The organism is Synechococcus sp. WC10meta (assembly GCF_047461475.1).
In genome coordinates this window covers 2501-57264 of the sequence record NZ_JANSHF010000011.1, presented here as the reverse complement: position 1 = coordinate 57264, position 54764 = coordinate 2501, and the positions used below count along the sequence as shown (strand labels likewise).

The 54764-nt window shown below is 59.2% G+C and carries 56 protein-coding genes, 1 tRNA gene, 2 rRNA genes, 1 pseudogene and 1 other annotated feature (1 of these 61 cut by a window edge); of the genes and pseudogenes, 38 read left to right on the top strand and 22 right to left on the bottom strand.

From position 1 onward, the window contains the following. Positions 1-4 precede the first annotated feature (4 nt). From NW804_RS07315 to NW804_RS07255, 13 genes are all read left to right on the top strand, one after another. Complete coding sequence (locus NW804_RS07315; RefSeq protein WP_414409823.1) at positions 5-190, top strand: hypothetical protein; 186 nt, start codon at positions 5-7, stop codon at positions 188-190. A gap of 119 nt (positions 191-309) precedes the next feature. Further along, the gene (locus NW804_RS07310; protein ID WP_414405873.1) at positions 310-714 is read left to right on the top strand and encodes a hypothetical protein; all 405 of its coding nucleotides are present in this window, start codon (positions 310-312) and stop codon (positions 712-714) included. A gap of 11 nt (positions 715-725) precedes the next feature. Beyond that, positions 726-1514 (top strand): tRNA (guanosine(37)-N1)-methyltransferase TrmD, encoded by a 789-nt coding sequence (trmD, locus tag NW804_RS07305; protein WP_414396481.1) that lies wholly within the window; start codon positions 726-728, stop codon positions 1512-1514. Continuing rightward, complete coding sequence (locus NW804_RS07300; RefSeq protein ID WP_414420741.1) at positions 1474-1833, top strand: hypothetical protein; 360 nt, start codon at positions 1474-1476, stop codon at positions 1831-1833. Before trmD ends, NW804_RS07300 begins: the two co-directional genes overlap by 41 nt. Positions 1834-1937: 104 nt before the next feature. Continuing rightward, positions 1938-2210, top strand: coding sequence for a preprotein translocase subunit SecE (secE, locus tag NW804_RS07295; RefSeq protein WP_414396486.1), 273 nt, complete (start codon positions 1938-1940; stop codon positions 2208-2210). 32 nt (positions 2211-2242) lie between these two features. Then, positions 2243-2914, top strand: a complete 672-nt coding sequence (gene nusG, locus NW804_RS07290; protein ID WP_414423207.1) for a transcription termination/antitermination protein NusG — start codon at positions 2243-2245, stop codon at positions 2912-2914. Positions 2915-2923: 9 nt separating this feature from the next. Further along, positions 2924-3349: a 50S ribosomal protein L11 gene (rplK, locus tag NW804_RS07285; protein ID WP_414396490.1), complete on the top strand. Its 426-nt coding sequence runs from the start codon at positions 2924-2926 to the stop codon at positions 3347-3349. Positions 3350-3419: 70 nt separating this feature from the next. Then, entirely contained in the window at positions 3420-4130 is a 711-nt protein-coding gene (gene rplA, locus NW804_RS07280) for a 50S ribosomal protein L1 (protein WP_414396491.1), read from the top strand. Positions 4131-4200: 70 nt separating this feature from the next. Beyond that, positions 4201-4345 (top strand) — a sequence feature (ribosomal protein L10 leader region). A 35-nt stretch (positions 4346-4380) separates the two neighbouring features. Continuing rightward, a complete protein-coding gene (gene rplJ, locus NW804_RS07275) occupies positions 4381-4944 on the top strand; it encodes a 50S ribosomal protein L10 (protein ID WP_414396493.1) in 564 nt (187 codons plus the stop codon). Positions 4945-5013: 69 nt separating this feature from the next. Beyond that, positions 5014-5427, top strand: a complete 414-nt coding sequence (gene rplL / locus NW804_RS07270; RefSeq protein WP_414420740.1) for a 50S ribosomal protein L7/L12 — start codon at positions 5014-5016, stop codon at positions 5425-5427. 229 nt (positions 5428-5656) lie between these two features. Further along, the gene (yidC, locus tag NW804_RS07265) at positions 5657-6823 is read left to right on the top strand and encodes a membrane protein insertase YidC (protein ID WP_414420739.1); all 1167 of its coding nucleotides are present in this window, start codon (positions 5657-5659) and stop codon (positions 6821-6823) included. A 76-nt stretch (positions 6824-6899) separates the two neighbouring features. Next, entirely contained in the window at positions 6900-7535 is a 636-nt protein-coding gene (locus NW804_RS07260) for a protein jag (RefSeq protein WP_414420738.1), read from the top strand. Positions 7536-7579: 44 nt separating this feature from the next. Next, the gene (locus tag NW804_RS07255) at positions 7580-8074 is read left to right on the top strand and encodes a YceD family protein (protein ID WP_414423206.1); all 495 of its coding nucleotides are present in this window, start codon (positions 7580-7582) and stop codon (positions 8072-8074) included. Here the strand turns inward: NW804_RS07255 and NW804_RS07250 are convergent. Beyond that, on the bottom strand, positions 8071-8850 hold the full coding sequence (locus NW804_RS07250; RefSeq protein WP_414423205.1) for a photosystem II S4 domain protein: 780 nt from the start codon (positions 8848-8850) through the stop codon (positions 8071-8073). The genes NW804_RS07255 and NW804_RS07250 overlap by 4 nt on opposite strands. 66 nt (positions 8851-8916) lie before the next feature. Here NW804_RS07250 and NW804_RS07245 point away from each other — a divergent pair. Beyond that, a tRNA-His gene (locus tag NW804_RS07245) sits at positions 8917-8989 on the top strand. A 4-nt stretch (positions 8990-8993) separates the two neighbouring features. Here NW804_RS07245 and NW804_RS07240 read toward each other — a convergent pair. From NW804_RS07240 to NW804_RS07220, 5 genes are all read right to left on the bottom strand, one after another. Next, the gene (locus NW804_RS07240; RefSeq protein ID WP_414420735.1) at positions 8994-11015 is read right to left on the bottom strand and encodes a hydantoinase/oxoprolinase family protein; all 2022 of its coding nucleotides are present in this window, start codon (positions 11013-11015) and stop codon (positions 8994-8996) included. A gap of 27 nt (positions 11016-11042) precedes the next feature. Next, a complete protein-coding gene (locus tag NW804_RS07235; protein WP_414423204.1) occupies positions 11043-12350 on the bottom strand; it encodes a hypothetical protein in 1308 nt (435 codons plus the stop codon). 105 nt (positions 12351-12455) lie between these two features. After that, positions 12456-12977 carry a hypothetical protein gene (locus NW804_RS07230; RefSeq protein ID WP_414423203.1) on the bottom strand — a complete coding sequence of 174 codons (522 nt, stop codon included), beginning with the start codon at positions 12975-12977 and terminating at the stop codon, positions 12456-12458. 9 nt (positions 12978-12986) lie between these two features. Beyond that, positions 12987-13541 (bottom strand): phycobiliprotein lyase, encoded by a 555-nt coding sequence (locus NW804_RS07225; RefSeq protein ID WP_414409833.1) that lies wholly within the window; start codon positions 13539-13541, stop codon positions 12987-12989. 95 nt (positions 13542-13636) lie between these two features. Then, positions 13637-14911 (bottom strand): S41 family peptidase, encoded by a 1275-nt coding sequence (locus NW804_RS07220; protein ID WP_414423202.1) that lies wholly within the window; start codon positions 14909-14911, stop codon positions 13637-13639. A 220-nt stretch (positions 14912-15131) separates the two neighbouring features. On the opposite strand from NW804_RS07220, the gene petB reads away from it, so the two are divergent. The 3 genes from petB to leuB all read left to right on the top strand — a co-directional run bounded on the left by petB (position 15132) and on the right by leuB (position 17620). Then, positions 15132-15779, top strand: a complete 648-nt coding sequence (petB, locus tag NW804_RS07215; protein WP_414396519.1) for a cytochrome b6 — start codon at positions 15132-15134, stop codon at positions 15777-15779. Between the two features lie 67 nt (positions 15780-15846). Continuing rightward, positions 15847-16359, top strand: coding sequence for a cytochrome b6-f complex subunit IV (gene petD / locus NW804_RS07210; RefSeq protein ID WP_414405860.1), 513 nt, complete (start codon positions 15847-15849; stop codon positions 16357-16359). 145 nt (positions 16360-16504) lie between these two features. Then, complete coding sequence (leuB, locus tag NW804_RS07205) at positions 16505-17620, top strand: 3-isopropylmalate dehydrogenase (RefSeq protein WP_414405859.1); 1116 nt, start codon at positions 16505-16507, stop codon at positions 17618-17620. Positions 17621-17652: 32 nt separating this feature from the next. Here leuB and ntcA read toward each other — a convergent pair whose 3' ends face one another. Next, positions 17653-18324, bottom strand: coding sequence for a global nitrogen regulator NtcA (gene ntcA / locus NW804_RS07200; RefSeq protein ID WP_414396526.1), 672 nt, complete (start codon positions 18322-18324; stop codon positions 17653-17655). 174 nt (positions 18325-18498) lie between these two features. On the opposite strand from ntcA, the gene NW804_RS07195 reads away from it, so the two are divergent. Both NW804_RS07195 and NW804_RS07190 read left to right on the top strand, forming a co-directional pair. Next, positions 18499-20301, top strand: a complete 1803-nt coding sequence (locus NW804_RS07195; protein ID WP_414423201.1) for a M61 family metallopeptidase — start codon at positions 18499-18501, stop codon at positions 20299-20301. Positions 20302-20382: 81 nt separating this feature from the next. Further along, a complete protein-coding gene (locus NW804_RS07190; protein WP_414423200.1) occupies positions 20383-21507 on the top strand; it encodes a hypothetical protein in 1125 nt (374 codons plus the stop codon). A gap of 7 nt (positions 21508-21514) precedes the next feature. On the opposite strand, the gene NW804_RS07185 is transcribed toward NW804_RS07190, so the two are convergent. Then, positions 21515-22402, bottom strand: a complete 888-nt coding sequence (locus NW804_RS07185; protein ID WP_414423199.1) for a hypothetical protein — start codon at positions 22400-22402, stop codon at positions 21515-21517. Positions 22403-22653: 251 nt separating this feature from the next. Here NW804_RS07185 and psbV point away from each other — a divergent pair, with 251 nt between their 5' ends. The 4 genes from psbV to NW804_RS07165 are packed head-to-tail and all read left to right on the top strand — an operon-like array spanning position 22654 to position 25135. Further along, a complete protein-coding gene (gene psbV, locus NW804_RS07180; protein WP_414409839.1) occupies positions 22654-23190 on the top strand; it encodes a photosystem II cytochrome c-550 in 537 nt (178 codons plus the stop codon). Continuing rightward, on the top strand, positions 23190-23708 hold the full coding sequence (gene psbV2, locus NW804_RS07175) for a photosystem II cytochrome PsbV2 (RefSeq protein WP_414420728.1): 519 nt from the start codon (positions 23190-23192) through the stop codon (positions 23706-23708). Before psbV ends, psbV2 begins: the two co-directional genes overlap by 1 nt. A 60-nt stretch (positions 23709-23768) precedes the next feature. After that, entirely contained in the window at positions 23769-24251 is a 483-nt protein-coding gene (locus tag NW804_RS07170; protein ID WP_414396544.1) for a LapA family protein, read from the top strand. Further along, positions 24239-25135 carry a sulfatase-like hydrolase/transferase gene (locus NW804_RS07165; RefSeq protein WP_414420727.1) on the top strand — a complete coding sequence of 299 codons (897 nt, stop codon included), beginning with the start codon at positions 24239-24241 and terminating at the stop codon, positions 25133-25135. The genes NW804_RS07170 and NW804_RS07165 overlap by 13 nt, the downstream gene beginning before the upstream one ends. Before the next feature lie 18 nt (positions 25136-25153). Here the strand turns inward: NW804_RS07165 and NW804_RS07160 are convergent, their stop codons facing one another. The 3 genes from NW804_RS07160 to aspS are packed head-to-tail and all read right to left on the bottom strand — an operon-like array spanning position 25154 to position 28915. After that, entirely contained in the window at positions 25154-26272 is a 1119-nt protein-coding gene (locus tag NW804_RS07160; RefSeq protein ID WP_414423198.1) for an AI-2E family transporter, read from the bottom strand. Between the two features lie 21 nt (positions 26273-26293). After that, positions 26294-27070: an enoyl-ACP reductase FabI gene (gene fabI / locus NW804_RS07155; protein WP_414396552.1), complete on the bottom strand. Its 777-nt coding sequence runs from the start codon at positions 27068-27070 to the stop codon at positions 26294-26296. Between the two features lie 39 nt (positions 27071-27109). Then, on the bottom strand, positions 27110-28915 hold the full coding sequence (gene aspS / locus NW804_RS07150) for an aspartate--tRNA ligase (RefSeq protein WP_414423215.1): 1806 nt from the start codon (positions 28913-28915) through the stop codon (positions 27110-27112). Between the two features lie 244 nt (positions 28916-29159). Between aspS and NW804_RS07145 the strand changes: the two genes are divergently transcribed. Beyond that, positions 29160-29297, top strand: coding sequence for a hypothetical protein (locus NW804_RS07145; RefSeq protein WP_414423197.1), 138 nt, complete (start codon positions 29160-29162; stop codon positions 29295-29297). 4 nt (positions 29298-29301) lie between these two features. Here NW804_RS07145 and NW804_RS07140 read toward each other — a convergent pair whose 3' ends face one another. From NW804_RS07140 to NW804_RS07130, 3 genes are all read right to left on the bottom strand, one after another. Next, on the bottom strand, positions 29302-29583 hold the full coding sequence (locus NW804_RS07140) for an RNA recognition motif domain-containing protein (RefSeq protein ID WP_414396558.1): 282 nt from the start codon (positions 29581-29583) through the stop codon (positions 29302-29304). 167 nt (positions 29584-29750) lie between these two features. Beyond that, entirely contained in the window at positions 29751-30557 is an 807-nt protein-coding gene (rsmG, locus tag NW804_RS07135) for a 16S rRNA (guanine(527)-N(7))-methyltransferase RsmG (protein WP_414423196.1), read from the bottom strand. Next, on the bottom strand, positions 30554-31528 hold the full coding sequence (locus NW804_RS07130; RefSeq protein ID WP_414423195.1) for a hypothetical protein: 975 nt from the start codon (positions 31526-31528) through the stop codon (positions 30554-30556). The genes rsmG and NW804_RS07130 overlap by 4 nt, the downstream gene beginning before the upstream one ends. 279 nt (positions 31529-31807) lie before the next feature. Here NW804_RS07130 and guaA point away from each other — a divergent pair, with 279 nt between their 5' ends. Continuing rightward, complete coding sequence (guaA, locus tag NW804_RS07125) at positions 31808-33358, top strand: glutamine-hydrolyzing GMP synthase (RefSeq protein WP_414409848.1); 1551 nt, start codon at positions 31808-31810, stop codon at positions 33356-33358. Between the two features lie 9 nt (positions 33359-33367). Here the strand turns inward: guaA and NW804_RS07120 are convergent, their stop codons facing one another. The 3 genes from NW804_RS07120 to NW804_RS07110 form a co-directional block, all read right to left on the bottom strand. Beyond that, positions 33368-33580 (bottom strand): hypothetical protein, encoded by a 213-nt coding sequence (locus NW804_RS07120; RefSeq protein ID WP_414396568.1) that lies wholly within the window; start codon positions 33578-33580, stop codon positions 33368-33370. Between the two features lie 2 nt (positions 33581-33582). Further along, a complete protein-coding gene (locus tag NW804_RS07115; RefSeq protein ID WP_414423194.1) occupies positions 33583-33909 on the bottom strand; it encodes a hypothetical protein in 327 nt (108 codons plus the stop codon). Positions 33910-33978: 69 nt separating this feature from the next. Continuing rightward, positions 33979-34983: a CobW family GTP-binding protein gene (locus tag NW804_RS07110; RefSeq protein WP_414420719.1), complete on the bottom strand. Its 1005-nt coding sequence runs from the start codon at positions 34981-34983 to the stop codon at positions 33979-33981. 113 nt (positions 34984-35096) lie between these two features. On the opposite strand from NW804_RS07110, the gene NW804_RS07105 reads away from it, so the two are divergent. From NW804_RS07105 to NW804_RS07075, 7 genes are all read left to right on the top strand, one after another. Further along, positions 35097-35819: a TMEM165/GDT1 family protein gene (locus tag NW804_RS07105; RefSeq protein ID WP_414420718.1), complete on the top strand. Its 723-nt coding sequence runs from the start codon at positions 35097-35099 to the stop codon at positions 35817-35819. 101 nt (positions 35820-35920) lie between these two features. Next, complete coding sequence (gene pyrH / locus NW804_RS07100) at positions 35921-36670, top strand: UMP kinase (protein WP_414396578.1); 750 nt, start codon at positions 35921-35923, stop codon at positions 36668-36670. A gap of 99 nt (positions 36671-36769) precedes the next feature. Further along, positions 36770-37918, top strand: a complete 1149-nt coding sequence (mltG, locus tag NW804_RS07095; protein ID WP_414420717.1) for an endolytic transglycosylase MltG — start codon at positions 36770-36772, stop codon at positions 37916-37918. 2 nt (positions 37919-37920) lie between these two features. After that, positions 37921-38391 carry a YqeG family HAD IIIA-type phosphatase gene (locus NW804_RS07090; protein WP_414409852.1) on the top strand — a complete coding sequence of 157 codons (471 nt, stop codon included), beginning with the start codon at positions 37921-37923 and terminating at the stop codon, positions 38389-38391. Between the two features lie 108 nt (positions 38392-38499). Next, on the top strand, positions 38500-39069 hold the full coding sequence (locus tag NW804_RS07085; RefSeq protein WP_414423193.1) for a thermonuclease family protein: 570 nt from the start codon (positions 38500-38502) through the stop codon (positions 39067-39069). A 109-nt stretch (positions 39070-39178) separates the two neighbouring features. Further along, the gene (locus NW804_RS07080; RefSeq protein ID WP_414423192.1) at positions 39179-40129 is read left to right on the top strand and encodes a LysR substrate-binding domain-containing protein; all 951 of its coding nucleotides are present in this window, start codon (positions 39179-39181) and stop codon (positions 40127-40129) included. A 419-nt stretch (positions 40130-40548) separates the two neighbouring features. Next, a complete protein-coding gene (locus NW804_RS07075; RefSeq protein ID WP_414409855.1) occupies positions 40549-41346 on the top strand; it encodes an ABC transporter permease in 798 nt (265 codons plus the stop codon). Positions 41347-41353: 7 nt separating this feature from the next. Here NW804_RS07075 and NW804_RS07070 read toward each other — a convergent pair whose 3' ends face one another. Both NW804_RS07070 and NW804_RS07065 read right to left on the bottom strand, forming a co-directional pair. Beyond that, complete coding sequence (locus NW804_RS07070; protein WP_414396594.1) at positions 41354-42121, bottom strand: MlaE family lipid ABC transporter permease subunit; 768 nt, start codon at positions 42119-42121, stop codon at positions 41354-41356. 17 nt (positions 42122-42138) lie between these two features. After that, a complete protein-coding gene (locus NW804_RS07065) occupies positions 42139-42642 on the bottom strand; it encodes a TIGR02652 family protein (protein WP_414406149.1) in 504 nt (167 codons plus the stop codon). A gap of 301 nt (positions 42643-42943) precedes the next feature. Between NW804_RS07065 and rimP the strand changes: the two genes are divergently transcribed. The 4 genes from rimP (at position 42944) to NW804_RS07045 (ending at position 46717) form a co-directional block, all read left to right on the top strand. Further along, a complete protein-coding gene (rimP, locus tag NW804_RS07060) occupies positions 42944-43417 on the top strand; it encodes a ribosome maturation factor RimP (RefSeq protein WP_414396598.1) in 474 nt (157 codons plus the stop codon). Between the two features lie 61 nt (positions 43418-43478). Beyond that, complete coding sequence (gene nusA / locus NW804_RS07055; RefSeq protein ID WP_414396601.1) at positions 43479-44846, top strand: transcription termination factor NusA; 1368 nt, start codon at positions 43479-43481, stop codon at positions 44844-44846. Positions 44847-44909: 63 nt separating this feature from the next. Continuing rightward, positions 44910-45557, top strand: coding sequence for a flavin prenyltransferase UbiX (locus NW804_RS07050; RefSeq protein ID WP_414396604.1), 648 nt, complete (start codon positions 44910-44912; stop codon positions 45555-45557). Between the two features lie 131 nt (positions 45558-45688). After that, positions 45689-46717 (top strand): LysR substrate-binding domain-containing protein, encoded by a 1029-nt coding sequence (locus tag NW804_RS07045; RefSeq protein ID WP_414423191.1) that lies wholly within the window; start codon positions 45689-45691, stop codon positions 46715-46717. 1624 nt (positions 46718-48341) lie between these two features. On the opposite strand, the pseudogene NW804_RS07040 reads toward NW804_RS07045, so the two are convergent. Further along, positions 48342-48908 (bottom strand): annotated as a pseudogene (locus tag NW804_RS07040) (phospholipid carrier-dependent glycosyltransferase); the annotation flags it as partial. Between the two features lie 138 nt (positions 48909-49046). Between NW804_RS07040 and NW804_RS07035 the strand changes: the two are divergent. Both NW804_RS07035 and nrdR read left to right on the top strand, forming a co-directional pair. Then, on the top strand, positions 49047-50588 hold the full coding sequence (locus NW804_RS07035; RefSeq protein ID WP_414423190.1) for a cryptochrome/photolyase family protein: 1542 nt from the start codon (positions 49047-49049) through the stop codon (positions 50586-50588). An 86-nt stretch (positions 50589-50674) separates the two neighbouring features. Then, a complete protein-coding gene (gene nrdR, locus NW804_RS07030) occupies positions 50675-51196 on the top strand; it encodes a transcriptional regulator NrdR (RefSeq protein ID WP_414423189.1) in 522 nt (173 codons plus the stop codon). 1011 nt (positions 51197-52207) lie between these two features. Here the strand turns inward: nrdR and rrf are convergent. Both rrf and NW804_RS07020 read right to left on the bottom strand, forming a co-directional pair. Beyond that, a 5S ribosomal RNA gene (gene rrf / locus NW804_RS07025) occupies positions 52208-52325 on the bottom strand. A gap of 44 nt (positions 52326-52369) precedes the next feature. Next, positions 52370-54764: ribosomal RNA gene (locus tag NW804_RS07020) — 23S ribosomal RNA — on the bottom strand (it continues 415 nt past the right edge of the window).

Here is a 54764-nt window from a genome sequence, read left to right as displayed (position 1 = left end):
CACTGTGGAGTCATCCAAGCTAAAAGAACTCATCGACCGGGCTTTGCAGGACAAGATCCTCACCCGCGCCGAGCAACAAGAAATCCTCCAGGCAGTTACCGCCGATTCCCAGGTCTCACCGGAAGAACACGAACTGCTGGAAATGATTGTGGAGCGCCTCAACAGCGGCGAGATTCGCGCCGTGGATTGATTCCTTTTCGAGTCTTGCCCAAAAGTAAGTGGCAGCTTGGAAGCAAGCAGTTGTCAGCGCAGCTCCAAAGGGCTGGGATAGACTGGAGATCCCCTGGCTCTATCTAGCATGCTGCCGCCATGAGTTCTCGCTCCTCAGACTGGTTTACGCGGGCACGCCACTTCTTTTACGGCACAGCCACTGCCCTGGTGGAGCTCCTGGAGGATCCCCAGAAGCGCGCCGAAAGTTTCGGCCGTCTTTCTGGCGACTGGGCGGCGCTGGCTGCAGAGCTGGAGCAAAAAGGAGAGCAGATTGAGCAAGAGGCTGTTCGCTACCTTAAAAGCCTCCGCCATGAAGCCACCAAGGCTCCTGGCCCAGCCGTAGAGAGCCAAACACCGGCCCCCCAGAGCGGCTCCCCAACCGCCACCATCTCCAAAGAAGAAATGGGCGAACTGATGGAGCTGATCCACCAGATTGAGTCCTTGCGCCTGGAGCTAGAGCGGTTGCGCACGGAACCCTGCTCGGATGCTGGCCTTTCTGCTTGATCCCAACGCCCGTGCGGTTTGACGTTGTTACCCTTTTCCCAGAGTTTTTTGAATCGCCCTTGCGCATTGGCTTAGTGGGCAAAGCCCTACGGCAAGGGATTGCCGAGGTTCATCTCACCAACCCGCGCGACTTTGCCGCCGATAAGCACCGCCGGGTCGACGATGAGCCCTATGGGGGCGGGGTAGGCATGGTGCTCAAGCCAGAGCCCTTTTTTGCTGCTGTCGCCTCCCTGCCTTGCCTGGATCCCCGCGAGATCATCTTGCTCACGCCCCAGGGACAACCCCTAAACCAAGCCCTGCTGCGGGAGCTGGCCCAAAAGGCCCAGCTCATCCTGCTCTGCGGCCAGTACGAAGGTTTTGACGAGCGGATCTGCCAGTATCTAGCCACTCGCGAGGTGTCGCTAGGGGATTTTGTGTTAACAGGGGGGGAGATCCCGGCACTGGCCTTGATCTACGGCGTGATCCGTCTCTTGCCTGGCACGGTTGGTAAGGTAGACTCTTTGAAGAAGGAGAGCTTTGAGGAGGGTCTGCTCGACTATCCTCAGTACACCCGCCCAGCCGAGTTTCTGGGGTACAAGGTGCCCCAGGTGCTCCTTTCAGGTAACCACGAGGCCATTGCCCGATGGCGTCTGCAGCAGCAGTTAGTACGCACCTGGCAACGACGGCCGGATCTGCTGGCCAAACGTCCCCTCACCCCCGAAGAACAACAGTTGTTGGCTGAAGGCCTGGCCGAGCAGCGCACTGAGGTGGAGAAACAAGATGCGCGTGAACTGTCTCAACTCCCTTCTCAGCCTTGCTGACCATGGGGCTAGGATTCTGGGGCTGCTGCTGGTAGGGATCCTGGCTAGTCCGGGGCTTGCTCTAGCCCAAACTGCCCAAACTGGAAGTGGCAACGAGGCCATTTATCGCGACGGCAGAACCCCGCTGTTCAACGGCTCCAGCCTTGATATGAGCGATCTCTTCCGGGCTGCTGAACTCCTCTCCCGCCAGAGGGCCACCTCCCGCTGGGACAGCCGGGCGGCCATCGATGCCGCAGTGGAGCAGTTTAACCAATCCCGCCGTCGCCCCTTGCTGTTTTCGCCGGGAGCAGGGAGATCCAAAACCCCTCTTGCTCGCTAACTTAGCTCCCCTCCTCAACCTAACCTGTGTTAGGATCGCAAGGCTATTCTTGTGGGCGCTAAGCAATAGCGCCAGGTTTTCGGGATCCCCTAGGAGATACTGCCGTGGTTAAGAGTACCCCCTCCAGCAAAACCGATAGGGAGCAGCACCTGGATCCCGCTAGGCGGGGTCACTCCAAGGACAGTTCCACCGAGTCCAAGGGGATCTCGGGCTTCCTCCAAGAGACGCGGGCCGAACTGGCCAAAATTGCCTGGCCAAGCCGTCGACAATTGGTTAGCGAATCCATTGGCGTTTTGCTAATAGTGCTGGCCTTCGCCTCATTTATTTACCTGGTTGACCAGCTGTTTGGCTGGGTAGCCACTCAACTGTTCTCGTAGCTTTAGGCAGGGGAGGGGAGAGGAGGTGAAGTATGAGCCCAGGGTTAGAGCAGCGGCGGAGACGCCGCAGAGACTACGTTGAGCCCCTAGAAGCTGCGGAAACAGAAACGACGGCGGAAGAAGGGGAAGGTCAAAGCCAGTGCAACTTGCGCTGGTACGCTGTCCAGGTGGCTGCTGGCTGCGAAAACAAGGTTAAAAGCACTCTCCTGCAGCGGGCAGCAGCCCTGGATGTGGCCGATCAAATCGTCGAAGTGGTGATCCCAAAGCGGGTGGGCTTCAAGCTGGATCGATCCGGCAAGCGCCAGGAGCAAGAGGAAAAGATTTTCCCCGGCTATGTGCTCGTGCGCATGGATCTCAACGACGACACCTGGCGGGTGGTGAAAACCACTCCCAATGTCATCAACTTCGTTGGCACGGAACAGAGACGGCCCTATGGTCGCGGTCGGGGGCATGTGACACCGCGGCCCCTCAGTCCCAGCGAAGTTCAGCGCATCTTCAGCACCGCTGAGGTGGAGGCGGTGCCCCTCAAGATTAACCTGGCCCCTGGGGATCGCATTGAGGTGCTGTCTGGCCCCTTCCAGGGGTTCTACGGCGAGGTGGTGGATGTCAGCCCAGAACGGGGCAAGCTCAAGGCTTTGATCTCAATTTTTGGGCGGGATACTCCGGTAGAATTAGAGCTTGGTCAAGTGCGAAAAGAGGTGTAACTGCGTCGCATGGCTAAGAAACTGGTGGCAGTAGTCAAGCTGGCCATCCAGGCGGGCAAAGCCACCCCCGCCCCCCCCATTGGCCCCGCCTTGGGTCAGCACGGGGTCAACATCATGGCCTTTTGCAAGGAGTACAATGCCAGAACGGCGGATCAGGCGGGCATGGTGGTGCCGGTCGAGATCTCCATCTACGACGATCGCAGCTTCACCTTTGTCCTCAAGACGCCGCCAGCCTCGGTGCTGATCAAGAAAGCCCTTGGCATTGAGTCAGGCTCCAGCGAGCCCCACAAAGTCAAGGTGGGATCCCTGACCCGCGCCCAACTCCGCCAGATTGCCGAGCAGAAGCTGCCAGATTTGAATACCAACGATGTGGAGGCGGCGATGAGAATCATTGCCGGCACTGCCCGGAGCATGGGAGTGACGATAGTTGACTAGGGCTCTGCTAGCCCAGCTTGTTTGTCGTTTTGGGGGAGAGAAGTTCTCGCCAGAACCCCGAGGAGAAGTTATGGCTCGAAAACTGTCCAAACGCATGCAGGCTTTGCGGGAGAAGATCAAGCCCATCCCCTATCCCCCCGCAGAAGCCATTGCCCTCATGAAGGAGACAGCCACTGCCAAATTTGACGAGGCGGCTGAGGTTCACATTCGCCTGGGGATCGATCCCAAATATGCTGACCAGCAGCTGCGCTCTACGGTGGTTTTGCCGCGCGGCACCGGGCAAGAAATTCGAGTAGCGGTAATTGCCCGCGGCGAAAAGGTGGTGGAAGCCCAGAATGCTGGGGCTGACCGAGTGGGGTTTGAGGATCTCATCGAGGAAATCAGCAAGGGCGTGATCGACTTCGACCTGCTGATTGCCACTCCCGATGTGATGCCCCAGGTGGCCAAGCTGGGGCGCCTGTTGGGGCCGCGCGGCCTGATGCCCTCTCCCAAGGGGGGAACGGTTACCATGGATCTGGCCCAGGCAATTAAGGAGTTCAAGGCCGGCAAGCTGGAGTACCGGGCGGACAAAACTGGCATTGTCCATTTAATCTTCGGCAAGTGTCAGTTTCCGGTTGAGGCGCTGCTGGAAAACCTAAAGGCGGTGCAGGAGTCGATTGACCGCAACCGTCCCCCTGGGGCAAAGGGCAAGTACTGGCGAACTATGCATATTTGTGCTACGATGGGCCCTTCTATTGAAGTTGACGTTAATGCCCTGCGGGAGTTAAAGTTGGTTGCCTAGGTCTGGCGTAATAAGGTAAGTTGACTAGGGCAAATTTTGGCCAGGGAGGGAGCCAAACGGGAAACCTTTCCACAGTTGAAATAGAGAGCCGAAGACAGCAGGCGCCAAGTGGCTTAATCTCCTGCCGAGGCTTGGGTAGAGTGGGAAAAATTCCCGAAGCTTATGCTTGCCCAAATGCGTCTCGGCGGAGGCTGGGGCGCATTCCTTTTGCAGTGGCAACCACATTACAGACAATCGAGGAGGTGAGCGCGTGGGCAAGCAATCCTTAGCAAAGAAAGCAGAGGTAGTCGATGAGGTTCGATCCCTGTTGCAAGCTAGCCAAATGGTGCTGGTCATCGACTACAAAGGTCTAACCGTTGCTGAGATGAACCAGCTGCGGGCGGAGCTGCGCAAAGCAGACGCCGTCTGTATGGTGGTTAAAAATACCCTGATGCGGCGGGCCGTTGCTGACCTTAAGGCTTGGGCAGGGATCCTGCCTTTCTTGTCCGGGCCAACGGCTTTTATCCTGATCCGGGGCAATATCGCGGCGGCCCTGAAGGCGTATCAAGACTTTGCCCGGCAAACCAAGAAGACTGAGTTTCGCGGTGCTGCCGCTGAGGGGCTGTCTCTGACCTTGGATCAGGCCAAGGCCATTGCTGACCTGCCGCCTAAGGAGGTGCTCCTGGCCCAAGTGGCAGGCAGCCTTAAGCTAGTAGCCACCCGACTGGCGGTTGGGCTCAATGCTGTGCCTAGCCAGGTGGCCCGCGGTATCCACGAGATCCCGGCCTCGCTGGCGCGGGCTGTGCGAGCCATTGCCGACAAGGAGGCGGCCTGAAGGCAGCCGCTTCGAGGGGCCAACGGCCCTCTTCCACCCTATTGCTTGTTTACCCAAGGAGACACAACCATGGCTTCAGAGCGTGTTCAAAGCATCCTGGAAGAGCTGAAGACCTTGACTTTGTTGGAAGCTGCCGAGCTGGTGAAAGCCATTGAAGAGACCTTTGGCGTCAGTGCAGCTGCACCGGTAGGCGGCATGGTCATGGCTGCTCCCGTGGCGGCAGCAGCGGCATCGGCACCAGCAGCGCCGGCTGAGCCGGTAGAGGAGCAAACGGCTTTTGATGTCATTCTCGAGGCTGTTCCTGCCGACAAGAAGATTGCCGTTCTTAAGGTGGTGCGCGAGCTAACCGGCTTAGGCCTAAAGGATGCCAAGGATCTCGTGGAAGCTGCTCCCAAAGCAGTTAAGGAGGGAGTCTCCAAGGAGGAGGCCAACGAGATCAAGAAAAAGCTGGAAGAGGCCGGCGCCACGGTTAAGATCAAGTAGTCGGAGGTGGGGAAGAGGCGTTTTTTTCCCTGCTCTCTGCCGAAGCTGCAAAAGAGGGGAGGGGCGGTTTGCCCCTCTTTTTGGCTAGTTTCTACCCCTCAAAACGGGTTGCCGGGGGGCTCGCGGGGGCTGCAACTTCGACCAGCGCTCATCGCCGGATGGGGAAAGAGCCCTCGTCAGGAGGTCGGAAACCATTACAATGGGTTACGGACGTTTGCCACCACCCCCCATGGACTTCGGAGTCGGATTTCTCTCCAACAATGTCATGCTGCCGATCCTGGATTTTTTCTACGGGATCGTGCCCAGCTATGGTCTGGCCATCATCTTTCTGACATTGGTGATCCGCTTTGCCCTCTACCCCCTCAATGCCGGGTCCATCCGCAACATGCGGCGCATGAAAGTCATTAGCCCGGTGATGCAGCGGCGGATGCGAGAGATCCAGGAGAGGTACCGCGACGACCCGCAAAAGCTGCGCGAGGCCCAGGCCAAACTCTACAGCGAACTAGGGGTTAACCCGCTTGGGGGGTGCCTGCCGCTGCTTATTCAAATGCCAGTGCTGTTTGCGCTCTTTGCCACGCTGCGGGGATCCCCTTTTGCGGCGGTAACCTACGACGTCAACCTGCAGATCTTGCCAGCAGAGGTGGCGGCTGAGGTGGTACCCACTCCCTACGTCAGCTCCAGCAAGAACATCTTCGTCGCCGACTCAGTCCACAAGCCGGTGGTGCTGGTGGTGCCTAAGGGTACCAAGGTTGCCGTAGGGGAGCAGGTGCAGTGGATGCTGCAAGGGCCAGGGGGCAAACCCTTCGAGCAACTGGTAACAGAAGCGGGGGGAGACCCCAAGCTGTTGCAGCCAACTTGGAGGATTGTCAAGGGAGAGGAGCGGGTCCAGCTCCAGCCCGATGGCACCTTGCTGGCCCTGCAGCCGGGGGAGGTAGCGCTGCAGGTCTCGATTCCAGGCTTGGCCTCAGATACCGGCTTTCTGTTTATTGATAAGCTGGGCCGCGTTGGCGCTTTTGACCCCGATGGAACCATCCACTGGGATATCATCGCCATGGTCGCCCTCTTTGGCCTTTCCATCTACCTCAACCAGGCCCTGACCAATACCGGCCAGGAGGATCCCAGCCAGAGCTCGATGGCCCGCATTACCCCGGTGCTGTTTTCGGCGATGTTTCTATTTTTCCCCTTGCCGGCTGGGGTTTTGCTCTATATCCTCGTCTCCAGCATTTTCCAGACGCTGCAGACCTTCTTGCTCTCGCGAGAGCCTTTGCCAGAGAGCCTGCAGCAGTTGGTGGAAGAGGAACGGCGCCGTGCTGCCCAGGTCAGTAAGGAGGTAGACCGAGCAGTAAAACCCAAAGCCGCTGGGGGAGCTCGGGAATCTTTGCCCTTTGAGCCCTAAGCAGTCCTCTGGCCGCTGGGTGGGTGGGCTTGCAGTTAACTGGTTGATAGTCTTTCAGCAGTTGGAAGCTGTTGGGATGAGCCACCCTGAGTCTTCTACAGGTTCCCCAAGGGGAGCCGCCGCTAAGAAATCCCACCCGCAGTTTGAAGAGACCGCTGCTCCTTTCCAAGCTAAGCTTTCTCCCGCCGAGCAGCGAGAACGGGCTAGAGAGTGGTTGCAGCAGGTGCTATCGGCCATGGGGATACCGGCAGCAGTGCGGGTAGTGGGCGAGGTGATTGAAATTGAGGCCAGTTCTCTCACGCCTGTGCAAAAGCAAGTCTTGCTTTCCAAAGTGCCCCCAGGGCCCGTCCCCAAGGAGACTAAAGTTGACGAAGAGCGTACCCCAGTAGTGCTGGATGCTTTGCAATATCTGGCCAACACCCTTCTCAACCTCAACCAGCCAGAAGACCAGCAACAACCCTATATCTTGGACTTAGACGGCTATCGAGAGCGCCGCTTGCAGGAGTTGAAGGCTTTGGTGGCTACGGCGGTGGAGAAAGTGAGAGCAAGTGGTCGGGAGTACGAGTTTCCCGAGCACCTTTCGGCTGCCGACCGGCGGCAAATCCACACGCTCCTCAAAGACCCTGCCTATGCTGACCTAGAAACCTTTAGCCGAGGTAAAGAGCCGGATCGCCGCTTGGTCATCCGCCGGGCTCCGCGCCGGGGTAAGTGAGGGCGCAGCTAAGGGACCCCAACTGTCTGGAGGGAAATGGGGCTATGCTGAAGCCAATTCGTCTATCCGAGCTGCGGCAGCTGCCTGGCCAAACCCAGGAGGTACGGTTTCGGCAGTTTTTTGCTGGCTTTGAGAGCCTGACACCGGTGGAGGGATCCCTGCGGGCCAGCCACCGAGGACACTTTGTTGAGGTAAAGGCCCAGGCCCGCACCATCGTGACTCTCACTTGTCACCGCTGCTTGCAGCAGTTTAACCACCGGCTGGAGCTAGATGTTGAGGAGATCATTCTCATTCGCGAGCCCAACTCTGGCCCTCCACCCCTGGAGCTGGAACTGAAGGAGGAAGAGGATCTGCTGGAAAGCTTGCCCCCCAACGGTGAGCTGGATGTGGAGGACTTGATGCGCCAGTACCTGCATTTGGAGATGCCCACCCAGTTGCCCTGTCGCCCCGATTGCCTAGGTATTGTGGTGGAATCGGCTGCGCCGGCAGGGGATCCCCGCTGGGCGCCGCTGGCAGCTCTTCTCAAAGAGATCTCCTAGAAATACCGCTTCATTTGGATCCGAAAGCGGCCTTTTTTCGTCTCAACCACCTCTTCAATTTGCAGCCGACCCCGACCGCGGATGGCAATCCAATCCTGAGGGCTAAGGAGGTAGCTGGCTTGGGTAACTGGCTTCCAGTTGACTCGTACTTCTCCCCGCTGGATCTCTTCCACCATTTTGCTGCGGGAGATGCCGAATCCGGCTGAAGCCACTGCGTCCAAGCGCAAAGAGGCTTCCACACTGGTAATGGACTTTACCCGCGGCGGCTGCACCTTTAATTGGTTGAGAGGGATGGAGCTAACCTTGACCGGCACACTGCGCACTTGCTTCAGGTTGAGGCTGAGATAGTCCACCAGTTCAGGTACCACGATAGCCTGCGCGCCTGCTTCTCCAACTGCGAGAATGTCTCCTACCTTTTCGCCGGCAATTCCTGTTGCTAGAAGGGCTTCTAAAAAGTCGCCGTGAGTAGCTGGGTCGAAGAGAAAGTTCCCCTGAATTTCAATAGCCGCTAGCGGGATCCCTGGTGCCTCCACACCAACCTCGGGGCGAGCCAGGGCCAGGCGCTGGCGCTCTGCCTGGGCATAGCCTCCCCAGGCCACCACCTGCAGTTCGGCTAGCTTGTTCAATCGGCTTTGGACGGCGGCAATCTCCGGCGGCGAGAGAAAATCGCTGTAGACCACCTGCCAAGTTTTCAGGGCCTGCTCTCCTAGGTCTAGGATGCGCGCCAAGGTTTCTCGATACTCCGCTCCCTTCAGTAGTTCGGCTCTGGGCAACATGGTGGGGCGCTTCAACCCTTGCGGCTCTGTTCCGCTTGCTACATGCTAAGCTGGATTAGGGTCCTGGCGGGCGTAGCCAAGTGGTTAAGGCAGAGGATTGTGGTTCCTCCACTCGTGGGTTCGAATCCCATCGTCCGCCCTCTCTACTCGCAGCTTAAGACCAGCGTGCCTACGGCGTCGATGCTGCCGGTCCAACCGGCTTCAATCACCACGGTAGCCTCCGGCATCTCCACAATTGCCGGCCCGCACAGTTGAAACCCCACCCCCATGTACCGCCGATTGTAGACGGGCACCGGCCGCATCCGGCCCCCAAACCAGGCCTCTCGTTTCCCCTGGAGGGGATCCCCCGGCAAGGGTGGGGGGGCCTGCAGAGGGACACAAGGCAAGGCCTGCACCGCCCGTAGGCGCAACTGGATCACCTCCACCTCTTGGTCAGGATCCTGCCAGCCGTAGCGCTGGCGGTGGGCTTGGTGAAACCGCTGCTCGAGGCGGGAAACTGGATCCGACAACTGGGCCGGGATCTCCAGCTCAAAGGACTGGCCGCGGTAGCGCAGATCCAGACTCAAGGAGAGCTCCGGCTCTTGCAGGTCGGCTTGTGCCTGGCGGATGAGGGGCTCAGCCCACTGAGCCAGAAGGGATCCTTCTCCCTCCCCCTCTAGCTGCCGCAGCGGCTGCAGGACGGCCCGCCGGTAGTCCCGCCGCAGATCGGCCAAAGCCATGCCCAGCGCCGAGAGGACACCGGCAAAGGCCGGGATCAAGATGCGGCGGATCCCCAGCTCTTCTGCTAAAGCACAGGCATGCATGGGCCCAGCTCCGCCAAAGGCCAGCAGGGCAAAATGGGCGGGATCCAAGCCTCGCTCCACGCTGATGACCCGCAAAGCCCGTGCCATGGCCACATTGGCTAGGGTGCGAATGCCAACGGCCGTCTCCTCCAAACTCAAGCCCAAGGGCTCCGCGAGCGTTCTGAGGGCCTGGCCAGCCAAGTCTCGCCGTAGGCAAACGGCATCCCCCAGCCAGCCCCCGTCCGGCAGGTAGCCCAGCCAGAGGTTGGCATCGGTTACCGTGGGAGCCGTTCCCCCCCGACCGTAGCAGGCCGGCCCAGGGTTGGAGCCGGCACTTTCCGGCCCCACCTGCAGCCCGCCCCCGGGTAGCAGGGAGGCCAGGGATCCGCCCCCAGCACTGACCGTGTGGATGTCGATCTGGGGCTGCTGCACCGGCAGGCCGCACACTACCGCTGACGGGGTAACCTGGGGGATGCCGTCCTGAATGAGGGCCACATCAGTGCTGGTTCCTCCCATGTCCAGGCTAAGCAGATGGGAGTAGCCACTCAGCCGGCCCAGGTAGGCCGCTCCGTAAACGCCGCCCGCCGGCCCCGAAAGCAGCGCTACCGAGGCGTGGGCTGCTGCCTGGGCAAGGGAAGTGACGCCGCCGGAGGATTGCATGATCAGGGGTTCGGGGATCCCTCGCTGCCGGCAGCCCTGGGCCAAGCGGTGGAGGTAGCCCGCCAGTGCTGGGCTGAGGTAGGCATCAATGGCCGTGGTGCTGAAGCGCTCGTATTCCCGAAACTCTGGCGCCACCTCGCAGGAGAGGGAAACATGCAAGCTGGGAAAGGCCTGTCGCAAAGCCGCCCCCAAGCGCTGCTCATGCTCTGGGTAGAGGAAAGAAAACAGAAACCCCACCCCCACGGCGCGGATTCCATCCCGCTGTACCCGCTCCCCCACTTCCCGGACTACGCGCTGGATCTCCTCCTCAGTTAGCGGCTCGACCACGCCACTGGCGCTGCAGCGCTCCTTCACCTCCAGGCAGTGGTGGCGGGGCACCACCGGCTCTGGCTTGGGCTGGGTGAGGTCGTAAAGGGAAGGACGGTTTTGGCGGCCAATGGCCAGCACATCCCGAAAGCCCGCCGTGGTCAAAAAGAGAGTGGGGGATCCCTTGCGCTCCAGGAGGGCGTTGGTGGCCACGGTCATGCCATGGCAGAACACGTCCACCTCAACTGGGCCCAGCTTGTCCAGGGCAGCGAAGACCCCCTCTTCCGGGCTAGGGGTGGAGAGGACCTTGGCCGTCCGGATCTGGCCCTCCTGCAGCAGCACTAGATCGGTAAAAGTGCCTCCCACATCGATCCCCAGGCGGGTCGGGATCCCTCGTTGGCTGCCGACAGTGGACATGACTCGTGGGCGCAGGCTAACCCCTCCCTAGCTCTTTGACTCGGCTTCCAGGGCCTGTTCTTGCTGCACAAGCTGACGGAAGGCCGGCTCGTCCAAGCGGTAGTCCCGCTGCTCGATGAGATCCCGGTCAGTAGAGTAGATGGTGTCCGCTTCCTGCACCACCTCCTGGCGGCGGAAGTGGCGGGCAAAGTCAAGCTTGCGCCGCAGCACCTCCGAGGGACGCTGCAGTTGCTCTTGCCAAAACCGCCGAATGCGATTGCGGCGCTCCACTCCCTGGTTGCGGAATTGCAAGGTCAACCAACGCACCGTGGGCACTGCCAAAAACAGCGTGCCGTAGAGGAAGAGGAATCCAATCAGCGGGTAGATAACCGCCAAAAAGGCATTGCTCCCAGCGGCAGCGGCCACCTCCTCCCGCGCCCCATAGAGAATGGCCGCCAAGAAGAAATTGAGCACACCCAAGCCGGCGGCTAGGGCCAGCTGCCCAGGGGTGGCGCGGCTAAACACCCAAGGTTTTTCTTGCAACACCTCGGGAAGCCGCTGCCGTGGGCCTTCGGCGGCCGTTACCTGCAGCTCTGGAAAGCGATAGACGATATCTCCCTCCTCGCTTACCTCCGGCTGGCCGTCAAACTTGAGCAAAATGGGCAGCATGTAGTCTTCGTACTCCAGGGCAGGGGCTCCCGGCTCCACATCCAAGTAGGGCAACACCTGCTCGGCGGCAATGACTCCCCCATTGGCGCGGATGAGCTGGCCAATGAGGGCATAGCGTTCTTCTTCCAGGTTGGCATTGGGATCCCCGTCGCCAAACAGGAAGCTGTAGACCGCCTCGAGAAAGTTCATCTCCGCCTTTTCCTGGGGGGGTTGCGCCAGACCAGAATAGCCCCCGTAGGGACTCCAGAAGGGATTGCCTACCCACAGGTCGGGAACGTAGAAGAGCCCCACCCCTCCCGAGCGGCTGCGGCTATCCTCCTCACGGCTGCTCCTACTGCTCTGCAGAGCCATCAGGGCCAGAGTAATGAGGACAATTGACACTACCAGCAGGATGCCAAAGGAAATGCGCAGGCCGTAGAGAAACCCTCCCCAAAGCCGGCGCCGCAGGGCTGCCAGCCGGTCCTGTTGCTCCTTGCGCTGGAGAATGCTGCGAAAGTCGGGCGGGAAAACGTAGGCGATCTCTCCCTGCCGCGAAACCTGAAGATGCCCCCCTGCCTTTTGGGCCAACTGCAGCAACTCTTGCTTGGCCTCCTCTAAGGCCAGGCCTGTGGTGGAGGCGATGTCTCCCAACGTAACCCGCAGGCCCAGCCGCTCTACTGCCTCCATAACCAAAGTCTGTGCCGCCACCGTCAACCTCCGCTTCTGCCTGCTGTTAACCCGCCAGCTCCCTGTTTCCAGTATCTCTCCTGTGCTGGGCATCGGCGAGAGGATTCCCTCTTGGCAGCCGCTAAGCTAGGGCAGCCAGGCCAGGGTTGCCAGCAAGGCCGAGAGGATTCCAATCAACACCCAATTCAGCCGTTGGGTATTCACCGAGGGAGCGGCCTGGGAAGGGAGGGGAGCGGGGGACGTGGGCCGAGATCCCCGCGGGCGAGGGCGTTCATAGACTAGAAGTCGGCTTTCAGGCTTGGCCTCTTCCAGGTGGCTGAGATCGGGGATTTGGATCGACCACTCCGCTGGGCGGCGTAGACGGGGGGCCTGCCAGATGCTCAACACATAGCGCGCCTGCTGGGCAAGCTCGGGATCTGGACTATATAGCAAGCTCTGCACCAGGCGGACGGCCTCCTCGGTTTCTCCAAGCGCCTCCTGGGCTAGGGCTTGCCAGAGCCGCAGCTGGCCTGCCTGGGGATAGCGACCTTGGGCCTGTTTGGCCTCCTCCAAGGCCTGTCGGTATTGTCCCCGCTCAAAGCTGGCTTGAATTCGGGCCAGGTATTGGGGCAAGGGCAAGTCTGGGGCCGGGATCGACTCGGAGTCCACGCAGCCTCCCTAGGTCAGCTTTTGTTCCACCCCAAACCCCACCAGGAGTACCTCCTGCAGCGGCTGGCCTTGAGGTGGGCGCCGGTAGTTGAGGATCTGCCGCAGGCGCAGGCGGGGGTTGAGCAGGGTGATGGTATCTACGGAAACAACGTGGGTGTAGGTGGTGGTCATCACCAGTTGCAGGGATCCCGGATCGAAGCGGAAGTCGGCCACCATGGGCCGCTCTTCCTCATAGGCGCGATCGCGCAGGTAGTCGCCTTCCAGCCCGCGGGGGCCCTCTCGCCGGGGCACAAACAACATGTTTAGCTCTTGCCCGACCTCCTCCCCCTTTTCGGAGACAGTCTCAAAGGCAAGGTGAAAGCCCAGGAAGCCGTCGACGCCGTGGTTGGGGTAGTTGTTGTCGGCCAGGACCTTCTCCTTGAGCTCAGGAGTGAGGGTGCGAATGGTGAACTCGGTGCGCGAGCGCTCCACCTCCCCTCGATCCAGGTAGTGATAGGTACGCTCGGTGTGCCAGGCGCCAATACAGCAGTTGAAGAAGTGGTGAAACTGTTGGAGGGCGTTCATGCCAAAGGGCTCGAGAGCAGGGCTGAGTTGACACCAAGCCCGATCCTAAACCGAATCGAAGACAAACAGGCACCCCAATCCCTGCAGCAGATGCCTCAGGTGGGGATCCCCTGGGCCACGGACAAAGTTGCCCCCAGCAGTTCCAGAGCCCGCTGCAACTGGCGATCCTCAGGGCCGCCCAGGGTTTCTGCCGTTAGGGGAACGGGGCCCTCGCCCACCACCACATCGGGCTGGATCCCTTGGCGGTGAATGTCGCGGCCGTTGGGGGTGAGGTATTTGGCAGTCGTCACGGCCAGCCCTGAGCCATCTGCCAGCTCCAGCAGGGATTGGATCAGCCCCTTGCCGAAGGTGCGCGTTCCCACCAGTTGCGCCCGCCCGCTGTCCTGCAATGCCCCCGCCAAGACTTCGCTGGCGCTGGCACTGCCTTGATTGACCAAAACCACTAGCGGCGCCTGGGTGAGAATTTCGCCGGTGGCAGGAATGCCTTCTAGAATGCCGTGGCGATCCTTCACCAGCACGATGTTGCCCTTGGGGATCCAAAAGCGGGCAATCTCAATGGCCGCCTGCAGCAGTCCTCCGGGGTTGTTGCGCAGATCCAGGAGGTAGCCCCGCACCCCTCGGGCTTCTGCCGCCTGGATAGCCTGGCGCACTTGAGTGGCTGCATTGCCGTTGAACTGGCTGAGGCGGATGTAGGCCACTAGTCCTTGGGGCAGCTCAAAGAAAGCCGTGCGCACCGGGTTAATGAGGATTGACTGCCGCACCAGCTCCACCTCCCAGATGCGCCCCTGCCGCCTTAGCCGCAGGCTAACGGTTGTACCGCTAGGGCCGCGCATGCGCTCTGCCACCTCGTCCAAGCTCAGCCCCGCCACTGGCACCTGATCCACCGCCAAGATCTCATCCTGGGGCTGGATCCCGGCCCGCTCGGCAGGGGTGCCCTCCATGGGAGCAATAACCCGCACCGCCCCCTGCTCGTCGATGGCAATCTGCAGGCCAACACCGCTCAGCTCGCCGGCAGTAGAGGTCTGCAGACTGAGGTAGTGCTCCCGATCCAAAAAGCGGGTGTAGGGATCCCCCAGGGTGGCCAACATCTCTTCAATGGCCCGATAGGTTTCCTGACGATTCTTCAAGGGCCGCGCCAGAAAACGCTGCCGCACCTGCCACCAGTTTTGTCCGTTAAACCCCGGATCCACGTAGGCCCGATCCACATAGGCCCAAGCCTGGGCCAGCAGTTGCTGCTCTTCTCCCCAGCGGCTGGCCTGAGCTTGGTAGGCATCAGTGCCTAAACTTGCCCAGAGCAGGCACCCCAGCAGCAGAATGCGGAGAACCCAGCGGATCCCCCACTCTTTCTTCTTTGGCTTTGGCGCAACCATAGACGGCAAGACGCTAAGAAAAGTTAACGTATATGAACAAGACGCAATATCGAAACCTGTTTTGCCAGCGAGAATGCGGATTCCTGCCCCCGAGCTGAGCCTAACTTAAGGAAGTCGTTAACAAATTGTGTTACAGTGCTGGTTGAGGTGGGGCTGTCCTCCACCGTGGAGTGACTTTCTCCCGCCGGGGAGATACCGAGAAATTGGAAAGAAAGGTACCATGGGCAAAGTTTACGATTGGCTAGACGAGCGGCTAGAGATTACGCCCTTCGTCGACGACGCAACCGGAAAATTCATCCCGCCGCACGTTAACATCTTCTATTGCCTTGGCGGCATCACGCTGGTGTGCTTTCTCATTCAGTTTGCCACCGGCTTTGCCATGACGTTTTACTACCGTCCGACGGTGGCCGAGGCCTTTGAGTCGGTCAACTACATCATGACCCAGGTCAACTTCGGCTGGCTGCTGCGCTCCATCCACCGCTGGAGCGCCTCCATGATGGTGTTGATGATGATTCTGCACACCTTCCGGGTTTACCTGACCGGTGGGTTTAAAAAGCCCCGCGAGCTGACCTGGGTCACCGGCGTGATCTTGGCGGTGCTGACGGTTTCTTTCGGGGTTACGGGCTACTCTCTGCCCTGGGATCAGGTGGGCTACTGGGCAGTCAAGATCGTCTCGGGAGTGCCCAGCGCTATCCCAGTGGTGGGTGATGCCCTGGTTCAGCTTATCCGCGGTGGCGAGGCTGTTGGCCAAGCTACCCTTACTCGTTTCTACAGCTTGCACACCTTTGTCCTGCCTTGGCTGACGGCGGTCTTCATGACCATGCACTTTTTGATGATCCGCCGCCAGGGCATTTCTGGACCCCTGTGATCCAGGGCTGGTTGGATCCCCTACTTTCCCTTGCTCAACCCTTTTGCCCCAGACAAGGAGAACTGCTATGCCTGTCTCGAAGCAAGCGCTGGCGACTGAGGTTATTACACGCAAAGTTGACCTGGACAACCCCAAAGTTTTGGCCAAGCTGAAGAAGAACATGGGCCACATGACCTACGGGGAGCCCGCTTGGCCCAACGACTTGCTCTTTATGTTCCCGGTGGTCATCCTGGGCACCATTGGGGTGATTGTCGGCCTGGCGGTTATGGATCCCGCGGGTGTAGGCGAGCCGGCAGATCCCTTTGCCACGCCCCTGGAAATTCTTCCCGAGTGGTACCTCTACCCTGTGTTCCACATTTTGCGCGTTGTTCCCAGTAAGCTGCTGGGCATTGCCCTGATGTTGGCTATTCCCGTGGGCCTTTTGTTTGTGCCTTTCATTGAAAACGTCAACAAGTTCCAGAACCCGCTGCGCCGTCCAGTGGCGACGACGGTGTTTTTGATTGGCACTTTGGTAACCCTGTATCTAGGCATTGGCGCCACTCTGCCGCTGGACAAGTGGGTTACCCTGGGCCTGTTCTAGAGAGCCGAATATTGATAACTCTAGGTGCAGCAGGCTGATGGCCAAGCTGCACTTTTTTTAGGGGAACTTTCCCGGGGGACTTTTCGGCAGACCTTGGGCAAGGGGATGGTAATATCGCTACGCACTCCTCTTGCGGGGATCGCCCATGAGCGTTTCTTCTTCTGCTGCTCAAACCTATCGGATTACTGCCCTAGCCGGCGATGGGATCGGCCCTGAGATTATGCAGGTGGGTCGAGCAGTTTTGGACGCCGTTGCCGCTCAGATGGGGTTTTCCCTCCAGTGGCAGGAGGGCCTAATTGGCGGAGCAGCCTACGAGGCCACGGGGGATCCCTTGCCCCCGGAGACCTTGAAAATGGCCCAAGAAAGCGATGCCGTTTACTTGGCAGCGGTTGGCGACTTTAAGTACGACACCCTGCCGCGCCAGAAGCGACCGGAGCAGGCTTTGCTGGGCTTGCGGGCCGGCTTGGGGCTATTTGCCAACTTGCGCCCCGTGAAGATCTTCCCCCAACTGGTGCAGGCCTCCTCCCTAAAGCCGGAGGTAGTTGCTGGGATCGACCTGGTGGTGGTACGCGAGCTCACCGGCGGCATCTACTTTGGTCAGCCCCGCGGGATCTTCGTCGATGCCCAGGGGTCCCGCCGCGGCGTCAACACCATGGCCTACAGCGAGGCCGAGGTGGATCGTATTGCCCGCGTAGCTTTTGAACTGGCCCGCAAGCGACGGCGCAAGCTTTGCTCGGTGGATAAGGCCAATGTGCTGGAGGTGTCGCAACTGTGGCGGGAGCGGGTTACCGCCATTGCCGCCGAATACCCTGACGTAGAGCTTTCCCACCTCTATGTCGACAACGCGGCCATGCAGTTGGTGCGCTGGCCAAAGCAGTTTGACGTCATCCTGACAGAAAACCTCTTTGGGGATATCCTCTCCGACGAGGCGGCCATGCTAACTGGCTCCATTGGCATGTTGCCTTCTGCCTCTCTGGGAGCTACCGGCCCAGGCCTCTATGAGCCAGTCCATGGCTCAGCTCCGGATATTGCCGGCCAAGACAAGGCCAACCCCATTGCCCAGGTGCTTTCTGGGGCAATGCTACTGCGCTACTCCTTGGATCAGCCCCAAGCTGCTGACCGCATCGAACAGGCCGTCGAGGCGGTTTTGGCCCAGGGCTACCGCACCGCCGACATCTACTCGGAGGGGATGACCCTGGTCGGCTGCCGGGAAATGGGGGAAAAGATCCTGGCTGCCCTGGCTCAGCTGCCCGCCTCCTAGCAGGTGTCTCTCAGCCGTTGAGAGCTGGCCCCCTAGGTAAAGCGATGGCTAAGCTGGATGGGGTCGTGGACAGTGATCTTCTTCTTGTGGATAGAAATGTAGTTTTTCTTGCGCAACTCTCCCAAGAGACGGGTAATGGTGACGCGGGTTGATCCGATGGCTTCGGCAATAGCCTGGTGAGACAGCTTGAGGTCGATGGTTACGCCATTGGGGCCAGGCACCCCGAAGTCGCGGCAGAGGATCAACAAAAAGCTAACTAGGCGGGAGGCCATGTCGCGGTGGGCCAGGGTTTCAATCATCATCTCTGTCTGCAGGATACGGGAAGCCAAGCTCTTAAGCAGCAACATGGCCAGCTCAGCGTTCTCCCGTACAGACTTTTCCACCTGTTCGATGGGCAGAGAAAGCAGCTCGACGCGAGTAAAAGCTACGGCGTGATAGAAGCGGTCGGAGCGCTGCCCGGTAATGAAGGAGAGCACACCAAAAATACTGTTCTCCCGCAGGAGGGCAACGGTAATTTCTTCCCCCCTTTCGTACACCCGCGAGAGCTTAACCGCCCCTTTGACCAAAAAGTAAACCCGCTCCGCCGGATCGCCGGGGAGAAAAATGGTCTTGCCGCGTTCATAAGTCTCGATAACCGGAGGATGGCGAGATCCTCCTAACTGCTTAAAAGCTGCAATGAGAGATTTTTCTGCGACGGCCACCACGAGATTCGTCAACCTTTCAAGGTCAGTTTATCTCTAGGATCAACCCCAGAGGTTAGCTTGGGGCACCTGGATCGAGCTGCCCACGACTCGAAGACTACCCTAAACTTAAGAGGCTCTGCCTGGATATCTTTGTAGCAAGAGCTACGTTCCTTTGTTGCGACAAGGGAAGGTTGTATGGGGATCCCGCCGGCTGAGGTTGCCACCCCTTCTCGCCCTAGCCGTCAGCACTTTACGGTGCGGATGCCAGAGCCAGCCAGTCACCTCTTGGAGGTGGAGCTGCAGATTCGCGAAGTGGAACCAGAGGTGCCCCTGCGGCTGCGGCTGCCAGTGTGGACGCCGGGATCCTACCTAGTGCGGGAGCATGCCCGCCATGTACAGGAGTTTCAGGCCCTGAGCGAGCAAGGGAGCCCTTTGGACTGGCGAAAGGTTGATAAAAACACCTGGGAGGTAGACCCACCTGGGTGTTCGGCGGTTACAGTCCGCTATCGGGTCTATGCCTATGAGCTGACGGTGCGCACCAACCATCTGGATCTCACCCACGCCTATTTCAATGGGGCGGCGCTCTTTCTCTACGTGCCTGGCCGCGAGCGGGAGCCCTATACGCTGACCGTGATCCCTCCCCACCCCGACTGGCGCATTGCCACCAGCCTGCGGCCCCTGGCCTCTCCTTCCCCAGGGGATCCTAGCGCTGGCCAGTCTTTCTTTGCTGAAGACTACGACGAGCTGGCAGACAGCCCAGTGGAAGTGGGCTTGCACCAGTTGCGCTCGTTTGCAGTGGAAGGGATCCCGCACTACTTCGTGGTCTGGGGAGCGGGCACCCTGAATTTGGATCAAGCAGTGGCCGATGCCGAGAAAATTGTCCGAACCACGGCAGCGTTTTTTGGCGGGCTGCCCTACGACCGCTACTGGTTTATTGTGCATTTGTCGGCCGGGGGATTTGGTGGCCTAGAACACAAGTACAGTGCCACCCTCAACTATTCTGGACTAGAGCTGCATCAGCCTCAGTCCTACCGCCGCTTTTTGGCGCTGCTGGCCCATGAGCTTTTCCATGCTTGGAACGTCAAGCGGCTGCGCCCTCTAGCTTTGGAGAAAATTGACTACAACCAAGAAAACTATGTGGACTGCCTCTGGTTCTGCGAAGGGGCAACCAGCTACTACGAAAATGTTATCTTGCTGCGAGCAGGGATCCTCAGTGCCAAAGAGTTTTTGCAGATCCTATCTGAGCAAATCAGCCGGCTACAGCGCACGCCAGGTCGAGTCGTACAATCGCTGCAGGAGGCCAGTTTCGATGCTTGGATCAAGCTCTACCGCCCCCACGAAAATAGCCTCAACAGCCAGGTTTCCTATTACCTCAAGGGCGCTTTAGTCTGCTGGCTGCTAGATCTGCACATTCGCCACCTTTCAAGGGGGCGGGGATCCCTGGACACGGCCATGCGGGATTTGTGGCAGCGCTTTGGCCGGTTTGAGAAAGGCTATACTTACCAGGACTTGCGGGAGGCCTTTGAGCGAGCAGCCGGTGTCGACCTTGGGCGCTTTTTTGCCGCCTACGTGGAAGGCACGGAAGAACTGGACTACGACACCTACCTCCATCCGTTTGGCCTCACCCTCAAGGCCCACTTTAGCCGCCCCAACCCTCCTCCCTACCTGGGCTTGAACTTCAACGGCGAGGGCAACCGCATCAGCGCCGTCGAGATGGGCTCCCCGGCTCAAAAAGCAGGCATCTGGGCTGGCGACGAGCTGGTGGCTTTGGATGGCTTTCGGGTAAGCGCCGCCACCTTGCCGGAGCGCCTGGCAGCCTATCAGCCCCACCAAACCATCTGTCTTAGCGTCTTCCAAGGCAATCAGTTAAAGCACTTTTGGATCCCCTTGGATCCACCCCGCCCGGATGTGTACACCCTCGAGGCCTTGCCTGAGCTCACTCCCGCCCAGAAAGCGCTCCAACAAAGCTGGTTGGGATCCCTTCTGGCTCAAGAGTAAGCAGGAGGTAGCAATGCTTTAAAATCTTCCTAGCTGTTCACAACTCCTGAGTTAGGTTAAAGAAAATAGGATCAAGGGAAGATGACTCTGCTTTTAGGTCTTCTAATTGGATTGGCTATTGGTTTCTGCCTGGGCGTTTATACCTGTAGGCTCACTCAAAGAGCTAATAGTCAGTTACTGGATGAGATTCTAAGAAAGTTACAAGCTGATCTTGAGGGCTTCAAACTTCATATCTCAGAAAGTCTGTCCGAAAGTTACCAAAACTTCCTTCAGCATTTAGCTGAGTACAGAAGTCAGCTAGTTAAGAACATAAGTAACCAGCAGAATATCCTGAGCAGGCTATTAGAAAGTACAGAAAAAATTTCCCAGAATCTAAGCTCAAGTTCTAGCCTTCAAAAGACGAAGGAAACTAACGAGCGAACTGCTGGCGCGCGACTCAAGAGTTTGCCGCCAGAGACGATTAGCCGTGAACAGGTGAAAATAGGGGTATTTCTGTGGTCTAGGAACATAAGGATGAAGAACCTGATCCCATCTAGTAAAAAAGCCGATGCAGAAGGAGAACTCGATAACAAGCTGAACTGGATATCAAACCTTATGGGTCAGAGGTACTCGCTGATCGAGAAGCTTTACAAAGAAATTAAATCTGGCATTGGAGAAGAAAAGGCCTTAACTCTTTGCTTAAAAGGCAACTCCCCGGAAGTGATAAGTTATAGCTGCCAACTTGCTTCCACTCTACATAAGGTTAATTTCTTAGAGGAATATAACTACTCAAAATCCTCCAAAAACCTGAGGGTAAAGCTAAGCAAGTCTCCAGAGGCAATCAAGTTCCTATCTGGAGATTGGCTGGAGAGATATGTCAAACAGCAACTGATCAAGTTTGCTAGAGATCAGGGACAGAAGATCGATTTTTCCTACATCGCAAATGCGGAAGTTACTTTGCCCGACGGTAGCGACTTTGAGATCGATCTCTTCTTCCACATTAACAACCGATTCTACTGGATAGAGTCGAAGACCGGCAGCTATAGAGACTGTATAGAGAAGTACTCTTGGCTCGCCTCCGAAATGGGTCTCGGCCCAGATCAAGTCTTTCTGGTCTTGGCAGATGTTGATCAAGAGACGAGAAGTAGGATCTACTCCTCCTATAATCTTTCAGCTATTAGTGTCGAGGAGGTTGAGTCTCTGCTGTACAGAATTGTGAGGAGGTAGGCCCAGTCTAAGCTACCACCTTGACAGCCTGCTCCATACACCACCAGGGATCCTCGGCAAAAGCTGGCATGGGCGTGCTGCCCGCCTTGCCCAGAATGGCCAGCCTGACTTCTCTATCCAGACGGGATCCGGAGCCATAGGGATCGTCAGAGGGGGGCTCCAGTCTTTGCCCCAGAGGGGGCATTGCCATGATGCCCGGCTGCATGCCAGTAGTGCTGACCCAGATTTTGAAGCGATCCACCGCTGTCTCTGCCTCTTCGGGCAGTTGCATCTGCAGCAGATAGCGAGGGCCAGAGCCGACCAACACGCTTTCGCTGGGGCGCAGGCGAGTAGGAAAGTCCGGCTGGTAGGGATAGACCAAGCCGACGCTGCACTGCCGTTCGTCAAAGACTGTTACATAGACATGCACTGGGGTGGGGGCCTTATTGCGCAAGGCGATGGCGAGGTTGCGGCCTGCCTGGATTTGCAGCTGGCCTTGGGGATCCCGCGGCAGGGGTCTGACCTCGGCGGGCCTGGAGCCGCTGGCTGGCGTTTCCAGTTGCAGAAACTCCACTTCCAGGACATTGCTTAGGGCGTCGCTAGCCGGTTGCAGGTTGAGGAGGTTGTCGAAGGCGGCCACGTGCTCCAACAGCCGCACAAGCTTGCGGGGCAGAGCCTGCAGCTTTTTCACTGGGATGCGGAAAGCCGCCAGGGCCACGTCTTCTCCGCGGCGGTAGAAGTAATAGGTTGCATCCGGCAGCATCTCTACCCGCAGAGCCGCCGTTTCCGGTTCAGTGTAGGCCAGAAGCGGCGAGGCCGGCAGAGCCGCTACCAACTCGTCAACAGAGATCGGCACTTGGCTGGGATCTGCACAGGTGAAGGCCACCCGCAACGGCTGGAACCGGAAAGATGACATGGGCAATCCTAGAACTCGGCTCCAGAACCTCCAGATCGGCAGGCTAAGCTTTATGCTAGCTGTTGTCGCAAAGGCCAATCCTAGCTGCTGGAGATCCTGAATTTGCAATTAAACTTAACACTCCAATGAAGGGAAAGGGAAGCCAAAATCCTGTCTGCAAGTGATCCCCAATGGTCTATCCTTAGATCCGGGTGTCGGGTTTGTCGCTGGAGCAAAGCTGACGCCCTTTTTGAAGTCATTGATGGAGACCCATGTTTAGCAAATCCTTTTCTTTCCAGAAAGCGCTGGCAGCGGCGCGTCGGCGGCTGTTGATTTGCATTCTGGCGCTGGGGCTGGCTGGGTTTGCTGGGTGGCCGGCCCTGGCAGCTAGGCAGATCCCTCCGGTACCCCTGTCGCCAACTGAAACCATTACTTTTACCGAGGCGCAACTGGCCCGCGGCAAGCAACTTTTTAACAAAACCTGTGCCCAGTGCCATGTGGGGGGTCAAACCCTTCCCAACCCAGATGTGACCTTGAAGCTTGCGGATCTGGCGGGGGCAACACCTCCTCGCGATAACGTGCTGGCAATCGTGGACTACATCAAAAACCCAGTCACCTACGACGGGGTAGAGTCCCTGGTGGAATACCATCCCAACACGCAGCTCTTGAGCGAGTATCCCCGCCTGCGCAACCTTACCGAGGAGGATCTGAAGTTAATTGCTGGCTATATCTTGGTTCAGGCCAAGACGGTGCCCGGCTGGGGCGGCACCAAGAGCGAATCCCACAGTGACCTTTCGGCCTATCTCTGATGCCTGGGCAAACTCAAGGGGCAAAGCGGTGGCGGATCCCTCAGCCGGCCTGGAGGTGGGCGGGGATCCTGCTCCTAGTTTGGCTGGGGTTGGCTAGCCCAGCGCTGGCCCGCGTGGATCCCTACGTGAGCCAATATCTGCGGGCAACTGGGCCGGTGGAGCTGCCCTGGGATGCGGAGGGACACACCCTTACCTTTACTCCGGAGCAGCTGAGCGACGGGAAAAACCGCTTCCAATCTGCTTGCTTGAACTGCCATGTGGGCGGCTCTACCCTGCCCGCTCCCAACATTTCTCTCTCGCTGAAAGACTTGCGTGGTGCCACTCCGCCCCGCGACACCATCCAAGCTCTTGTCGAGTACCAGCGGGATCCCCGCAGCTACGACGGCAGCAAGCCTAGCTACGGCTGCCGCCCTGTGCCCCCCTCTTGGATGGATGATGAGGCGCTGCGCAACCTAGCTGCCTTTATCCTGAGAGCCGCTCAAGTGGCCCCTGGCTGGGGATCCAACACCTTCAACTAACCCCGTCCTGCCCCCCGCCGGGGATTGGTGGTAGCCTAGGGGAGAGGGAAGGTTGAGGTCATGCTCCAAAACATCCGCTCCCTGCTCCTAGGGCTGTGGATCCTGGCCTTGGGGATTTTCCTGGTCCAAAACTGGGGATCGGCAGCGGTGGTTGTTGTAGCTGGGCAAGCTGGCCCTGCTGTACCTCTGTCGCTGGTGCTCTTGATGGCTTATGGAGTAGGAGTGGGCTTGGGATTTTTGTACGTGGGGTCTTGGCAGCTCCACGAGCGAGCGTTGCAGCGCCAGGCCATTCGCAAGCTCAATCAGCTCCTCGACCGGGTGCGCTTTTTGGAAGCGCAGCTACTTCCCCCCGACCACTATTTGCCACCAGATTTGCCGGATCCTGAGACAGGCCGCTATTCTTATTCCAATATCCCGCCGGAACGCATTCGCGAGCCTGCCCCCGAACCCAGCGAACCTGAGGACGATGCAGCAACAACCCCCAGCTGGCGGATTGTCCGGCGGCCTTACTCTGCTGAAGAGGAGGAAGAATGGGATTCCTAAACTGGTGGAGATCGTCTCCAGCCCCCGCCCCTGAGCCCGCCCCCCGCCCCGAACCCCAGGGGCAGAATAACTACCTGCTCATCGTGCTAGACAGTTGCCGCTTCGACAGCCTGCTGGCGGCTAAGCCCAAACACTTGCTGAAGCTAGGTCCTCTGGAAAAGCGCTGGAGCTACGCTTCCTGGACAGCTCCTGCTCACTACAACCTGCTCATGGGCCTGCTGCCCCATACCAGCCCCACCCACGTTTTTGCCTCCGAACACTACAAGCAGGAGTATTTGCGCTATAACGAGCGCCTCGGCACCCGGCAGCCGATTGAGTTCAAGCACCTGCTGCCTCACCTCTACTTGCCAACGCTCCTGAAGCACCAACTGGGCTACACCACCCACGCCCTGGTCTCCATGCCGGTGCTCAATCCCAGCACTCTGCTCAATCGCGACTTCGATTCCTACCGTCTCATGCCCCGGCACAACGACATGGCGGCTATGGTGGAGCAGTTGCGCTTTGATCCGGATCGCCCTAGCTTTTACCTGCTCAATGTAGGCGAAACTCACTATCCCTACGCCCTGCCCGATGAGGATCCCAGCGCGTGGCCCCACATTTCGGGGGTCAACGGGGTGCTCAAGCGGCTGGATGAAGGGAAAGAGGAGGGGATCCCTTTTTTCAGCGCCGCCCAGTTGGAGGAGCTGCGGCAGCGGCAGATTGAGGCGGTGCGCTACTTAGACGGGGTCTTTGAGCAGCTGTTCGATCTAGTTCCCAAAAACACCTACATCACGGTTACAGCCGACCACGGCGAACTGTTTGGAGAGGGAGGGTACTTCGGCCACGGCCCCATCCACCACGAAAAGGTGTTGGAGGTGCCCTTTATCGAGGGCAAAATTCGCTAGGACAATGCCTATTGGAAGCTAGACCTCCTGGATCTCCTCCCGGCGAGTTTCGAGGGGGCTTTTGCCGAGGGAGGTCACCTTTGCCGTCAAGTCCAACCCCTCTTCGGCGGCTAACTCGGCGGAACGGGCCACCTCGTAGAGACTCTTCACCGCGCTGCTGAGGGGGATGGCAACGATCACGCCCAGGATGCCCCCCAGCTGTGCCCCCGCCAACAGGGCAATCAAGATCCACACCGGGTTGAGGCCAATCAGCTCTCCCATCAGCCGGGGAGCGATGACCCGATCCTTGATCTGCTGCACGATCAGGGAGACCAGCACCACCTTGAGGCTGAGCCAAATGTCCTGGAAGGCCAGCAGCACTGCTGCCGCGCCAATACCAATGAAGCCCCCTACCAGCGGGATCACCTCCAGCAGGCCAATCAAGAGGCCAAACAAAAGCCCAAAGGGTACTCGCAGCAGCCCAAACGCTGGCACCAGCATCAGGGCCATCATGAACCCCAACACCAACTGGCTGATGAGAAAGTTCTGAAAGCTGAGCACCAGGGCTTCGCCGATGCGCGGCCCCCAGGGCTTGGGAAAGAGGCTGAGCAACCCCTGCCAAAACTGGCCCCCATAGAGCAGCATGTAGAAGGCCAACACCAAGACCAACACCAAGTCGACCACCTGGTTAAAGGTGCCCAGGAGGATGTCGAGGGATTGGCTGGCAATTTTTTCGGCACCGGCCTGCAGGCGGCTGAGGAGAGTGTTCACCAGCTCCGGCTGGCCAAGATTGATGTTGCGCTCGGCAGCCCAGAGGCTAATCTGGCCAAGCCAATGTTGTAAAGTATCCACCCACTCAGGGATCCGTGCCCCCAACTGCACCACCTGCTTAGCCAGGAGGGGCACAACGGCAATCCCCACCAAAACCAGCAGCACCACCGAGAGGGCAAAGACCAAAGCCACCGCTACAACACGGTTGACCCGGTAGCGCTGCAGCGCCTGGACTGGGTAGTTGAGCAAAAAAGCCAGTACCGCCGCTGTCAGGATGGTGGCGAGCAGATGGCCAAACAGACGGCCCACTTGCAGGGCCAGCCAGCCGCTAATGACCATCAAAATCCAGGTCACTAGCAGCCGCTGCAAGGGGGAAAAGCGGTTCATGCCAGGGAGATCCCACCGAGCCTAAAAACCCAGGATGCTATATCCACTATCTACGTAGATCACCTGGCCAGTAATGCCGCTAGCTAGGTCGCTGGCCAGAAAAGCTGCCACATTGCCCACCTCGAGCTGGGTAATATTGCGCCGCAGGGGAGCTTTCTCCTCGACCGCGTGCAGCATGGCATGAAAATCAGCAATGGCCGAGGAAGCCAAGGTGCGAATGGGTCCAGCAGAAATGGCATTCACCCGGATCCCGGCGGGGCCCAGCTCGGCTGCCAGGTAGCGAACGCAGGTTTCTAGGCCCGCTTTGGTGACAGCAGCCATGTTGTAGTTAGGCACCACTCGCACTCCCCCTAAGTAGGTGAGGGTGAGGACGCTGCTGCCGGATCTCAAGAGGGGCTTAGCGGCCCGGCAGAGGGCAATCAGGGAGTAGGTGCTTACATCCATGGCCAGGGCAAACCCCTGCCGCGAGATATCGCTAAAGTTGCCGCTCAGCTCCTCTTTTTTGACGTAGGCCAGGCAGTGAACCAGGATGTCGAGCTGGCCCCACTTTTGGGCCACTTCCTGAAATAGGTCGTTGATTTGCTGATCGCTTTGGACGTCGCAGGGAAGGAGAAAATCCGGCTGCAGGGGCTCAGTGAGTTGTTGGACTTTCGTCTTGAAACGATCCCGCTCGTCCGGCAAGTAGGTAACCCCCAACGTAGCTCCTGCTTTGTGCAGCTGCTGGGCAATGCCCCAGGCAATGGAGCGCTCGTTGGCAATGCCGGTTACCAAGGCTTTCTTTCCGGTCAGATCTAGCATAGGGAGACCAAGAAGTAGGGGTGGATGCTTATCCGTCGTTTAGCCGGGGTGGTAGGTGGAGGCTACGTGCAGTTCTTTAAGCTGCCTGGGCTCAACACCGGAGGGAGCGCCGGTGAGCAAGCACCTGGCCTGCTGGGTCTTGGGAAAGGCGATGACATCGCGAATGGAATCTTCCCCTGCCAGCAGCATCACCAGCCGGTCCAGTCCGTAGGCAATGCCCCCGTGGGGTGGGGTGCCGTACTCAAAAGCTTCTAGCAAAAAGCCAAACTTCTCCCGCGCCTCCTCAGGACTAAGGCCAATGATTTGGAAAACCTGCTCCTGGATCTCCCGCTGGTAGATGCGCAGGGATCCCCCCCCCACTTCCACGCCGTTCCAGACCAAGTCGTAAGCCTGGGCCCGCGCCGTCTTCAAGTCGGCCAAGTCGTCAGGATGGGGAGCAGTAAAGGGGTGGTGCAGGGCTTCCAGGCGGTTTTCTTCGGCGTTGAATTCAAACATCGGGAAATCCGTAATCCAGAGGAGATTCAAGGCATTCTCCGGGATCAAACCCAGTTCATGGCCTAGATGCAGCCGCAGCCGGCCCAGCGACTCGTTGACCACGGCAGCCGGCCCTGCCCCAAACAGCAGCAGATCCCCTGGCTTGGCGTTGGTCAGCTGCCGCAACTGCTGTTCCTGCTCAGGGCTGAGGCTCTCCTTGAGGGCACCAATGGTGTCGAGGCTGTCGGGACGCACCCGAATGAAGGCCAAACCGCCTGCCCCGTACTGAGTGACGAGCTTAAACAGATCTCCGCCCGGTTTGATGCGGGTGTTGGAGATCTGTTCATCGCCGCCGGGCACTGGCAGAACTTTGACGACTCCTCCCTGCTGCAGGGCTTTGGCAAAGACTTGAAAGCGGGATCCCTGAAACACCGCCGAAACATCCACCAACTCCAGCCCAAAGCGGGTGTCGGGCTTGTCGGAACCGTAGCGATCCATGGCCTCGGCGTAGGTTAGCCGTGGGAAGGGCCGGGGCAGGTCGATCCCTTTAACGGTTTTGAAGATATGGCAGATGAGCCGCTCGTTGAGCTCCAGGATTGCCTCCTGATCCATGAAGCTCATCTCCATGTCCAACTGAGTAAACTCCGGCTGGCGATCCGCCCGCAGATCCTCATCCCGAAAGCAGCGGGCAATTTGGTAGTAGCGATCTACACCAGCCACCATCAGCAACTGCTTAAAAAGCTGGGGCGACTGCGGCAGGGCAAACCACTCCCCGGGGTTGAGGCGGCTGGGCACCAGGTAGTCTCTGGCGCCTTCCGGGGTAGAGCGGGTGAGGATGGGGGTCTCTACCTCGATGAAGCCTTCCTCGTCTTCCAGAAAGCGGCGGATGGCCTTGATGACCTGGTGACGCAGTTGCAGGTTGCGCGACAGCCGCTCCCGGCGCAAGTCCAGGTAGCGATAGCGCAGGCGAATCTCCTCCCGCACCTCTTCCCCTTCTTCCCCGGAGACGCTGAAGGGAAGCTGCTTGGCCACCCGGCTAAGAATCTCCAGCTGCTCTGCATAAACCTCCACTTCGCCCGTGGCCAGGCGGGGGTTGAAGGAGTCGGCAGGCCGGGGCTGAACTGTTCCTGTTACCCGCACCACGTACTCATTGCGCACCTCCTTGGCTAGCTCGTAGGAAAGAGGAGTCTTCTGGGGATCGGCCACCAGTTGCACAATGCCGGAGCGATCCCGCAAATCGAGGAAGATCACGCCCCCGTGGTCGCGGCGGCGGTCAATCCAGCCGTAGAGGGTAACCGTCTGGCCGATATGGTCTGGGCGCACTTGGCCACAGTAGAGAGAGCGAGGCGGGCGACGGATGGCAGCAGGCATGGCAGAGGTGAGAGAACAAGGGTCTGAGCCCCTATCATACAAAACTCAGACCTCCTGTCTGGGAGCCCCTTCGGCTACCTGAACCCCCGCTTCGGCGGCAACCGTTTGGACGAGAGCGGGATTTGACACCCCCAGGGCACACTGTCTCGGCACCGAGCTGTTCCTCGGTACTGATTCCCATCCGCCAGCGGGCCTGCATCGCTACTTCCTCTTCGGCAACACCCCGAGGGCGAGCAACGCCAACGTGCTGACAGGGGTGGGCCTCACTCTCCTATTGCTAGTGCCTCGACTACACCAAGTGAGGTTGCTGGGATCCCTGTTTGGCGTCAGCGGTAGCCTGCTGGGGATGTACGCCAGCTACTCCCTCAACACGGCAACCTGACGACCTAGAAGCGGGAGGGACGAGCACCTCGGCTACTGCTGGCCTGACGCGGCAGTGCCTTGTTAACTCTTAAATCTCGGCCCATCCAAGTAGCTCCATCCAGTTCTTCGATAGCTTTTTGCTCGTCGGCTTCGTTTTCCAGCTCCACAAAGGCAAAGCCTCGCTTGCGGCCTGTCTCGCGATCTACTGGAATCTTGATTTGCTTGACAGTGCCGTATTCAGAAAAAACCAGACGCAGGTCTTCTTCACTGGCCTTGAAGGACAAGTTGCCGACAAAAATGGTCATAACCCTGCGAACTCCGAACTTTACCCTCTAGCGCTCAGTTCGGAAGCTCGCCTGGTTAGACCCTTGGCTTGATCCGAAACTGATGCCAACCCCATCTTAGTCCTAGCCGCAGCATTTGCAAACTCCCCCCTCCAAAATTTTCTGCAGACATCCCCGAGCCAGGAAATTCAGGATTGCAACCTTTGGGAAGGCTTGCCCCGCCCCAAGGGTTGACGTCGGGGAACACCAGGAGGGCGGGGATAGAGAGCTGGTGTGGGAGCCACTTTCTCCAGCAGCAGACAGTGGCGCACGCTGTGGCTGTGGGGAGTGGTGAAGGCTTCGATGTGAACCAGTTTCCCTCCCAAAAGGGAGAGGGCCCGCTCCAGGACTTGGGCTTCGGCCCTGGTCCAATGGCCGCGATAGAGGATGGCGCGTCCTCCCACCTTTAGTAGGGGCAGACAATACTCGGCACAAATCTCCGCTGCGGCCAGAGCCCTGGCCAGGGCCAGATCGTAGCTGCCACGTTCCTGCGGGTCTTGCCCCCAAACTTCCGCCCGCTGGGCCACTGCCCGCGCCTGGGCCAGGGAGAGCTGCTGCAAAACGCCTTGCACAAAGGCAATTTTGCGCTGGGTGCTATCTAGCAGGGTAAAGCTGGCCTGGGGTAGGGCAATTTGGGCCGGGATCCCTGGAAAGCCTGCTCCAGTGCCAACGTCGATGCCCCGCCAGGGCTGGGTTTGAATGACCTCCCACGGACCCAGCAAGCACAGGCCCCGCAGCGAGTCCCACAGGTGTTTTTCCCAGAAGTCGATGGGGTCAGTGATGCGGGTGAGGTTTTGGGTGCGGTTGCCGGCCATCACCAGGGGGTAGAGCTGCTGCAGTTGCCGTTGCTGGCGCTCCGTGGGTTGCCAACCCAGCTCTGCTAGCCACCTTGCCCACAGCGCCTTGAGCTCGGGGGGCTCCAGTGGAACCAGCGGGGTCTTTTCGGCTTTGGTCATCCTGGGAGGCTCAGCTTCAAGGCGGCAGGGATGGCTTTTTCGGCCCAACCCTTAAGCTCCTGGGTCAAGCCCTGCAAAGAGCGATCCGCCCCCAGCAGTTCCTGGTTTAGGCAAACCAACTCCTGCAAATCCAGCTCCTGGTAGGGGATCCCCTCCTCCAGCAAGAGGTTAATCGGCTGGGCCTGAGCCTGGAAAGGCTGACGGGAGGCCAACTCCAGCTCCACCTCCAAAAGCACCTGCTCCAGCCGCTCCACCCGCTCTTGCATCTGCGCCAGCAGGGCTGCTAGCTGCTGACAGCAGTGGTGAACCTGGCGGGCGTAGACTTTGAGGGGCAAGGCCAGCGGCAGCAAGGATTCGGACAGGAGCTGGACGAGGTGCTGGGCCTCCAGCTCTTCCAGTTGGAGGTCTTGCCAAATAGCCTGATAGGAGCGCAGCGCCTGGCGACAGGCCTCCAGGCGGCAGTAGCAGGGCTGTAGCACCGAAGCCCGTAGCTCCTGCAGGTAATCGGCCCACAGTTGTCCCACCTCTACCATCGAGCCGGGACGCAGAAAACTCCACCCCTGGGCCACCAGCCAACTGAGTACCAGGCCGGCCAACAGTTGGTTTTTTTGGCGTAGCAGGAAAGGGGAAAGCTGCTCTCCCCAAGTGGCCAGACCCAGCCAGATCAAGGCAGCTAAAGCCAAATGGGGCAAGCTGATCATTTCGGCCAAAAGCTGGGCGGAGCAGCGCTGGCGCAGCCTCCAGATCATCGCGGCGCCTAGGCTGTAGAGCCCTCCCCCCAGCAGCGGGATCACCGCTAGCCACGGGAGCGGTAACAGCTTACTCTTGCCCAGGGCCTCCCAACTGAGCAAGTACAAGGCCAAGAGAGCCAAAACCGCAACCCACCCCTGCTGGTGCTTGAAACGGCGGGCCAGCAGACGTCGGCGGCGACGTAGATAGGTTTGAAAGGATTCGGCAACGAGGGTGGACATAGGGATCCCTGGCGCTATGCCCACTGGCCTAGAGCGCTATCCTCATTCTGCCCGCTTTCAGGCCTGGCCGATGGCAAACTCTATCAGGGATCCAGGGGGCGGTTTTGCCCCAAAAGCTCCTCTGCGAGAAGCTCCCTGAGAGAGGTTTTCCAGGGTAGATGCCTGCAGGAAAGCTCTCTGTCCTTGCTACGATGTTATCCCCAGCTAATCTCTTGGCCCTGCTTTTCATCCGGCCCTGGGTAAGTTTTTTCCGGCTCCCCCCTCAAGGTGCAGCGCCAGATGATCGTCATTCTCGACTTTGGCTCCCAGTACTCGGAGCTGATTGCCCGTCGCGTCCGTGAAGCCCGCGTTTATTCGGAAATTCTCTCCTACCGCACCACCGCCGAACAACTGCGGCAACTGCGGCCCCAAGGCATTATCCTCTCCGGCGGCCCCAGCTCCGTCTACGAGCCGGGTGCTCCCGCCTGCGACCCGGAGATCTGGAAGTTGGGGATCCCCACCTTGGGCGTGTGCTACGGCATGCAGCTCATGGTGCAACAGTTGGGGGGCCGGGTAGAGCCTGCCCGCAAAGGCGAATATGGCCGCGCCGCCCTCCATGTTTTGGATCCCACTGACCTGCTCACCAACCTGCCAGAAAACAGCACTGTGTGGATGAGCCATGGGGATGTGGTTACTGAATTGCCGCCAGGCTTTCACGCCCTGGCCGCCACGGACAACACTCCCTTTGCTGCCATCGCCGATCCCGTCCGTCGTCTGTACGGAGTGCAATTTCACCCAGAGGTGGCCCACTCCGAGGGCGGCGCTTTCCTGATGCGCAATTTTGTCTATCACATCTGCCGCTGCGAGCCCACCTGGACCACGGAGGCTTTTCTGGAGGAGGCCATCCGAGAGGTTCGCGCCCAGGTGGGCAACAAGAAGGTGTTGCTGGCTCTCTCCGGCGGGGTGGATAGTTCCACCCTGGCTTTCTTGCTGCACAAGGCCATTGGCGACCAGCTCACCTGCGTGTTCATCGACCAAGGGTTTATGCGCAAGGGCGAGCCGCAGCGGCTGCTGCGCCTTTTCCAGGAGCAATTTCACATCCCCGTCCACTATGTAGATGCTCAAGAGCGCTTTCTCCAGCAGTTGAAGGGGGTTACCGACCCAGAAGAAAAACGCAAGCGCATTGGGGCAGAGTTCATTCGCGTGTTCGAGGAGGAGTCGCAGCGGCTGGGTCCTTTCGAGTACCTGGCCCAGGGCACTCTCTACCCGGATGTGATCGAGTCGGCCAACACCAACGTGGATCCGGTAACTGGGGAGCGGATTGCCGTCAAGATCAAAAGCCACCACAATGTCGGCGGCTTGCCGAAAAATCTGCGCTTTAAGCTGGTAGAACCCTTGCGCAAGCTCTTCAAGGATGAGGTGCGGCAGCTGGCTCGCTCCTTGGGCCTGCCGGAAGAAATCGTTAATCGTCACCCCTTTCCAGGGCCGGGGCTGGCCATCCGCATTGTAGGAGAGGTTACCCAAGAGCGGCTGGAGATCCTGCGCGAGGCCGACATAATTGTTCGCCAAGAGATTAACCGCTCTGGCTACTACTCCAAGCTCTGGCAAGCCTTTGCCGTGTTGCTGCCAGAAGTGCGCTCGGTGGGGGTAATGGGAGACAAGCGCACCTATGCTTGCCCGGTAGTGGTGCGGTTGGTTACCAGCGAGGACGGCATGACGGCAGACTGGGCCAGGGTGCCCTACGACCTCTTGGCCACCATCTCCAACCGCATCGTCAACGAGGTTCCGGGTGTCAATCGGGTGGTCTACGACATCACCTCTAAGCCTCCGGGCACCATCGAATGGGAGTAGACGGGATCCCTAGCGAGGGCCTGCTTTCGGGAGAGAGTGGGAAAGCTGAGCCTGGGCGGCTTGGACTTCCAGGCGGGCCAAGGTTGTAGCGGCATCGGCCAGTTGCAGGGCCAAATTGGCACGGCTAATTGGATCCTGGGCTTTCCAGAGATCCTGTCCCAAACAGAACACTCGATAGCGGAAAGCTTTGATGGAGTGGGATGGGATTGCTTTAACGGTCATGGTTACAGCCTTTTTTCCACAGCAATGCGAGTGTTCAGCAGTACCCGCTCGGGCTCAAGGTAAGTAAATGTTACCAAAACAACTTCATCGACAGCCCTGATGACTACTGAGCAGGTGGCTTTTGGCGGCTCCACCCGCCCGTGCCGTACTCCCACAATGTATTCCCCAACGGGTAGGTCATCAAAGCCGGCGTCGGCGTAGATTAACTCGATGGTTTCTTCCCCAATCCGTTTCCCCTCCTGCTCCAAGAAGGCGACAAAAGGGATCCCCTCGATGGAAGTGAGGGCATTGTTGGCTTGGTTGCGGATCATCACAAAAATGTCGGCCATGGGCGGGATGCCCTCTCTCAAGGCTCCCCTCGCAAGGCTGCTGGAACAGGGCCCGACTAACTCCTAGCCCTAGACGGGCGCAGGGACAAGACAGGCTTCCAACTTTTGCCGCAGCTTGGCCGTATCGAGGTGCTGGCCGATGAGCACCAACTGGTTTTTGGGCTGGCGAGGCCACTCATCGCTGCTGAGGGTGTAGCGTCGGCCGCTGAGGTGGAAGATATACCGCTCTGGGCTTTCTTCAAACCATAGGATCCCTTTGGCCCGAAAGACCGCCTCAGGCAACTCGTTGAGAAAGTTTTGGAAGGCGTCCAGAGAGAAGGGCCGATCGCTTTCAAAGGAGAGGGAGTTAAAACCCTCAACCTCGATGTGGCTGTGGTGCGAGTGGCCATGCTCATGGTCGTGTTCGTGGTCGTGCTCAGCCTCGTGGGCTTCCTCCTGGGGCAGGGAGCTGGGCTGAAATAGATCGGTATCTAGGATGAGCTCTAGGGGAACAACGCTGTTGACCGTGCGCAAGATGCGGGCATCTTCCTTGATCTCGCGGATGCGTTTTTCCAAGCGCTCAATTTCTGCCGCTTCGACAAGGTCAGTTTTGTTGAGGAGGATGACGTCCCCACAGGCAATTTGGCTGTAGGCTACGTCGCTGTGGAACAGATCGGGGGCAAAGTTGCTAGCATCCACCAGGGTGATAATCGAATCAAGCCGCGTCAGATCCCGCAATTCCGGTCCCAAGAAGGTGAGGGCAACCGGCAAGGGATCCGCCAGCCCAGTGGTTTCCACCACCAGATAGTCGATTTTGTCCGAGCGCTCCATCAGGCGCAGCACGCTGTCGACAATGTCATCGCGAATGGTGCAGCAGATGCAGCCGTTGTTCAGCTCCACCAGGTCTTCTTCGCTGGAGATAATCAGCTCGCCGTCGATGCCGATTTCCCCAAACTCGTTGACCAGCACCGCCGTGCGCATTCCCTTTTGATTCCTGAGGATGTGGTTTACGAGAGTGGTCTTCCCACTCCCCAGAAAGCCGGTGATGATGGTAACGGGTAAGCCCCGCTTAGGCACTTCAAGGGTTGTGGTCATAGCGCGCTGCCAATGTGGATGTCCTTCTTCTACCTTACCTGCGTCCGCAGGGGACTAGCTCCAGCGGCTAGGCCATGCAGTAAGCTAATGAAGGCGGTTAGGAAGCGGGTGCTATGGCTTTGCTGCCCTTTTGGCCGGAGCAGTTGGGGTTAGCCCTGCCGCTACCTCTTGTAACCTCTGCTTCTGAGAACAACCTGGGAGAGGGATCGCCACTGCACCTTTGGCTGGTTACCTTTTTAACGGTTTTTGTGGCGGAAATGGGTGACAAGACCCAGTTGGCAATCTTGCTTCTAAGCGCCCAGTCCCAGTCTCCCTGGGCCATCTTTTTTGGCTCGGCCAGTGCCTTGGTCACCGCCACCTTGCTCAGTGTCCTGTTGGGGGGATGGCTAGGTCAGGTGATCCCGGCAGCCTGGGTAGAGTGGGCGGCGGGAGTGGGCTTTTTAATGATCGGAGTCTATGTGCTGTGGCGGGAGTGGCAGAGTGCTCGCCTAGAAAGGAACGTGGTGAACCGAGAAAACGGTAGTCCAGCCTCCTCTTTTTCTCTCCGGCCAATAGCCAATCGGGCTGCTTTGGTCAGCTTTGCCTCAATTCTGGTGGCCGAAATGAGCGACAAAACCCAATTGGCTACGCTGCTCCTCAGTGCCCGCTCGCAAGACCTGACAGTAATCTTCTGCGGGGCTGCTGCGGCCCTCATCAGCGCTAGCTTTCTCGAGGTGTGGGCCGGAGCCTGGGTGGCGCAGCTTATCCCCCCACGTTGGATGAAAACCCTGGCGGGCGTGGGATTTGTTCTCATTGGCCTAGGCTTGCTGGGAGAGTCCCTGGCTGCCGGCGGCTAGGAGGTTTGGAACGGCCCTGTCCTCTAGGGCTGGATCCCTGGCGGGGAGCTCTCCCCTAAACCTGCTATTGTATTGCAGGGGTGGGCTGGAGCGGAGGAGTTATGAAATACCGACGGATTCTCCTGAAGCTAAGTGGCGAAGCCCTGATGGGGGATCGTTCCTACGGGATCGACCCCAAGGTTTTGAGTTTCATTGCCAACGAGGTAGCCACGGTGGTGCAAGCCGGGGTACAGGTGGCCATTGTGGTGGGAGGGGGCAACATCTGGCGTGGGCGCCAAGAGGCGGCTGCGCAGGGAATGGATCAGGCCTCTGCTGATTACGTGGGCATGTTGGCCACCGTCATCAACGCCTTGGCCTTGCAGGATGCTATTGAGCGGGCCGGGATCCCGACGCGCGTGCAGACGGCCATTGCCATGCAGGAGGTGGCAGAGCCTTACATTCGTCGCCGCGCCATTCGTCACCTGGAAAAAGGGCGGGTGGTGATCTTCGGGGCGGGTTCCGGCAACCCCTTCTTCACCACTGACACCACGGCAGCCCTGCGAGCAGCGGAGATCGACGCCGAAGTCATTTTCAAGGCCACCAAGGTGGACGGGGTTTACGATGCCGATCCCAAAACTCACCCCCAGGCCCGCCGCTACGATGTCCTCAGCTACCAGGATGTGCTGACCCGCGATCTGCGGGTGATGGATAGTACGGCCATTGCCCTCTGCAAGGAAAACCAACTCCCCATCGTCGTCTTTGACTTGACTACCCCTGGCAACATTTATCGGGCTGTGCAGGGAGAGCCCATCGGTACTTGGATTGGCCAAAGGAGTTCGGGGAGCAACGGGATCGACAAGCCTTCTCCCTAGGGCTCCGACTGGCTGGAGGTCAGGGGAGGATATGATGATTTTGCTGCCGACAACCAAGGCAGGCTGGGGCAGGGTTTCCGCCATGGAAAGAGGAAGGCGATGACGGCTCAGGGGCCCAGGGATCCCCTCTCGTCCAAGCGCGCTGCAAAGCAAAGCGCTGAGGCACCCCTGGCTGCTGTGCAGCACCTCCGCAAGCGTGGGAGCCAGCGTTTTTGGCAGAGCTTGATTTTTCTGCTGGTTCTATCAGGAGGATTGGGCTACTGGCGATGGCAAACCTGGCTTCAGCCAGTGGGGGGTTCAGAGCCAATCCAAGTAACGATTCAGCCGGGCAGCAGCAGCCGCCAGATTGGGAGACAACTCCAGCAAGCAGGGGTGATCCGCTCGGCGCTGGCCTGGGAGCTGTGGAGCCGCACCTTGGGGCGCAACTGGCTATTTCAGGCGGGCACCTACGCTCTGGATCCCAACCAAGACATGCTGGCAGTGGCCCAGCAACTGCGACAGGGCCGCATTCTGCAGCGGCGGCTCACCATCCCGGAGGGCTGGCGGATTCAACAGATCGCGGAGGCTTTGGCCGAGCGCAATTGGATCCCAGCCGAGGTCTTCATCGCCACGGCTCGTGTGATCCCTCCCCTCGATTGGCTGCCTCCCAACCTCAGCTCCCTAGAAGGCTACCTCTTCCCCGACACCTATTTCTTCCCTGCCGAGCAGCTGGAGGGATCCCTGCCGGATCGCCAGAAGGCTGAGCTAGTCATCAACGCTATGCTGCAGCGCTTCGCCGAGGTGGCCCTGCCCCTGTTTCGGCAGCATGCCACCCCTCTCTCGCTGCACGAGTGGGTTACCCTGGCGAGCATCGTGGAGCGGGAGGCTGCAGTGCCAGAAGAGCGAGCCCTGATTGCAGGCGTCTTTTTGAACCGCCTCAAAGCAGGAATGCCGCTGGCTGCCGACCCAACCGTAGAATACGCCCTCAACATCCAGCAAACCCCAGCCCGCCGTCTCACCCTTGCCGAGGTGCGCACCCCCTCTCCCTACAACACCTACCTCAACCCCGGCCTGCCTCCTGGCCCCATTGCCAACCCTGGCCTGGCCAGCCTGAGAGCTGTTTTGGAGCCTGAGGAGACCGACTACCTCTACTTTGTGGCCCGCTACGATGGCACCCACGTTTTCAGCAGAACCCTAGCGGAGCACGAGGCGGCCCAACGGCAAATTCTTAGTCAACTCCAGCAACCTCCTTCGCCAACAAGTCCCTAGCGATGGTTCGCAAGCCTTGGTTTAAGCTCCTGCAGCCGGATGTGGTCGTGGATGGCACTGTCTTGCAGCTGCAGACAGAGGAGCTGCGGGCCTGGCAGGTAAGGGGCATCATCTTTGACGTAGACGACACGCTGGTGCCGAGCCGGCAGACGGAGGTGGATCCAGCAGTAGCGGCTTGGCTAGAGCAGTTGCGCCCCCACTTTCAGATTTGGCTAGTGAGCAACAACCTCAACCGCAACCGCATTCGGCAAATTGGCGAGCGTTTGAACCTACCTTTCATTCACGGGGCTGGCAAACCCTCGCGGCGCGCCCTGCGACAGGCTGTGGCGCACATGGGCTTGCCGGTCGAGGCAGTGGCCATAGTAGGCGATCGCCGGTGGACGGATATTCTGGCGGGCAACCGGCTGGGCTTGGTGACCGTCCTGGTCAACGGGGTCGGCCCAGGGAAACAGCAGCAAATTCTGCCAAGCTGACCCCTTGGCCCAAGTTTTTTGTAAAGTGACGAGGTAGCCGGATCCCCCCTTGCGGCCCAGTAGAAACCCCTCCCCCTCGTCAAATCTGCCCTGGAACAGGTAAAGCCCATGCTGCAAAAATCCCTGCGCTTAGTTCCGTCTCTACCCCATGGACGAAGTTGGCTGAGCAGCTTGCTGGCCGTACCCTTGCTGGTTGCAGCCTCTCCTGCCTGGGGCCTGACCCCAGTGGCCCGTCCCGATCTCGCCAAGCTCAAACGGGCAGAAGTCATTGGGGTAGTTGACTCCAGCACCCTGGTTGTGCAAATTGAAGGGGACTTACAGGCGCGGCTGGTGCACCTGATTGGGGTCGATCCCTTGCCAGGGGGGATCAACCCTACTTGGACAGAGCTGCGGCGGCAAACCCCTCTGCCTATCTACGCTGCCGGCCAATACCTAAAAACGACTTTGCTGGGGCGCGAGGTGCTCTTAGAGCTGGATCCGGCCCTTGCTCCTGGACCAACCCTGCCCGCCTACGTCTGGCAGGCCCACACCCTCATCAACCAGGAGGTGCTGTTTTTGGGGCATGGCCTGCTAGCAAGGCAAACGGATGGCCTCAAGTACGGACTTATCCTCAAGGAAGCTGCCAATGCTGCAAAGCAGCAGGGCCGAGGCTATTGGGCCCCCTATAGCCCCCGCTAGGGCTTCTGATTACTTTGCCTTATTGGTCGCATTATAGTGGTATCTCGAGGGGGCTCTTGGCGCCGCCAGCCAGATCCTTGAGGATCCACACCGGCAGTTGGAGTTCTCTATGGCCGATGGATTGCCGTTTACCCTAGATCAGCTCCTCATCGTCCAAGCCATTGCCCAGGAGGGAAGTTTTCGTCGGGCCGCTGACAGTCTATTCATCTCCCAGCCGGCGGTTAGCTTGCAAGTGCAGAACCTGGAGCGCCAGTTGGGGGTAGTGCTGTTTGACCGGAGCGGGCGCAAGGTGGAGCTGACGGATGCAGGGCAAGTGTTGCTTCAGTACAGCGAGCGCATCCTCAAGCTTTGCCGGGAGGCCGTTCAGGCCCTGGCGGAAGTGCAGGGGATGGGAAGGGGACAGTTGGTCTTGGGGGCTAGCCAAACGGTAGGCACCTATGTGATGCCTTTTTTAATTGCCCAGTACCACCGCTACTACCCCGGCATAGCTGTGCAGCTCTTGGTGCAATCCACTCGGCGAATTGCTCAAAAGCTGGTTGACGGTCGCTTAGACCTGGCCATAGTTGGAGGAGAGATCCCGTTTGAACTGCAGCGGCATCTGAAGGTAATTGCTGTGGCAGAGGATGAGTATGTGTTGGTTGGCGCCCCCGGCTGCACCCCTGCTGCTCCTGCTCTAGGCGATTTGGTGACGCTGCCTTTTATTACCCTGGATCCCCAATCCTCCACGCGGCAGACTATCGACCGAGCCCTGAGTCGCCACGGCATTAACCCTGCGCAGTTGCAGGTGCGGCTGGAGCTTAGTTCCATTGAGGCTATCAAAAATGCCATCCAGGCCGGCCTGGGGGTGGCTTTTCTGTCAATGGCGGCCGTGGGATCTGACTTGGAGCAGGGGCGGCTGCAAAAGCTGGAGGTGGAAGGGCTGCAGATACGGCGCACCCTTTGGCTAGCCTACAACCCCGAGCGCTACCAGTCGCAAGCGGCCACCCGCTTTCGCGAGGGTTTGCTGGGCTACCAGGACTGGCTAAAGACGCCTCCGCGCCACCTGCAGTTGCTGGCTTGAGCTGCAAAAGCAGGAGCTGTTGGAACGACTGCGGCTCTGAAAGTACTTGCCTCGCGAAGGGGACCAGAGGCCTTTGACCGCCTACCACCCCGCCAGAAGGATCCCCACCCCAGGCGTCACTTCCTCGGAGCAAACTAGTGAGGAGAGCCCACTGGTAGTTGCCGCCAAGCGAGACGACACCCTTCCCTCTTGGCATTGCCAAGACCTAGGCAGAGGCAATCCCTGGCGCGCAGCTTCAGATCTTGCCAGGGGCCTACCTGCAGAGCAAGTCCTACCTTTGGGCGAGAGTTTCTGAGTACCACCCCTCCCCCGAGACAGCTATAGGCAGGGCCCGGTTTGCCAAAGGGGAGATGTCTATAAACTTAAGGGGTAGGTGGATTCTGGCAAGGCAGGAGTTTGACGGCAGGGAGGGCAAATTGGTGAGAAGACCCATCTGGCTACGGGGCGTGAGCTATGCCATCTATGGCTTTCTCTACCTGCCGATTTTGCTCATTGCCGTCTATTCCTTCAACCGCGCCCGCTTTGGCCTGGTGTGGACCGGCTTTACCCTCGATTGGTACCTGGCTCTCTTTCGCAATGCCGCAGTCTGGCAGGCAACGCAAAATACCTTTGTCTTAGCAGGGGCCAGCACCCTGGCTAGCACGCTGCTGGGATCCCTATTAGGCTACGGCCTCTACCGCTACCATTTCCCCGCCAAAAAGATGGTGCAGGGTCTGCTGCTTTTGCCAGTAGCCCTCCCCGATATCGTGATGGCCGTCGGGCTGCTGCTGTTTTACCAGCTGGTGCGCGCCTATACCGGCTGGTTTGAGCTGGGCTTGGGAACGATGATCTTGGCCCACGTCACCTTCCAGATTGCCTTTGTGGCCCTTGTTGTGCGCAGCCGCCTCCAGCTTTTGGATCCTGCCTTGGAAGAAGCTGCCTACGACCTCTACGCCAACACCTGGCAGAAGCTGCGCCACGTCACGCTGCCGCTTGCCCTGCCAGGGATCCTGGCTGCTGCTCTACTGGCTTTTACCCTTTCGATAGATGACTTTGTGATCTCTTTTTTCACCAGTGGCCCCGAAAGCCAGACCCTGCCCATTCTGATCTACAGCATGGCGCGGCGAGGAGTGACGCCGGAGATCAACGCCCTCTCCACCGTGATCATCTTGGCAACTTTGGTGGCAGTGATGGGACTTCCCCTGCTCCGCCGCTCGCGCCAGCAACAATGCCGCTAGAGAGGGGCTACAGCGCGCGGCTAAGAGCGCTACCTAGCCCCTGAAAGGCGAGCCAAGAAATCAGAAAGTTGGTTACAAACACGCCCAGCAACGCTGTTACAACTGCATCCGTGGTGGAGCGCCCCACCCCCTTGGCCCCCCCACTCGTGGAAAGGCCCCAGCTGGAGCCAACAATGGCAATGAGCGCGCCAAACACCATCGCCTTCAAGCAACAGACGATTAAATCCCAAGCGGTGAGGAGAGTCTGCGCTGAGGTAAGAAAGACAGAAGAAGAAATGTTGTAAACCGAAGCGCAGATAATCATTCCCCCAACTAGCCCCGTCAGCAGGGAGAGGATGGTGAGCACCGGCAGCATGAGCCCCGCCGCCAACACCCGTGGGATCACCAAGTAGTCCACCGGATCGGTGCGCAACAGGTAAAGGGCGTCGATCTGCTCAGTGACCTTCATCGTGCCTAGCTCTGCGGCAAAGGCGGATCCCACGCGTCCGGCTAGGATTACTGCTGTTACCACTGGCGTCAGCTCGCGGGCAAGCGCAATGGCCAAAACCCCCCCAACTAGAGAAGAGGCCCCAAAGTTGAGGAATTCTCGAGCTACCTGGATGGTGAAAACGCCGCTAATCACCACCGCCGTAATCAAAACAATCAGCAGCGAGTCCAACCCCACCGCTGCCAGTTGCTCCAGGGTGTTGCGGCGGTGGATACGGCCCTGCAGGAGGTGTAGGATCACCTGACCAGCCAGCAGAAAACTGCTGCCAAGCCGCTGGAACCAATTCATGGGCCCCGCGCTACGCCTCAGTCACAGAGCTGCAGCTGCCGCACAACCGGATCTGGCTCGCAGATGAGCTCAAAGTTAATCACTCGCCAGCGCTGGGGGGATCCGCCCGCACCTTCGGGGAGCTGAGAGCTGAAGCTGACCGGCAAACCATAGAGGCGGGGGGGGCCAGGGCGACGCGAGGATCCCTGGTCTAGGTAGGGGGTGAGCAAGGGGCGATAGCGCTCGGCAACGATAATCTGGGTGGCCCGCATCCCCTGCAGGCGCAGGCGATCCAGCTCCTCGTGGATCTCAAAGCGGATCCCATCGGGGTGGGTGTGTTGGCGATACCAGCGGCCTTCCCAGAGACGCCAGCGGCGCCCCGACTGCAGGTGAACCAGCTCCTCCTGCTCGGGATCCGCCTCAAAGGCGCCGTGACGAGGGCAAAGATAGGTATCGGTCAGGGTGAGGGCTGCAATGGTCTGCCGACAGTGGGGGCAGGGAATGCTGGGGCCGAAAATGGGATAGGAAAAGGCAACGGTCATAGGAAACCCCTGCGTGCCTGGGCAAATCGGCGGCTGTCCACAATTATAGAGGTTGCCTTTTGCGGATCTGGCCTCAGGGATCCCTCTGGCAAAATCCGCCGGAATCCTTTAGAATTGATGTAGGGAAAAGCCTGGGCGATCTCCCTTGAGGCTGCAGGTGGATCCCGCAGAGCCTCCGCGATAAGAAGGGGGAGTGGGTAACGCCCACTTTTTTGCTTTTTCAGAGGGAAGATGCCCCTGCTGCCAGCTCTGGCTCGATGGGCTGGGCTCTGGCTATTCCACCGAGTTGGCGATATTGGCTATGGTTCACCCCCTTATCCCCCAGCTGGAGAGCTTGGCCCGTCCTGTGGCTGCTCGGCTGGGGTACCAACTGGTTCAAATAGCCTTCCACACCAACCAGTATCCGCCGGTGCTGCGGGTAGATATCCGCCCCTTGGATCCAGAGCGGGAAACCAGCCATGCCGACTGCGAAGCCATGAGCCAAGCCCTGGAAGTAGAGCTGGATCGGGTGGATCTCATCCCTGGGCACTATGTTCTGGAGGTCTCTAGCCCCGGCATCAGCAACCTTCTCATCAGCGACCGTGACTTCACCGTCTTTAAAGGGTTTGCAGTGGAGGTGACGGTGGATCCCCCCTACAAGGGCAAAGCCGTCTGGTCAGGGCATCTGTTGGGTCGCGATGAGGAGAAAGTTATCCTCTCCCTCAAAGGGCGGCGCGTTCAGTTGCCCCGCGCCTCAGTGCAGCGGGTTGTCCTTTCCGAGGCCGAAGCCGAGTAGCTGTAGCCCCTGCTTTTCCCCTTTAGGATTCCAGTTGCCAGTTTCCTCAGGAGGATAGGCTATGGCAATGGTACCTCTGCCAGGTTTGGCAGAAATGGTGGAGATGATCTCGCGGGAGCGCAACTTGCCCCGCCATGTGGTTACTGAAGCCTTGCGAGAGGCGCTGCTCAAAGGCTACGAGCGCTACCGCAAAACCATCCAGCGAGACGTCGTTTTCCCAGAAGACCACTTCCGCAACTTTGAGGTGGAACTGGATGTGGAGGCAGGGGGCTTCCGCATTCTAGCCACCAAAACCATCGTTGAGCAGGTACGGGACCCGGATCACGAGATCTCGCTGTACGAGGTTCAGCAGGATTACCCCGAAGCCGAAGTTGGCTGGGAAGTCACCAACGACGTCACCCCCCAACAGGCGGAGTTTGGCCGCATGGCAGCTATCCAAACCAAGCAGGTGCTGGCCCAGAGGTTGCGCGACCAGCAGCGCCGCCTCATCCAGGAGGAGTTTCGCGACCTGGAAAAGACCGTGTTGCAGGCACGGGTGCTGCGCACGGAGGGGCAGACCGTGATCATGGCCGTATCCAGCGGTTTTGGTCGGCCCGAGGTGGAGGCTGCGCTGCCCAAGGAGGAGCAGCTGGCCAGCGACCGCTACGTCCCCAACGCGGTGATGAAGGTCTACCTCAAAAAAGTCCACGAGGGATCCCGGCGGGGGCCCCAGCTTTTGGTTTCCCGGGCTGATGCTGGCCTAGTGGTCAACCTATTTGCCAATGAGGTGCCGGAGATTGAAGAGGACATCGTGCGCATCGTGGCTGTGGCCCGAGAAGCCAACCCACCTTCCCGCAACGTGGGACCGCGCACCAAGATTGCCGTCGATACCCTAGAGCGGGATGTGGATCCAGTGGGGGCCTGCATTGGGGCAAAGGGATCCCGCATCCAGGCCGTAGTGGCGGAGCTGCGCAACGAGAAAATTGACGTTATTCGCTGGTCGCCGGATCCGGCCACCTACATTGCCAACGCCCTCAGCCCAGCTAAGGTGGTGGAGGTGCGGCTGGTGGATCCAGAGATCCAACAAGCCCATGTCCTGGTTACCAGTGACCAACTTAGTCTAGCCATTGGCAAAGAGGGACAAAATGTCCGTCTAGCTGCCCGCCTTACTGGCTGGAAAATCGACATCAAAGAAGTGGAGAGCTACCGAGCGGCGCTCGAGGAGGCGCAGGCCCAAGGACTGCCCTATCCCTTCATCACGCCAGCTGCCTTAGAACGCTTCCGGCGGCGGGAAAAGCAGGCTGCTCTGCAACTGGAAGAGGAGTACCCGGAGAAGCTCCGCCTGGAGGAGGAGCTGGAAGCAGACGAGAGGCTGGAGGAAGAATGGGTTGAGGAAGAGGAGGACTTCGACTACGATGCCGAGTTTGACATTGCTCAGCCCAAGGCCTAGAGCGGTGGGTCTGGCCAGTCGATAAATTAGATAGAAGCGATAGAAGCTTCTCCTCACTTACCCTTGAACTCCTCCCCACCAATCATCCTGGGCATATCGGGCGCCTCCGGGATGCTTTATGCCGTGCGCGCCCTGCACGTTCTGCTTAGCCTGGATTACCGCGTCGAAGTCGTGGTCTCTAAAGCGGCCTACCAGGTGTGGCAGGGGGAGCAGGGAGTGCCCTTGCCGGCGGATCCCCAGCAGCAGGCCCAGTTTTGGCGACAGCAGGCTGAAAGCGAGGGCGGATCCCTAGTCTGTTACCGCTGGCAAGACCTAGGGGCGGCCATTGCCAGCGGCTCCTACCGCACCCAGGGGATGTTGGTGATCCCTTGCAGTATGGGCACGGTGGCCAAGCTGGCTGCCGGCTTGAGTTCGGATCTGCTAGAGCGGGCTGCCGATGTGCAGCTCAAGGAAGGCCGCCGCCTGGTCATCGTGCCCCGGGAAACCCCCTTTAGCCTCATTCACCTACGCAACCTGACCACCTTGGCAGAGGCAGGGGCGCGCATTGTCCCCGCCATTCCGGCCTGGTACCACCAACCCCGCACCATCCTAGATCTGGTGGATTTTGTGGTGGTGAAGGCCTTGGATCAATTTGGCATCGACAGCCACCTCATCCAGCGCTGGCAAGGGATGCGTCAGCGCCAGATCCTCAAGTTGTCCTCTGAGGAGTAAACCCCGTAGCCAAGGCGAGGGCCTCCCGGCCGCGTTTTTTGGCGGTTGGTTTTCTTTCCCTGGGCTGGCCCCGTGGAGACATAGATCCTGGCTTATGATTCAAGAGCAAGTCATTGCACCCTCTGATTAACATGAAGACGCTCACGCTGCACCAGTTACAAATCTTCGAGGTTGCCGCCCGTCACCTCAGCTTTACCCGCGCTGCTGAGGAGTTGTACTTGACCCAGCCTACGATTTCGATGCAGATCAAGCAGCTCAGCAAAGCCGTGGGGCTGCCCCTGTTTGAGCAGGTCGGCAAGCGGCTCTACCTTACAGAAGCCGGCCAGGCTCTTTACCAGACTTGCCAGAAAATCTTTGAGCAGTTGAATCAATTGGAGATGACCCTCGCTGACCTGAAGGGACTAAAACAGGGGCGGCTGAGCATTGGGGTCGTCACCACTGCCAAGTACTTTATTCCTCGCCTGCTGGGGGCGTTTTGTCAGCAGTATCCCGGTATCGACGTGTCCCTGAAGGTGCTAAACCGGCAGCAAGTTCTGGAGCGGCTGAGTAACAACATGGACGACCTCTACGTGATGGGGATGCCGCCAGAGGATCTGGATGTGGTAGCCCAGCCTTTCCTGGAAAATCCCTTGGTGGTGATGGCCCCCATTCACCATCCTTTGGTAGGCCAAAAGCGGATCCCCTTGGCCCGCATTGCCCAAGAGCCCTTCTTGGCCCGCGAGCCCGGTTCTGGCACCCGCATGGCGGTGGAGCGGCTCTTTGACAAGCACAACTTAAAGCTCAACATTCGCATGGAGATAGGCAGCAGCGAAGCCATTCGCCAGGGCATTATCGGCGGGTTAGGCATTTCGGTTTTGTCCCAGCATGTGTTGGCTCTAGGGGGGTGGCAACAGCATTTGGCCATTTTGGATGTGGAGGAGTTTCCCATCCAGGGGTTTTGGTATCTGGTCTATTTGCGCTCCAAGCGCCTTTCGCTTGTGGCTAAGGCTTTTGCTGATTTCCTGCTATCTCAGGTTTCTCAGATGGAGCTGGATTTTCTTGCAAAAGAGCAGCACAGATCCCCTCTAAATTCCAATCCAGATCAGCTTTCTGGCAGAGAGGATGAAAAGCATTTACCAGCTCTTGCCGCAGCCCCTGGAGGCCCTGGAAATCACGGGTAAAAAAGACCCGTAAAAACGCCAAGTAGGCCCGTGCCCAGTTGTCTTCAGGATTCAACTTGACAATTTGTTCAAAATGCTGCTGGGCTGCTTGCGGCCGCAACAGAGCCACCTCCAGCAACGCCAGCTCGTAGTGGCTTTGGATCTGCTTTTCCCGCTGGCCCTGGGCGGCTGCCCAGTGTCGTTCTCCCTCTAGCAGTTGGCGGATCAAAGCTCGGTCCGGATCGGTGAGAAAAGTTGGATATTGCAACGTTGTCCAGGCGTTGAGGTAAAGGGAGAGGGCCTCGAGATCTCCCTGCACAGCCGCCTTGGCCGCCTGTCGTAGGAGAAAGAGGGGATCTCCTGGGGGGGAAATAGGGGATCCCCCTTTCCCGCCGCGGGATCCCTTCCAAGCCTGACTGAAAGACCGGCGCCTTCCTTGGGGGGATTGCCACTCCAGGTGGAGGATTCCTTCTTTTGTTGCTAGCTCTGGCCAGGCCAAGATCTCCTCCACCTGCCAACTGCCGGGGGCGTAGAGCAGCAGGCGGTTTTGGCCAACCACCCAGGCCCGCTTGGCCAAGACCTGCCCCTGGGGATCTTCCAGTCGCGCCCAGACAAGGGTTTGGGCCAAGTCCTGAGCCGGCCCCTGCCACTGCAGCCGCCAGGCTTGGGTTCTTCCTTCGAGCTGCAGCAGCTCCACCTCCTCCGCCGGAGCGGGCAACTCTTGCAGCACAACCCTGGGCTTGGTGGGGAAGTAGGTGTACAGCCGGCCCACCGCTGGCAGATCGAACTGCTGCCGCTGCCAGTCGGGACTCTTGTCTAGGAGTTGCCGGATTTGCTCCTTGGCTGGACCGTAGGGGCCGACAATTCCCTGCTCCCCTGGCGCGTCCACAAACCCATCCAAGAGCGCCAGCTCCACCTCCGGCCAGGGAGTTTGCCCGGCACTACGGAAGGTAATTGGCCAGCGCTGCAAAGCTGCCAGGTAGCTGAGCGTCTCGGAGGAAATCAACTCGGTGTTGGGGAGGACACCTAGGGTGGTGGTCAAGCCTGGCTGCACCAGGGATCCAATCCATCTCGTCAGCTCCTGCTGGGGGTGCTGCCCATGCCAGCGCATTTGGATCCCTTTCCAGAGAGGAGCCACGCCGGGAGTGAGGGGCTGCCCCAGGTTAAGGAGGGCCAGGGATCCCAGAGCTAGGCTTATGCCAACTCCCTGGCGCAACGCCTTTTGCCCCCAGCGTTCCCCCAGCCAGCGCCAGACTTTGTCCAGCCCACCCGCCGAGAGGAGAGCTAGCAGGGGCAACAGCGGCAGCGTAAAGCGCACATCCTTGATGGCCACCAGCGTGTAGATCAAGTAGCCCGAGCTGTAGAGGCCCCAGAGGAGAGCCTCCCGCCGGCTTGGGGATCCCCAGAGCGAAAGCAGCGGCAAGGGGCATAGCCAAGGGCTCGTTTGCAGGGGCAAAAAGCGCAAATAGGCCGTCCACCAGCACAGGGATCCCGCTGGGCAGGTGAGGTAGTAGTGGGCAGTCTCGGCATAAGCCCAGCCGTTGCTGAGTACAAACAGCCAGTTGGCTCCATACCAGGGCCAGCACAAGAGCAGCATGACCCCCATCCCCAGGGTCAGGTGGGCCAGCCGCACCAGCCAAGGGATCCTCACCCCCAGCAGAACAGCCAGCAGGGGCGGTAGCAAAAACAGCACCCCTGTCCACTTGGTCAGCAGCACCGCCGCCACCCCTGCCCCCACCCCCACCGCCCCCCACCAGGAGGGCTCCTCCCCATAGGCCCAGAGCGCCCAAAAAGCCAACGTCACCGCCACCACCAGCGGCAGCTCCAACATGTACACATGGGCCAGGGCCGCGATCCCTGGGTAAAGCACCAGCAGCGCTGCTGCTAGCCAGCCCACTTCTTGGGAGTGGTAGATCCGCTGGCCCAGGCGCTGGGTTGCCAGGGTCAGGATCCCCAACAACGCCAAATTGAGCAACTGCCCGTCTGCTCGGCTAAAGGGGTGCAGAGCTGCCAACGGGATCCCCAGCCAATAGGCCAAAGGCGGGTAGCGCTGGTTCAAGTGCAAAAACTGCTGCCACCACAGCCCTTCCCAGCGAAACCGCCGCAGGTGCTCCCCAAATGCCTGCGCCTGCAACAGGTGCTGCGCCTCATCCCAGGCCGGTGGCAGGGGATCACTCCAGTTCCAAACCAGCAGCAGCAGCAGCGCCGCCATCCCCAGTCCGGCCCAGGCCGTGAGCAAAGGGATCCCCCCCGGTTCCGCTAGCCAACTGGATGCCCTCTCCATTGCCTTGGCCCTGATTCCCGACGCTACACTCAACTTGGGCTGCCCTTAGACAATACCCACCTCCCCATGACCGTTCCACCCTCTAGTCCCACAGGCGTCTGGATCCTCCCCGATCAGCTCCACCCGCAGCAAGCTGCCCTTGCCTCTCTCTCGGATCTACCCCCCCACCGCGTTCCCGTTCTTTTCATCGAATCCCACGCCTGGGCCAGCTCCCGCAACCATCACCAGCAAAAGCTGGTCCTGGTCTGGTCGGCCATGCGCCACTTTGCCCAGGAATTGCAGCAGCGCGGCCACCCCGTCACCTATGTGGAAGCCGAGGGCTATGCCGAGCCTCTACAAGCCTGGGCCAGGCAAAACCGGTTGCAACAAATCCGCCTCATGCAGCCCGCCGACATCCCCGTCCGCGAGGAGGTGGGAAAGCTAAGATCCGTCCTCCCCTGCCCGCTCCTAGTCCTAGAAAACAACCACTTCCTATGGACAGCTCGCCAATTTATCGACTGGGCCCTAGGCCGCAAGCGCCTCCTCCTAGAGGACTTCTACCGTCAAGGGCGCAAACGCTTCCGCATTCTGATGGACGGCTCCCAGCCCCTCGGCGGGCGCTGGAATTACGACCGGGAAAACCGCCAGCCTCCCCAGCCTGGCCGGCGCTACCCTCCCCCTTTGACATTTCCCCCCGATGCCATCACTCAGGCGGTGATGGAGAAAGTGCGGCGACGTTACGGCCACCACTTCGGATCCCTGGAAGGCTTTGGCTGGGCTGTTACTCGCACCCAAGCCTTGCAGGTGCTTGAGGACTTCATTCAACACCGCCTGCCTTATTTTGGTCCTTGGCAGGACGCCATGCAAGCCGGGGAAGACTTCCTCTACCACTCCCTCCTTTCGCCCTACCTCAACCTAGGACTTCTCACCCCCCACGAAGTCATCGCTGCTGCCGAGCAGGCCTACCATCGCGGCGGGATCCCCCTCCCTTCGGCCGAAGGCTTCATCCGCCAGATCCTGGGCTGGCGAGAATACCTGCGCGGCTTCTACGAATACCAAATGCCCAACGGCTATGCCCAGAAGAACTTCTTCGGCCACCACCGCCCCCTGCCCCAGTTCTTCTGGACGGGCGAAACCGACATGGCCTGTCTGCGGCACACCCTCGGCCAGATTCGTCGCCACGGCTACGCCCATCACATCCAGCGGCTGATGGTACTCAGCAATTTCTCGCTCATTGCCGGCATCCAGCCCCAAGCTGTAGAAGCCTGGTTTCACGATGTCTTCATCGACAGCTACGACTGGGTGATGCAGCCCAACGTCATCGGCATGGGCCTTTTTGCCGACGGCGGCATGCTTTCCACCAAGCCCTACGCCGCTTCTGCCCAGTACATTTGCAAAATGAGTGACTACTGCCGCCGCTGCCGCTACAATCCCAGCGAGAAGGTTGGCGAACGGGCCTGTCCCTTCAATACCTTCTACTGGGATTTCCTGTTGCGCCATCGTTCTCTCTTGCTTCCTCTGGGAAGGATGAAATGGGTACTAGCCCACCTGGATCGCCTGCAGCCAGGGATCAAAGCCCAAATCCAAGCGCAAGCCGCTGCTTGGTGGGAGTCCACGTCCAATGCCTAGGGGCAACTCCCTGGGCCTGCTGTTTGGTATTCACTAGAATTGGAGACCCTTTTTCGCGTGCTACTTGGTTCTAAGGAGCCCACGTCATGAAATGTCCCCGCTGCGGCAAGCAAGAAATCCGTGTTTTGGAGTCCCGTTCGGCAGAAGGTGGCCAAAGCGTGCGGCGGCGGCGGGAATGCATGTCCTGTGGCTATCGCTTCACCACCTATGAGCGCATCGAATTCATGCCCATCATGGTCATTAAACGGGATGGATCCCGGGAGAGTTTTAACCGCAACAAGATCTTACAGGGGGTGATGCGCGCCTGTGAGAAAACCCCCGTGACCCTTAAGCAAATGGAAGAGCTGGTCGACGAGATCGAAGAGAAGCTCCAATTAGAAGATGTGCAGGAAGTAACCACCCTCCGCATTGGCGAGATGGTTTTGGAGCGCCTGCGGCACTTGAGTGAGGTGGCCTACCTGCGCTTTGCCTCTGTGTATCGTCGGTTTCGAGACATCAAAGACTTTGCTCACGAGTTGGAACAGTTAGAGCAGTTGGAACGACCGTCGCGCCAGGATTTAGAGCGCCTCCTCCAGGACTCCCTTGCTTCAGAAGGGAGCACAAAGTAGAGAAAATGCTCTCCAGGGGCTCCCATTCGCAAAGCTTGGCGCTATGCTTGGGGTAGCAGTCGCTGCTTGCCCTAGGCCTAGCGCTAGGCAGGCGGGGGTAGGCGGCGTTTAGCACTACCCTTAGAAGATCCAGACTTCACAGTGTAGGTCTTATGCAACACAACTTTCGGGCTTCCAGCCTCTCTGTAGCTCCTAGCAGCAACAGCTTTCCCTCTCCCGAGGCCCTGGAAACTGAGCCTAGGCCTGGGACAGTGCCGCTCCGGGTACATCAACAAGTGGCCGAAGAGCTGGAGTCTGCCCGTCAACAGGTAAGCCGCCTCTCCTTGGAAAATCAGCGCTTGCGCACCCTGCATCAGCAGTTGTCTGGAGAAATTGCCGCCCTCGAGCAAGAAATTCAGGGACACGTGGGCCAGATCCTAAAGCGCCTGCAGCAACTTAACCTGCGGCTTGCTGACTCAAGTCAACAAGCTGCTGCTTCCGAAAGAGAAGCTACTACAGCGTCCTGGCGAAGGGATAACCCAACCTCCTCGCCCTACGACTTTCTCAATCGCCTTAAGCAGCGCCAAGCCTGCAGCGAAGCTTCACCCTTCTCCAGCAATGGCTACTCTCCTACCTTGAGCTTAACTGGGCCCCCTTCTGAGTCGCTTCACCAAGCCCACTTCTCCGCTGTTCCCACCTGCCCTCCTCATGAAACCCCTGCCGCGCCCCCTTCGCCCCAGGCTAAGTACCAATTTCCTTCTCTAGAGGAGCTAATGCAGAACAGGGGGAATCCAGCTCTCTATCCCAGCGAAGCCTACCAGCGTATGCAGAAGCAGCACCATGGCTCCCAAGGATCCCCCCTACTTTGGATAGCAGCAGCTATCGTCTTAGTGGCTGGCTCTTTTGGACTAGGATTCGTAGCAGTGCAACCCTTCTTGCATAGCAGTTCCCCCTCTCCTCAAGCACCGTCGGCAGGCCCCTAGTAACAAGCAGGAATAGCAGCCCCTTTTTGGTGAGAGGGGGCGTGGTGGAGTCTGGCACCGAGCTATTTTTCCGGAGGGTCACCCCTCCAGTAGGTTCGCCGCTGATGCGTTTCACGTCCGAGTTCGGGATGGAGTCGGCGTGGTTCCACATCGCCATGGGCACCAGACCCCCACACCCTGAAAGCTGCACAGCAAGAGACGGCAGGAGGACTAGGTCAAGCAGACGGTCTGTTAGGACTCCTCGGCTGCATGCATTACTGCACTTCCACCTAGAGCCTATCTACCGGGTCGTCTTCCCGGGACCTTAACAGAGGACTCATCTTGAGGTGGGCTTCCCACTTAGATGCTTTCAGCGGTTATCCACTCCGCACATGGCTACCCAGCGTCTACCGTTGGCACGATAACTGGTACACCAGCGGTGCGTCCCTCCCGGTCCTCTCGTACTAGGGAGAGCTCCTCTCAATCCTCTTGCGCCTGCACCGGATATGGACCGAACTGTCTCACGACGTTCTGAACCCAGCTCACGTACCGCTTTAATGGGCGAACAGCCCAACCCTTGGGACGTACTACCGCCCCAGGTTGCGATGAGCCGACATCGAGGTGCCAAACCTCCCCGTCGATGTGAACTCTTGGGGGAGATCAGCCTGTTATCCCTAGAGTAACTTTTATCCGTTGAGCGACGGCCCTTCCACTCAGCGCCGTCGGATCACTAAGGCCGACTTTCGTCCCTGCTCGACTTGTAGGTCTTGCAGTCAAGCTCCCTTATGCCTTTGCACTCAACGGCTGATTTCCAACCAGCCTGAGGGAACCTTTGCACGCCTCCGTTACCCTTTAGGAGGCGACCGCCCCAGTCAAACTGCCCACCTGAAACTGTCCTTTCCCCCGCTTCCGGGCAGAAAGTTAGAATTCTAGCCTTGCCAGAGTGGTATCTCACCGGCGACTCCATACCCCCCGCAAGGGGTACTTCTTTGTCTCCCACCTATCCTGCGCAGGCAAGGCCCGAACCCAATTCCAGGCTACAGTAAAGCTTCATAGGGTCTTTCTGTCCAGGTGCAGGTAGTCCGCATCTTCACAGACAAGTCTATTTCGCCGAGTCCCTCTCCGAGACAGCGCCCAAGTCATTACGCCTTTCGTGCGGGTCGGAACTTACCCGACAAGGAATTTCGCTACCTTAGGACCGTTATAGTTACGGCCGCCGTTCACCGGGGCTTCGGTCGCCAGCTTCGCTTGCGCTAACCAGCTTCCTTGACCTTCCGGCACTGGGCAGGCGTCAGCCCCTATACGTCGTCTTACGACTTAGCAGAGACCTGTGTTTTTGGTAAACAGTTGCTTGGGCCCTTTCGCTGCGGCCAGCTCGCGCTGGCACCCCTTCTCCCGAAGTTACGGGGTCATTTTGCCGAGTTCCTTAGAGAGGGTTATCTCGCGCCCCTGGGTATCCTCTACCCACCCACCTGTGTCGGTTTCGGGTACGGGTGACAACCTTCATCGCCTACGAGCTTTTCTTGGCACTACCCTTCACCACGCGGGGTCCGTAGACCCCTCCCAATCCAGTCAGGGTGTGGCTAGCTCTCGTGCGTCCCTCTTCGGCTCCAGTTGCCAGTCAGGGAATATCAACCCTGTGTCCATCGACTACGCCTTTCGGCCTCGCCTTAGGTCCCGACTAACCCCCCGCGGACGAACCTTCCGGGGGAACCCTTGGGTTTTCGGGGCATTGGATTCTCACCAATGTTTGCGCTACTCAAGCCAGCATTCTCACTTCCGCCTCGTCCACGGCTGCTTGCGCTGCCGCTTCACCCTAGCGCGGAACGCTCCCCTACCATCTAATCCACAACTTCGGCGCACCGCTTAGTCCCGTTCATTTTCGGCGCAGGGGCGCTTGACCAGTCAGCTGTTACGCACTGTTTAAAGGATGGCTGCTTCTAAGCCAACCTCCTGGTTGTCTTCGCACCCCCACCTCCTTAACCACTGAGCGATGACTTGGGGGCCTTAGTTGGTGGTCTGGGCTGTTCCCCTCTCGACGATGGAGCTTATCCCCCACCGTCTCACTGCCGACTAACCCTGGCGTATTCGGAGTTTGGTTCGGTTCGGTACGGCTTTCGCCGCCCTTACCGATTCAGTGGCTCTACCCCACCAGGTACCTGTCGACGCTGCGCCTCAACGCATTTCGGGGAGAACCAGCTAGCTCTGGGTTCGATTGGCATTTCACCCCTAACCACAGCTCATCCGATGATTTTTCAACATCAACCGGTTCGGCCCTCCACTTGGCTTTACCCAAGCTTCAGCCTGGCCATGGTTAGATCACCCAGGTTCGGGTCTACAGCGTGCGACTTAGCGCCCTCTTCAGACTCGGTTTCCCTCTGGCTCCGGCATTCCCGCCTTAACCTGCCGCACACTGTAACTCGCTGGCTCATTCTTCAACAGGCACGCGGTCACCCGTTCAATCGGGCTCCCACTGCTTGTAGGCACACGGTTTCATGCTCTCTTTCACTCCCCTCCCGGGGTTCTTTTCACCTTTCCCTCACGGTACTGGTTCACTATCGGTCACACAGGAGTATTTAGCCTTGCGAGATGGTTCTCGCCGATTCACACGGGATTTCCCCTGTCCC

Excerpts from the sequence above, each read along its gene's own strand:
- NW804_RS07310 (WP_414405873.1), top strand. The coding sequence starts at position 310 with ATGAGTTCTCGCTCCTCAGACTGGTTTACGCGGGCACGCCACTTCTTT.
- NW804_RS07120 (WP_414396568.1), bottom strand. The coding sequence starts at position 33,580 with ATGACCGTTAAAGCAATCCCATCCCACTCCATCAAAGCTTTCCGCTAT.
- NW804_RS07115 (WP_414423194.1), bottom strand. The coding sequence starts at position 33,909 with ATGGCCGACATTTTTGTGATGATCCGCAACCAAGCCAACAATGCCCTC.
- rplK (WP_414396490.1), top strand. The coding sequence starts at position 2,924 with ATGGCTAAGAAACTGGTGGCAGTAGTCAAGCTGGCCATCCAGGCGGGC.
- NW804_RS07090 (WP_414409852.1), top strand. The coding sequence starts at position 37,921 with ATGGTTCGCAAGCCTTGGTTTAAGCTCCTGCAGCCGGATGTGGTCGTG.
- NW804_RS07165 (WP_414420727.1), top strand. The coding sequence starts at position 24,239 with ATGGGATTCCTAAACTGGTGGAGATCGTCTCCAGCCCCCGCCCCTGAG.
- NW804_RS07070 (WP_414396594.1), bottom strand. The coding sequence starts at position 42,121 with ATGAATTGGTTCCAGCGGCTTGGCAGCAGTTTTCTGCTGGCTGGTCAG.
- rimP (WP_414396598.1), top strand. The coding sequence starts at position 42,944 with ATGGTTCACCCCCTTATCCCCCAGCTGGAGAGCTTGGCCCGTCCTGTG.
- NW804_RS07185 (WP_414423199.1), bottom strand. The coding sequence starts at position 22,402 with ATGTCATCTTTCCGGTTCCAGCCGTTGCGGGTGGCCTTCACCTGTGCA.
- NW804_RS07105 (WP_414420718.1), top strand. The coding sequence starts at position 35,097 with ATGGCTTTGCTGCCCTTTTGGCCGGAGCAGTTGGGGTTAGCCCTGCCG.
- guaA (WP_414409848.1), top strand. The coding sequence starts at position 31,808 with ATGATCGTCATTCTCGACTTTGGCTCCCAGTACTCGGAGCTGATTGCC.
- NW804_RS07045 (WP_414423191.1), top strand. The coding sequence starts at position 45,689 with ATGAAGACGCTCACGCTGCACCAGTTACAAATCTTCGAGGTTGCCGCC.
- NW804_RS07085 (WP_414423193.1), top strand. The coding sequence starts at position 38,500 with ATGCTGCAAAAATCCCTGCGCTTAGTTCCGTCTCTACCCCATGGACGA.
- NW804_RS07260 (WP_414420738.1), top strand. The coding sequence starts at position 6,900 with ATGAGCCACCCTGAGTCTTCTACAGGTTCCCCAAGGGGAGCCGCCGCT.
- rsmG (WP_414423196.1), bottom strand. The coding sequence starts at position 30,557 with ATGACCAAAGCCGAAAAGACCCCGCTGGTTCCACTGGAGCCCCCCGAG.
- yidC (WP_414420739.1), top strand. The coding sequence starts at position 5,657 with ATGGACTTCGGAGTCGGATTTCTCTCCAACAATGTCATGCTGCCGATC.
- psbV (WP_414409839.1), top strand. The coding sequence starts at position 22,654 with ATGTTTAGCAAATCCTTTTCTTTCCAGAAAGCGCTGGCAGCGGCGCGT.
- nusG (WP_414423207.1), top strand. The coding sequence starts at position 2,243 with ATGAGCCCAGGGTTAGAGCAGCGGCGGAGACGCCGCAGAGACTACGTT.
- NW804_RS07300 (WP_414420741.1), top strand. The coding sequence starts at position 1,474 with ATGCGCGTGAACTGTCTCAACTCCCTTCTCAGCCTTGCTGACCATGGG.
- NW804_RS07110 (WP_414420719.1), bottom strand. The coding sequence starts at position 34,983 with ATGACCACAACCCTTGAAGTGCCTAAGCGGGGCTTACCCGTTACCATC.
- rplL (WP_414420740.1), top strand. The coding sequence starts at position 5,014 with ATGGCTTCAGAGCGTGTTCAAAGCATCCTGGAAGAGCTGAAGACCTTG.
- NW804_RS07140 (WP_414396558.1), bottom strand. The coding sequence starts at position 29,583 with ATGACCATTTTTGTCGGCAACTTGTCCTTCAAGGCCAGTGAAGAAGAC.
- nrdR (WP_414423189.1), top strand. The coding sequence starts at position 50,675 with ATGAAATGTCCCCGCTGCGGCAAGCAAGAAATCCGTGTTTTGGAGTCC.
- aspS (WP_414423215.1), bottom strand. The coding sequence starts at position 28,915 with ATGCCTGCTGCCATCCGTCGCCCGCCTCGCTCTCTCTACTGTGGCCAA.
- NW804_RS07190 (WP_414423200.1), top strand. The coding sequence starts at position 20,383 with ATGACTCTGCTTTTAGGTCTTCTAATTGGATTGGCTATTGGTTTCTGC.
- NW804_RS07170 (WP_414396544.1), top strand. The coding sequence starts at position 23,769 with ATGCTCCAAAACATCCGCTCCCTGCTCCTAGGGCTGTGGATCCTGGCC.
- leuB (WP_414405859.1), top strand. The coding sequence starts at position 16,505 with ATGAGCGTTTCTTCTTCTGCTGCTCAAACCTATCGGATTACTGCCCTA.
- NW804_RS07080 (WP_414423192.1), top strand. The coding sequence starts at position 39,179 with ATGGCCGATGGATTGCCGTTTACCCTAGATCAGCTCCTCATCGTCCAA.
- rplA (WP_414396491.1), top strand. The coding sequence starts at position 3,420 with ATGGCTCGAAAACTGTCCAAACGCATGCAGGCTTTGCGGGAGAAGATC.
- petB (WP_414396519.1), top strand. The coding sequence starts at position 15,132 with ATGGGCAAAGTTTACGATTGGCTAGACGAGCGGCTAGAGATTACGCCC.
- fabI (WP_414396552.1), bottom strand. The coding sequence starts at position 27,070 with ATGCTAGATCTGACCGGAAAGAAAGCCTTGGTAACCGGCATTGCCAAC.
- NW804_RS07250 (WP_414423205.1), bottom strand. The coding sequence starts at position 8,850 with ATGTTGCCCAGAGCCGAACTACTGAAGGGAGCGGAGTATCGAGAAACC.
- nusA (WP_414396601.1), top strand. The coding sequence starts at position 43,479 with ATGGCAATGGTACCTCTGCCAGGTTTGGCAGAAATGGTGGAGATGATC.
- petD (WP_414405860.1), top strand. The coding sequence starts at position 15,847 with ATGCCTGTCTCGAAGCAAGCGCTGGCGACTGAGGTTATTACACGCAAA.
- NW804_RS07065 (WP_414406149.1), bottom strand. The coding sequence starts at position 42,642 with ATGACCGTTGCCTTTTCCTATCCCATTTTCGGCCCCAGCATTCCCTGC.
- NW804_RS07240 (WP_414420735.1), bottom strand. The coding sequence starts at position 11,015 with ATGTCCACTGTCGGCAGCCAACGAGGGATCCCGACCCGCCTGGGGATC.
- NW804_RS07130 (WP_414423195.1), bottom strand. The coding sequence starts at position 31,528 with ATGTCCACCCTCGTTGCCGAATCCTTTCAAACCTATCTACGTCGCCGC.
- NW804_RS07160 (WP_414423198.1), bottom strand. The coding sequence starts at position 26,272 with ATGAACCGCTTTTCCCCCTTGCAGCGGCTGCTAGTGACCTGGATTTTG.
- NW804_RS07035 (WP_414423190.1), top strand. The coding sequence starts at position 49,047 with ATGACCGTTCCACCCTCTAGTCCCACAGGCGTCTGGATCCTCCCCGAT.
- NW804_RS07220 (WP_414423202.1), bottom strand. The coding sequence starts at position 14,911 with ATGGTTGCGCCAAAGCCAAAGAAGAAAGAGTGGGGGATCCGCTGGGTT.
- NW804_RS07225 (WP_414409833.1), bottom strand. The coding sequence starts at position 13,541 with ATGAACGCCCTCCAACAGTTTCACCACTTCTTCAACTGCTGTATTGGC.
- psbV2 (WP_414420728.1), top strand. The coding sequence starts at position 23,190 with ATGCCTGGGCAAACTCAAGGGGCAAAGCGGTGGCGGATCCCTCAGCCG.
- NW804_RS07255 (WP_414423206.1), top strand. The coding sequence starts at position 7,580 with ATGCTGAAGCCAATTCGTCTATCCGAGCTGCGGCAGCTGCCTGGCCAA.
- mltG (WP_414420717.1), top strand. The coding sequence starts at position 36,770 with ATGACGGCTCAGGGGCCCAGGGATCCCCTCTCGTCCAAGCGCGCTGCA.
- pyrH (WP_414396578.1), top strand. The coding sequence starts at position 35,921 with ATGAAATACCGACGGATTCTCCTGAAGCTAAGTGGCGAAGCCCTGATG.
- NW804_RS07195 (WP_414423201.1), top strand. The coding sequence starts at position 18,499 with ATGGGGATCCCGCCGGCTGAGGTTGCCACCCCTTCTCGCCCTAGCCGT.